Here is a 54,879-nt window from a genome sequence, read left to right as displayed (position 1 = left end):
TCGTTCAGCTCGGCCCTGGCCTTGACCAGCGCGCCGATGCCGGCCGGGATCGCGACGACGAAGGCGCCGGCCAGGAACTGCCCGATGCCCGGCCCCTTGATCTCCATCACCGCGCCGTAGGCGACCATCCCCGTGACCGTCATGGCCAGCGACGGACGGCCGGAGGAGTGGCGCGCCAGGCTGTAGAAGGCGATCCCCTCCGGGATGGTGGCCGACGTCACCAGTCCGGCCGCGATGCCGATCACGTCGAACGCCGTGACGGCCCCGGCCACCAGCACCGGCCTGCTCCGGCGGACGAGCAGCAGCACGCTGGTCAGCAGGAAGTGCGCCGCCCCCAGAGCCCCGGCCGTCCCGGTCTGGACGGACGAGATGATCAGCCCGAGACCCGCGAACACGGCGAGGACCACCACGATCGTGGTGTCGAAAACCCGGGGACGTCGGAAGAAATGGAAGATTCTGAGGAAAGGTCGCGCCCAGCGCACCATAAAACATTAAGTCACGAAATTTCTGATGCGACCGGGGCCGTCCCCGACGATCACCCGGGCTACAACCGGAACAGGGCGCTGCGGTAACGTCGGCGCAAGGTGAGGGACGCGCGGAGGGCGGGGCATGAGCCGAACGGCACGAGTCATCTGGGACGACGCTCTCACCTCCTACAACTTCGGCCCGAGCCACCCGCTGGCGCCCATCAGGGTCGAGCTGACGATCGCGCTCGCCCGCGCGCTCGGCGTCCTCGACAAGGTCGAGATGGCCGGCTGCGCGCCCGCCGGCGACGACGAGCTGGCCCTGGTGCACGATCGCGGCTACATCGAGGCGGTCAAGGGCGTCTCCGTGGCCGGCGTGCCCGACCTGCGGGCAGGGCTCGGCACCACCGACAATCCGGCCTTCAAGGGCGTGCACGAGGCGTCCGCGCTGATCGCGGGGGCGTCCCTGGCGGCGGCGCGCGCGGTCTGGGAGGGCGCGGCCGAGCACGCGGTCAACGTCGCGGGCGGGCTCCACCACGCCATGCCGGCCGCGGCCAGCGGCTTCTGCGTCTACAACGACCCGGCCCTGGCCATCGCCTGGCTGCTGGAGCAGGGGGCCACGCGGGTGGCCTACGTCGACGTCGACGTGCACCACGGCGACGGCGTGCAGGCCGTCTTCTACGACGATCCCCGGGTGCTGACGATCAGCCTGCACGAGAGCCCGCGCACGCTGTTCCCGGGCACCGGCTTCCCCCACGAGACCGGCGCGGAGGGCACGGCCGTCAACGTGGCGCTCCCGGCCGGCACCGGCGACTCCGGCTGGCTGCGCGCCTTCCACGCGGTCGTGCCGCCGCTGCTGCGCGAGTTCGGCCCCGAGATCCTGGTCACCCAGCACGGCTGCGACAGCCACGCCCTCGACCCCCTCGCCAACCTCATGCTCAGCATCGACGGCCAGCGCGCCGCCTACGCCGCCCTGCACGACCTGGCGCACGAGACGGCGGGCGGCCGGTGGATCGCGGTGGGCGGCGGCGGTTACGAGCTCGTCCAGGTCGTGCCGCGCATCTGGACGCACCTCATCGCCGAGGCAGCCGGCCATCCCGTCGATCCGGCCACGCCCACCCCCGACGCCTGGCGCCGGTACGTCAGGGAGCGCACCGGCGAGGCGCCCCCGCTGACCATGACCGACGGACGCAATCCGGAATTTCACGACATCTCCGGCGGTTATGACCCAGCGGACCCCATCGACCGTGCGGTCATGGCGACCCGGCAGGCGGTGTTCCCTCTGCACGGCCTCGACCCGATGCCCTGACGACCGCCCCGACGACGCTCGACGTCCTCGATGCCCCTGATGAGGAAGACCTGTGCTGAGCCGCGACGAACTCCGCCGACACCTGATCCACAGCCGTATCGCCGGTGACGTCGCGACGTCGCGCGAGAACAACCTCGACCACTACAGCTCGCTGGCCAACCGCGACCCGTACTACATGCTCGGCCTGACGTTCGAGCAGCCGTGGACCTTCCGGGACGTCCTCGACCTGATGGCCAAGTCGGCCGGCGTGGTCGCCGATCCCGGCCACCGCCGGGGCCAGGACACCATCGACCCCGACCTGACGATCGACGCGATCGACGCCATGGCGGCGCGCATCGCGTCCGTGTTGTCGCGGCCGTCCCCGCGGGTGTTGTTCGCCACCGGCCACCCGACCGGGCTGCTCGCCGTCCACCTGCCGCTGGCCAGGTTCGCCGTCGAGCGCGGCGCGACCCTGCTCACCCCGGCCGAGGGCTGGACGTACACCGGCTCCGGCTTCGGACGCCCGCGCCGCATCCGCTACCTCCAGGACATCGCCATGCTCGACGACCGCGGCGGCTTCGTGCACACCCACGACTCGGCCCCGATGCGGCACATGCTCGACGAGCTCGAAGGCGGGCTGCCCGACCTGGTGATCGCCGACCACGGCTGGGCGGGGGCGGCGGGCGAGGCGGGCGTGCCGACGGTGGCCTTCGCCGACAGCAACGACCCCGGCCTGTTCCTCGGCGAGGCCGAGGGAAAGATCGACGTGGTCGTGCCACTCGACGACAATGTGCTACCCCGCTATTACGCTCCGCTGACCGAGCGGTTGGTCACTCTGGTCTCACGAGCCCTTTGAGTCGAAAACGGCCCTCCCCATACCGTCTTTTCGCGCCTGCATTCCAAGGGGCTCGCTGTCCCTTTGCCAACTTTTGATGGTGCTTGGGCGACTCTTATGTGTGGCAACTTGGACAGTTCCAAGGTCCAGGCGAGGTGCTCGGCCCGGCTGCTAACCAGCGACTTTACTGGTCCGGCTGACAGGTGGCTCCGCGGACTGAGAAAATAGGGGGTTTGCGCACCCGGAGTCCCGACTTACGCTGACGGCAGTACACGTGCGTGAGCAATGGCACCAGTGGGGATAACCCGGAAACACGTGCGGAAGAGGCGTCCGATGGGTGCAGGCGAAAGACCTCTCAGCGAGGTGAAGTTCCTGACCGTGGCTGAAGTCGCGACGGTCATGAGGGTGTCCAAGATGACGGTGTACCGGCTCGTCCACTCAGGTGAGCTGCCGGCCATCCGAGTTGGCCGGTCGTTCAGAGTGCCCGAGCAGGCGGTCCACGACTATCTGCGGGAGGCCTACATCGAGGCAGGTTGAAGTAGCGGCGCGCCCGAACGCGCCGTGAATTCGGTCGCGGGAGAAGCCCGGCCTGCGCACCACGAGGCCGGGCTCTCACCCCCCAAGGGGCGATCCACCCCCGATCGCCGGTAGTCTGTCACCCGGTGTGCGCTCGCACATCGATTCAGACTTGCTATCAGTACCTGGGGGTCCCGTGGGCTCTGTGATCAAGAAGCGCCGCAAGCGGATGGCCAAGAAGAAGCACCGCAAGCTGCTCAAGAAGACGCGCATCCAGCGGCGTAACAAGAAGTAACCGACGCAGCTGCGAGGCGCTGATGACCCACACCGTGCTTGTCACCGGGGTCTCGCGCCACATAGGCGCCCGGGTGGCGAGCGTCCTCGCGGCTGACCCGGAAATCAGCCGCGTCATCGGAGTGGACACCGTGCCGCCCCCCTCGCTGACGCGGGACGGCGGCATCACTCTGGGCCGGACGGAGTTCGTCCGGGTCGATCTGCGCAGCCCCGACATCGCTGAGGTGATCGCGGCCGCGGACATCGACACCGTTGTGCACATGAGCCTGGTCAGCGCCCCGTCCAAGGGCGATGGCAGGGCTGCCATGAAGGAGCACAACGTCATAGGCACCATGCAACTGCTCGGTGCCTGCCAGCGGTCGTCGACCGTGCGGCGCGTGGTGGTGCGCTCCACCACCGCCGTCTACGGCTCGTCCCCGCGCGATCCTGCGGTGTTCACCGAGGACCTGGAGCCGCACGTCGGTCCGGTCCACGGCTACGCCAAGGACGCGGCGGAGGTCGAGGGCTACGTGCGCGGTTTCGCGCGCCGCCGCCCCGACGTGACGGTGTCGCTGCTGCGCTTCGCCAACTTCATGGGTCCGGGCGTCGACTCGCCGCTCACCCGTTACTTCAGCCAGCCCTTCGTGCCGACGGTGTTCGGCTTCGACCCGCGGTTGCAGTTCGTCCACGAGGACGACGCGGTCGAGGTGCTGCGCAGGATGGCGAACGAAGACCACCCCGGCACGTTCAACGTGGCCGGGGCAGGCGTGTTGCTGCTGTCGCAGTGCGCGCGCCGGGCCGGCCGGGCGTCGCTGCCGCTGTTCGCGCCCGTCTTCCGCACGCTCGGCAACACCGTGCGCAGGCTCGGCCTCGTCGAGTACTCGCCCGAGCAGCTGCGGCTGATGAGCTACGGCCGGGCGGTCGACACCGCCAGGCTGGAGGCCGAGCTGGGCTGGCGGCCCAAATACACCACCGCGGCGGCCTTCGACGACTTCGTGCGTTCACGGGGTATGCATCCGTTCGGAGGTGTGCGTCCGTGAGCGTGCCGCACGAGGAGGAGGGCCGGGTGATCCCGATCAGCGCCGCGCCGTCCTTCGAGGAGCCCGATCCGCTGGCCCGGCTGCTGGCGTTCGTCCGCCGGCGCGTCACCGGCGAGTACGAGGTCGACGAGTTCGGCTACGACCCCGAGCTGACCGACAAGGTGCTCCTCGAACTGATCAGACCGCTCTACCACCGCTGGTTCAGGGTCGAGACGGCCGAGCTGAAGAACGTGCCCGCCGAGGGCGGCGCGCTGGTGGTGGCCAACCACTCCGGCACGCTGCCGATCGACGCGCTCATGATGCAGGTCGCCCTGCACGACGAGGCGGGCCGGGCCGTCCGCCTGCTCGGGGCCGACCTGGTCTACCAGCTGCCGTTGCTCGGCCACCTGTCCCGCAAGACCGGCCACACGCTGGCCTGCCCCGAGGACGCCGACCGGCTGTTGCGCAAGGGCGAGCTGGTCGGCGTGTTCCCCGAGGGCTTCAAGGGCGTCGGCAAGCCGTTCTCCGAGCGCTACAAGCTGCAGCGGTTCGGCCGGGGCGGGTTCGTGGCCTCGGCGATCCGCGCGGGCGTGCCGATCGTGCCCACGGCCATCGTGGGGGCCGAGGAGATCTATCCGAAGATCGGCGACCTGAAGTTCCTGGCCCGCATCCTCGGCGTCCCCTACCTGCCGATCACGCCGTTCTTCCCGCTGCTCGGGCCGCTCGGGCTGGTGCCGCTGCCGTCCAAGTGGATGATCGAGTTCGGCGAGCCGATCCGCACCGACGAGTACGAGCCCGCCGCGGCCGACGACCCGATGCTGGTGTTCAACCTGACCGACCACGTGCGCGAGGTCATCCAGCAGATGCTCAACGAGTTGCGGCTGCGCAGGGGGCCGGCCTTCCCGCCGTTCCTGTGAAGGGTGCAACCGGTCGTGCCCGGCCGGTGTTCTGCGGGTGTAGTCACTGACACCCGAGAGGAACCTCTTCGATGGATCTCCAGCTTTCCGGCCGTGTGGCCGTCGTCACCGGCGCGTCCAAGGGCATCGGCCTGGCCGTCGCGCGCACCCTGGCGGAGGAGGGCGCGCACGTCGTGGCCGCCTCGCGGACCGCGCCCGACGCCAAGGTGACGCACGTCGCGGTGGACCTGATGGACCCGCAGGCGCCCGCCCGGGTGATCGCCCGAGCCGTGGAGGAGTTCGGCGGGGTGGACATCCTGGTCAACAACGCCGGCGGGCCGCCCCCCGGCGTGACGCTGCCCCGGGTCGGGTTCATGGCGCCGGGCGACGACGACTGGCAGGCCATGTTCGAGTTCAACCTGTTCGCGGCCGTACGCATGATCCGCGCGGCCGTGCCGCTCATGGTGGAGCGCGGCGGCGGCTCGATCGTGAACATCTCCTCCGGCTCGGCCCGCCAGCCCGGGGCCATGAACGTGGACTACGGCGCGGCCAAGGCCGCCATGAACCACGTGAGCAAGGCCGTCTCGGAGGAGTACGGCCCGCAGGGCGTCCGGGTGAACACGATCTCGCCCGGCCCGGTGCTCACCGACTGGTGGACCAAGGACGGCGGCGCCGCCGACGTCATCGCCGGGATGGCCGGGGCGTCGAAGGAGGACGTCATCGCCCAGGTCGCCCCCGGCATGATGAAGCTGGCCACCGGACGCCTGGTGAGCCCGCAGGAGATCGCCGACATGGTCGCCCTGCTGGTCTCGCCGCGCTCGGGCAGCACGACCGGCGCCGACATCGCCGTGGACGGCGGGTTCCTGAAGGAGATCTGAACCCTCTTGGCGGGTTGTGGCAAGACATCCGTGACCGATTCTCCACAGAAAGGCGGAGATGATCACGCAACCCGCCACCAGGGGGGCGGACTCGGAGCTCGTGAGCGCCTCCCTGACCGAGCCGGAGGCGTTCGCCGAGCTGTTCGACCGCTACTCCGCCATGCTCTACCGGTACGTCTCCAAACGCCTCGGCCCTGAGCCGGCCGAGGACCTCGTCGGCGAGACGTTCCTCGTCGCGTTCTCCCGCCGCAAGAGCTACGACCTGTCCTACCCTGACGCCAGGCCGTGGCTCTTCGGCATCCTCACCAAGCTCATCTCCCGCCACCACCGCAAGGAGGGGGCGCGGTACCGGGCGTTCCTGCGGGCCCCCCTCGACCAGGACGTGGAGTCGCCCGCCGACCGCGTCGCCGCGGGGGTCACGGCGCAGGCCGCCCGTCCCCGCCTGGCGGGCGCGCTGGCCGCGCTGCCCGCCAAGGACCGGGACGTCCTGCTGTTGATCGCCTGGGGTGACCTCACCTACGAAGAGGTCGCCCAGGCGCTCGGCATCCCGATCGGAACCGTTCGCTCCCGCCTCAACAGGGGCAGGCGGAAGGTGCGGGCCGCGCTCGGCGACACCAATCCCATGCTGGAGGAGGAGTGACCATGGACGACCTGCGGATGCTCCGCGACCTCGGCGCGGAACTGGAGCACCAGCCGCCCCCGACACTCGTCCGCCAGCGCGACCGTCTGCTGCGGGAGCGCCCGCGCCGCAGGTGGAACGCCTACTGGACGGCCGGCCTGGTCGCCGTCGGCACGGCCGCGGCAGTCGCGGTGCCGACCCTGCTGGTCAACGGCAACACCGTGGCCGCTCCGTCGGCGGGCGCGCGCCCGGTCGACATGACCGGCGCCCGCAACATCCTGGTGATCGGCTCCGACACGCGCGGCGGGCCGGGCAACGCCAAGTACGGGCCCGCCATGGCCAGGACGCCCGACAAGGGCGGCAGGCGCTCCGACACCATCCTGCTCGTGCACGTGCCCGCCGACCGCGGCCAGGCCGTCGGGGTCAGCGTGCCGCGCGACTCGATCGTGCAGATCCCGTCGTGCGGGTCCGACCCGGCGCGGAAGGACATGATCAACTCGGCGTACAACACCGGGGGAGCGGGCTGCCTGAGGAAGACGCTGGAGAAGCTGACCGGCGTCCGGGTGGACCACACGGTCGAGGTCGACTTCACCGGCTTCAAGGGCATGGTGGACGCGCTCGGCGGCGTCCAGATCACGCTCAGGACGCCGGTGGACGACAAGGCGGCGAAGCTGAAGCTGCCCGCCGGCAAGGTCACGCTCGACGGCGAGAGCGCCCTCGGCTACGCCCGCCTGCGCCGCTACGGCGACGGCTCGGACGTCCAGCGGATCAAGCGGCAGCAGATCCTGCTGCTGGCGATGCTGAAGAAGGCGAGGAGCGCGGCCGCCGACCCGGCCCGGCTCAGCGGCTTCCTCGGCGTAGTGCGCAAGTCGGTCAGGACGGACCTGAGCCTGGAGGCCATGGTCGAGCTGGCCAGAGCCACGTCCGCGACGCAGGTGTCACTCGTCACCGTGCCGTGGAAACCGGCCCAGGACGACCCCAACCGGATCGAGTGGCAGCAGCCGGAGGCCCGGAAGTTGTTCGAGCGCCTGCGATGACCGGCGCCGGCGTGCGCCCGGCGGTGGACGTCAAGGAGCCGTCCACGCGGCCGGGCCACGCCGTCGTCCTCGTCCGCGGACGGCTAGTGGGAGCGGTAGTGCTTGCGCAGGGCGATGCCCGCCGCGACGCCGCCCGCGATCGCGCCGACCCCGGCCGCGATGGGCAGGGCGGTCATGGTGGCCTTGCGGCCGGTACGGAAGTCCTTGACCGGCCAGTCGTGCTTCCTGGCGTGCTCGCGCAGCTCGCTGTCGGGGTTGATCGCCACCGCGCTGCCGACCAGCGACAACATCGGCAGGTCGTTGGCCGAGTCGCTGTAGGCCGTGCAGCGGGTCAGGTCGAGCCCTTCGCGGCGGGCCAGCGCGCGCACCGCCTCAGCCTTGGCCGGACCGTGCAGCAGGTCGCCCACCAGATGGCCGGTGTAGACGCCGCCGGCGGTCTCGGCGACCGTGCCGAGCGCGCCGGTGAGGCCGAGCCGCTGGGCGATGACCCGGGCCAGCTCGACGGGCGTGGCCGTGACGAGCCAGACCCGCTGGCCGGCGTCGAGGTGGCTCTGCGCGAGCGCGCGGGTGCCGCCCCAGATGCGGTCGGCCATGACCTCGTCGTAGATCTCCTCGCCGAGGCGGACGACGTCGTCGACCTTGGCGCCCGCGACGAAGGCGAGCGCGGTCTCCCGGGCGACCGCGATGTGCTCGGGGTTCTCGTTGCCGCGCAACCGGAACACGGCCTGGCCGACGGCGAACTTCAGCAGATCGGATGTGGTGAACATGCCGCGCGTGGCCAGCCCGCGGGCGAAGTGGTAGATGGACGCGCCGCGCATCATGGTGTTGTCGACGTCGAAGAAGGCCGCCGCCTCCAGGTCCGGCTCGACCGGCGCGGCCGGCGCGACGGTGACCGCCGCCCGCGCCGCGGCCTCGCCGGCGGCCTCGGCCCCAACCTCGTGTCGTCGTCGCATTAGCCGCCACATGCGGTTCAGCTTACCTAGCCGGTGCCACGAGCCCCTCGATGTAGTCGAGGTAGCCGGCGGCCTGTCCCTTCTGTGCCTCGGTGAGATGGTCCAGCATCGGCTCGACCGTTTCCCGCTGCTTCTGGGCGAACTTCTTGATCTTGGACGAGCGGGGCTGCGTACGCGTCAGCCGGCTGATCCCGGAGCGGGTGGAGTCCTCCATGTCCTTGAGCGTCTGGCCGACCAGCGGGCTGTCGGTGGACGAGCCGAGCAGGCTGGCGACCTCCTTGGCGCGGGTCTCGGCCGAGGCCAGCTCGCGCTCGCCGCGTTGGGCGTCGTCGGTGCTCAGGTGCACCAGGGTGCTCTCCGCGGCCCTCTTGAGCGGGTAGAGCGTGTCGCCCGGGACCGCCTGGTACGTGGCGAAGGACGCCACCATCATGGCCCCCGCCAGACCCAACGTGGCGACCTGGGACAGCAGCGGACGGCGACGGCGGCGTACGGGCTGGACGGCCGGGGCCGGCGCGAGCTCCTCGTCGGGGGCCGACAGCAGCAGGCGGCCGGAGACCAGATCCTCGCGCAGGCGCTCGCGGAAGGCCGGCTCGGGCCCGCCGCCCAGAGACGGGCCGTGCAGCTCCGTGAGACGCTCGATGACGAGCTCCCGCCGCCTGCGCGCCCTACTCATGACAGCTCCCTGAGGGATCCAGCCGTGACAACTGGCCTAACGAGGTGCGGGTGGGAGAGGTTACGCCAGGTCGTGCTTGAGTGCCCTGGCGAGCGTTCGAATGGCCCGAAACTGCAGCGCTTTGATCGCTCCACTCTTCTTCCCCATGATCAACGCGGTTTCCGCGAGCGAGAGGCCGTGCAGGAAGCGCAGCACCACGCATTCCTGCTGGTCGGGATTGAGGTCGCGGACGGCGCGCAGCACCCGGTCGTTCATGATGGCCGTGACCACCGCGTTCTCCGGGATGTGCGCGCCTTCGAGCGGCACGTCGATCAGCTCTCCCGTCGGGATCTCCAGTCGGTAGCGGCCGGACTTGAAGTGGTCGGCCACCAGGTTCCTGGCGATGGTGACGAGCCACGCGCCGAAGTCGCGGCCCTGCCAGGTGAAGTCGCCGATCCTGCGCAGCGCGCGCAGGAAGGTCTCGCTGGTCAGGTCCTCGGCGAGCTGGTGGGCGCCGACCCGGAAGTAGATGTAGCGGTAGACGAGGTCCACGTAGCGGTCGTAGAGCGTGCCAAAGGAGTCCGTGCATCCGTTCTTGGCGTGCAGCACCAGCGTACGGATGTCGTCGGGCACTTCTTCGCGCACGCCAAGCTCGCCCGTCCGGGCAGGTCCAGCGACCGCTGGAGCAAGCAGCCCGGCGAACGGCCACGAATCAGGCATCCGGTATCCCTAGGGGTAAGGGGTGCGGCGTGCTCGAATACTCTAGAAATCAACTGGAAATTCCACAATCCGCGCCTACTGGGCCGGCTACGAGTAATCGCCCTATACCGTATAGGCGCATACCCCACAGCCTGCGGCGAAGCCCCTCATGGAGCGCCTGTTTCCTCTTCGGCTACCGGCCGGGAGGCATCGTCCGGCAGCATTGGAGTCACCATGGAGATCCTCGTTGCTGTCATAGCCCTTGCCGGTGCGCTCCTCGCCGCCGTCGCGACCGGAGCCCTGATCCGCCGGCTGCGCGACGAGCCCGAGGGGTGGTTGATCGCCTGGACCGTTGCAGCTGGAGCCCTGTGCCTGTCGCTGGCCGCGATCGGCGTCGGGTCCGTCCTGGGGTTCGGGCCGGTCACGTTCCGCGTCTACCAGGTGACCGGGTCGCTGCTGGCGCCGCTCTGGCTGGCCGTGGGCCTGGTCCAGCTGCTGTCCGACAAGGTGCCGCCGAGGTTCCTCGCGTGGTTGTTCGGCATCGCGCTCACCGTCGTCTCCGTCGCGATCCTCGTCTTCGACCCGCTCAAGTCCACCGACTTCGGCAAGGCGCTGCCGCCCGGGTCGGCCATGTGGCAGCTCATCCCCGACAAGCTGCTCATCGGCGTGCACGCCATCGACGTGCTCGTCCTGCTGGCGTGCGTGGTGGTGGCCGCGCTCAAGTGGCGCGGCGGCGACGAGTACGACACCGACAACCTCCACGCGGTCCTGGTCATCGCGCCGTCGAGCATCGCCCTGGTGGGGGCCATGCGGTTCGCGGTGCCGCCGCTGTTCACCACCGCGCTGCTCGCGGTGGGCGCGGCGGCGATCTGGTACACCGTGCTGCGCCCGCTGGCGCCGTACGAGGACGACGAGGACGACCTGGAGGCGCCGCACGACGAGGTGGAGCCCCGGCCGGGCCGCAGGGTCGCACCCGAGCCCGTGCCCGTGCCGGCCGCCGAGCCGCCTCCCATGGCGCCCCCGCGCCGCTCGCCCGGCCTGGGCGACCTGGTGGCCGAATACCGGGCGGGCGACCAGCAGGTCGACTACGCCGCCCGGATGGGGGCCGCGCCCGAGTCGGGCCCCGCGACCGGCTACATCATGAACGGCTCCCCGCCCCCGCGCATGGACACCTCCCCGCGCATGGACGCCCAGCCTCCCCGGCCCGAGTACGCGATGCCCGGCACCGGCGTGGTCTACCCGGGCGCCGAGCTGTTCACCCCGCCGCAGCCCCAGCAGGCGGGTGGCAGGCCCTCACCCAGCATCTACGGCCTGCTCACCGTCTTCACGATCATGGACGGCGCCGGCGACGCCTTCGACCGCCTGGCCGAGGCCACCGTCGAGGCCGTGCGCCGCGGCGAGCCCGACACGCTCGTCTACGCCTGCCACGCCGTCAAGTCGGCCCCCCTGCAGCGCATCGTCTACGAGCTCTACCGCGACGAGGTCGCCTACCGCGACCACCAGCGCCAGCCGCACGTCGAGCGTTTCCTCAACGAGCGTCAGGCGATGGTCCTGGCCACCAACGTCATCGAGCTCAACGTCAACGCCGCGAAGGTGGTGCCGCTGCCCACCGTCATGTTCTAGGCGAGGGCGGCGCGCAGGCGGGCCTCGTCGACCCGCCAGAAGTCGTGCTGCACGCCGTCGATCAGCGTGACCGGGATCATCTCCCAGTACTTCTCCCTCAGCTCCTCGGAGGAGTCGATGCTGACCTCCTCCCACGGCACGCCCAGCTCGCCGGCCACCCTGGCGATGACCGCGCGGGCGTCGTCACAGAGGTGGCAGCCGGGTTTGCCGAGCAAGGTGATGCGATGCATGTCCCAACCGTAGCGCCCCTACTTTGTGCATCGGTTCACAAAGGGATTAACCTGAAAGACGGTTCTAATCCGTTCAGCGGTCCCCACCGCCCGTTCCCTGGAGCTCCGGCACGTGAAGAGCCCGTCCCAGTCCCGTGACCGCGGCATCCCCGAGGCGACGGTCGCCAGGCTTCCGTTGTACCTCCGGGCGCTGCACGGGATGGCGGAGCGCGGCATCGCGACCGTGAGCTCGGAGGACCTGGCCGTGGCCGCGGGCGTGAACTCGGCCAAGCTCCGCAAGGACCTCTCGCACCTCGGCTCGTACGGCACCCGCGGCGTAGGCTACGAGGTGGAGTACCTCGTTTACCAGATCTCCCGCGAACTCGGCCTCACCCAGGACTGGGCGGTCGCGATCGTCGGAGTCGGCAACCTCGGCCGCGCCCTGGCGAACTACGGCGGCTTCGTCTCCAGGGGCTTTCGCGTGGCCGCGCTCTTCGACGCCGACCCCGAAGTCGTGGGCGACACCATCGCGGGGTTGAATGTGGAGCACATCGACGAACTGGAAGCCGTCATCAAGCGGCGTGGAGTCTCGATCGTGGTACTGGCGACACCGGCGGCAGCGGCGCAGGAAGTGTGCGATCGTGTTGTCGCCGTGGGCGTGACCAGCATCCTGAACTTCGCCCCAGTCGTCCTCACCGTTCCGGACACCGTCGACGTCCGGAAGGTCGACCTATCAATCGAACTGCAGATTCTCGCGTTCCACGAGCAACGCAAGGCTGGGGGGCCACTCATGGCGGTGGACGGTCAATGAGTGTTCTGGCGATCGGACTCAGCCATCGGACCGCTCCGGTGGCTCTGCTGGAACGCGTCTCGGTGACCGGTGACGCGCTGGTCAAGCTGCTGCACGACGTGCAGCAGGACACCAGCGTCGCGGAGGCCATGGTGATCTCGACCTGCAACAGGGTCGAGATCTACGTCACGGTCGACCGCTTCCACGCCGCGGTCACCTCGATCAGCGGGCTGCTGGCCGTTCACTCCGGGGTGCCGGCCGACGAGCTGACCCCGCATCTCTACGTGCACTACGAGGAGCGGGCCGTCGAGCACCTGTTCTCGATGGTGTGCGGCCTCGACTCCATGGCCGTCGGCGAGGGCCAGATCCTGGGCCAGGTCCGCCAGGCGCTCAAGCTCGCCCAGAAGCACGGCACGGTCGGCGCGACCCTCAACGAGCTGACGCAGCAGGCGCTGCGCGTCGGCAAGCGCGCCCACACCGACACCGGCATCGACCAGGCGGGCCCCTCGCTGGTCTCGGCGGGCCTCGCGCTCGCCGGCGACCTGGCCGGGCGGCGGGCGCTGGTGGTGGGCGCGGGCTCGATGAGCTCGCTGGCCGCCGTCACGCTGCAGCGCGCCGGGGTCACCGACATCGTCGTGGCCAACCGCACGTACGAGCGGGGCGCGCGGCTGGCCGAGTCGGTCGGCGGCCGGGCCGTCGCGTTCGCCGCCGTGCGTGAGGAGCTGGCGGGCGCCGACGTCGTCATCACCTGCACCGGCGCCGGGCGGCACGTCATCACCCCCGACATGCTGACCAGGGGCGTGTTCCTGCTCGACCTGGCGCTGCCGCACGACATCGACCCGGCCGTGCGCGAGGTGCCCGGCGTCACGCTGGTCGACCTGGAGACGATCCAGGAGTCCGGCATCGGCGCGCGCGGCGGCGACGCCGTCGAGTCCGTCCGCGCGCTCGTGGCCGAGGAGCTGAACGCCTACCTCGACGCCGCCCGCGCCGCCCGCGTCACCCCGACCGTGGTGGCGCTGCGCAGCAAGGCGGCGGGCGTGGTGGAGTCCGAGCTGGGCCGCCTGATGATGCGCATGCCCGATCTCGACGACAAGGCCAGGGACGAAGTCGCCATGACCGTGCAGAGGGTCGTTGACAAACTGCTTCACGAGCCGACTGTGCGTGTCAAGCAGCTCGCCGCCGGTCCAGGGGGCGATCATTATGCGGAAGCCCTGCGTGAATTGTTCAATCTCGATCCGAAGATGCCCGCGGCCGTGAGGGAGGTGGAGCTGTGAACCTGCGGTTGGGGACCCGCCGCAGCATGCTGGCGACCACGCAGTCCCAGATGGTGGCCGACGCCCTCACCGGGCGCACGGGGCACCCGGTCGAGCTGGTGGGCGTGACGACCTTCGGTGACGTGACCAAGGCGCACCTGGCGCAGCTCGGCGGCACCGGCGTGTTCGTCAGCGCGTTGCGCGACAAGCTGGTCGAGGGCGAGATCGACTTCGCCGTCCACTCGCTGAAGGACCTGCCGACCAAGCAGGACCCGCGTTTCACGCTGGCCGCGCTCCCCGAGCGCCACGACCACCGCGACGCGCTGGTCGGCTCGCACAAGTTCGCCGACCTGCCCGCCGGGGCCAGGGTCGGCACGGGCTCGCCGCGCCGCGTCGCCATGCTGAGCGCGCTCCGCCCCGACCTGGAGTACGTCCCGATCCGCGGCAACGCCGACACGCGCATCGGCAAGATCGCCGCGGGCGAGCTCGACGCCGTCGTGCTGGCCAGCGCCGGGCTCACCAGGCTCGGCCGTGGCGGCGAGATCGCCCAGATCTTCGAGGTCGAGGAGCTGCTGCCCGCCCCCGGCCAGGGCGCGCTCGCCGTGGAGTGCCTGGCCGCGCGCACCGACCTGATCGAGATCCTGTCCGTGCTCGACGACCCGCGCACGCGCAGCGCGGTGACCGCCGAACGCGCCGTGCTGTCCGCCCTGGAAGCAGGCTGCGCCGCCCCCGTGGGTGCTTTCGCGGCCGATGACGGGCACACTCTGAACCTGACCGCCGTGGTCGTCTCCATCGACGGCCGCGAAGCGGTCCGCAAGTCCGCCGCCGGCTCTCCTTCGGAGGCTGCACAGCTGGGCCGCCTCCTGGCGGCCGAGATGATCGCCGAAGGGGCCGACAGATTGATGGGGGAGCATTCCCATTGAGCTCCGATAGTCCAACCTCCGGTTTCGTCGCCTTCGTGGGGGCGGGTCCCGGTGACCCCAACCTGCTGACGCTCCGCGCCGCCGAACTTCTCGGCAAGGCGGACGCCGTCGTGCTCGACGACGAGCAGTTCGGCCCGCTGCTCAAGCACTGCCGCGAGGGCGTCGAGGTCGCCGAGGGCGACTACGTCCAGCGGGCCAAGGCCGGGCAGCTCGTGGTGCGCCTGTGCGCGGGCGACCCCATGTTGTTCTCCTCGATCGACGACGAGGTCGCGGCCTGCGTGGCGGCGGAGGTGGACTTCGAGATCGTGCCCGGCGTGCCGCCCGCGACCGCGGTGCTCACCTACGCCGGCATCCCCGCCGCCACGGCCGTGCCCGAGTTCCGCGTCGTCGACGCCGCTCAGGAGCAGGACTGGTCGTCCCACGCCGCCACCCGCGGCACGCTGGTGATCTACAACGGCATCACCGAGGCCGTCGCCATCGGCAAGGCGCTGATCGCCGGCGGCAAGCCCGACACCACGCCGGTCGCCGTCAGCAGCGGCGGCACCACCACCGAGCAGTACACCGTCGTGTCCTCGCTCGGCCGGCTGCAGGCCGACCTCAAGCACGCCGGCTTCACCGAGCCCGCGCTGATCGTGGTCGGCGAGGCCGTGGGGCAGCGCGAGCGGCTGTCGTGGTTCGAGACCAAGCCGCTGTTCGGGTGGCGGGTGCTGGTGCCGCGTACGAAGGAGCAGTCCCGCAGCCTGTCCGAGCAGCTCGTGGCCTACGGCGCGGTGCCCGAGGAGGTGCCGACCATCTCGGTCGAGCCGCCGCGCACGCCGCAGCAGATGGACCGCGCCATCAAGGGCCTGGTCACCGGCCGCTACGAGTGGGTGGCCTTCACCAGCGCCAACGCCGTCAAGGCGGTACGCGAGAAGTTCGAGGAGTACGGGCTCGACGCGCGGGCCTTCGCCGGGCTCAAGGTGGCCGCCGTGGGCGAGGCCACCTCGCGGGCCCTGGTCGAGTTCGGAGTCAAGCCCGACCTGCTGCCCTCGGGTGAGCAGTCCTCCGAAGGGCTCGTGGCCGAGTGGCCGCCCTACGACTCGATGCTCGACCCGATCAACCGGGTGCTGCTGCCCCGGGCCGACATCTCGACCGACACGCTGGTGGCCGGGCTCACCGAGCTGGGCTGGGAGTGCGACGACGTGACGGCGTACCGGACGGTGCGCGCCGCGCCGCCGCCCGCGCCCATCCGCGAGGCGATCAAGGGCGGCGGCTTCGACGCCGTGCTGTTCACCTCGTCCTCGACCGTGCGCAACCTGGTCGGCATCGCGGGCAAGCCGCACAACGTCACCGTGATCGCGGTGATCGGGCCGCAGACGGCCAAGACGGCCGAGGAGTTCGGGCTCCGGGTCGACGTCATGTCCGACAAGCCATCCGCATCAGCCCTGGCCGCAGCGCTGGCCGAGTTCGGTGCCAAGCAGCGCCAGGCGGCCGTGGCCGCGGGTGACAGCCCGCGCAGGCCCTCCCAGAACCGCCGTGGCGCCAGGAGGAGAGCCAAGTGAGCGCCCAGTTCCCCATCGCGCGTCCCCGGCGTCTGCGCCGCAGCCAGGCGCTGCGCCGGATGGTCTCGGGCACGCGGCTGCACGCCGCGGACCTGATCCTGCCGATGTTCGTCAAGGAGGGCATCGACGCGCCGCAGCCGGTGTCGTCCATGCCGGGCGTGTTCCAGCACACCCGCGACTCGCTGCGCAAGGCCGCGCACGACGCGGCCGAGGCGGGCGTGGGCGGCCTGATCCTGTTCGGCATCCCCGCGGTCAAGGACGCGACCGGGTCGGCCGCCGACGACCCCGACGGCATCCTCCAGGTCGCGCTGCGCGAGGTGACCGCCGAGGTCGGCGACGCCCTCGTGGTCATGGCCGACACCTGCCTCGACGAGTTCACCGACCACGGCCACTGCGGGATCCTGACCCCGTCCGGCGAGGTGGACAACGACGCCACGCTTGAGCGGTACGCCTCCATCGCGCTGGCCCAGGCCGCCGCCGGCTCCCAGATGATCGCGCCGAGCGGCATGATGGACGGCCAGGTCGGCGCCATCCGCGCCGCGCTCGACGGGGGCGGCCACGCCGACGTCCCGATCCTGTCCTACTCCGTCAAGTACGCCTCCGCCTTCTTCGGCCCGTTCCGCGAGGCCGCCGAGTGCGCGCCGCAGTTCGGCGACCGCAGCACCCACCAGCAGGACCCGGCCGGTCCGCTGGAGGAGGCGCTGCGCGAGGTCAGGCTCGACCTGGCGGAGGGCGCCGACGCCGTCATGGTCAAGCCGGCGCTGGCCTACCTCGACGTCATCACCCGGGTGCGCGACGCGGTCGACGTGCCGGTGGCGGCCTACCAGGTGAGCGGCGAGTACGCGATGGTCGAGGCGGCGGCGGCCAACGGCTGGATCGACCGCGACCGGACGATCATGGAGTCGCTGGTCGCCATCAAGCGCGCCGGCGCCGACATGATCCTCACGTACTGGGCGACGGAAGTGGCGCGACGGCTCTAACCAAGGGGTTTCCCGTCAACTCCTGAGGCGTGTGCGTTAGAGTGCGATGACAAGTGCTGGTGTGTCCCGCGGTGTGCGAACGGCCCGGAGCCGGGACCTCCTCAGGCGCTGACTCGACGGGAGACACCATGGTGGGGGTACCACTGGCTCGGCGTACCAGAAAGCGGTCGCGCCCGACACGCATCGATTCCGTGCTGGAGTACGCGTCCCTGGGCTGGCCCGTCGTGCCGGGTGCCTTTCCGCTGCGTCACGGTCCACGCGCGTGTTCGTGCGACCGCGTCGGCTGTCCCGATCCCGGCGCCCATCCGCTCTCGCCCGCCTGGCACATGCAGGCCACGACGGACACGGCGCTGCTGACCCGCTGGTGGGAGAGCGAGCCGGAGGCCAACGTGATCCTGCCCACAGGGCGCGTGTTCGACGTGTTCGACGTACCGCTCGCCTCCGGCCTGTCGGCCCTCACCAGGATCGACGCCGCCGAAGCCCACCCAGGCCCGGTCGCCGCTCAAGGCGACCGGGTCTTGTTTTATGTGGCCACCCGCGGCAACCCCGAGGACGAGGACGAGTGGTGGTCCTGCCAGCTCGACTGCGACCCGGCCACCATCGACGACACGCCGGGCCTGCGCTGGCACTGCCGCGACAGCTACGTGGTCGCGCCGCCCTCCACGCTGCCCTCTGGCCAGCCGGTCTCCTGGCTCCGCCCCCCGGACGGCCGTCCGCTGCCCGACCCGCTGCGCATCCTGGAATGGCTCGCCGACTGAGCACGCCCCGCGGCGGGGGCACGGACCTGCGGGACTAACCTGGGTCGGGTGAGCCGTACACAGAACTCCGAAGGTCTTTTCACCCGCGCCAGGGAAGTGGTGCCCGGCGGTGTCAACTCGCCCGTGCGCGCGTTCGGCGCGGTGGGCGGCACGCCGCGTTTCATGGCCTCGGGCCAGGGTCCGTACATCACCGACGTCGACGGCAACCGCTACGTCGACCTGGTCTGCTCCTGGGGCCCGATGATCCTCGGCCACCGGCATCCCGCGGTCGTCGAGGCCGTCTCCGGCGCGATCGCCCACGGTTTCTCCTACGGCACCGCCACGCCGGGCGAGGTCGAGCTGGCCGAGGAGATCGTCTCCAGGATGGCGCCGGTCGAGAAGGTGCGCCTGGTCAGCTCCGGCACCGAGGCGACGATGAGCGCGGTGCGCCTGGCGCGCGGCTTCACCGGGCGGTCCAAGGTGATCAAGTTCGCCGGCTGCTACCACGGGCACGTCGACGCCCTGCTGGCCTCGGCCGGGTCGGGAGTGGTGACGTTCGGGCTGCCGGACACCCCCGGGGTGACCGGGGCGTCGGCGGCCGACACGATCGTGCTGCCGTACAACGACATCCAGGCGGTGGCGGAGGCCTTCGCGGCCGCCGAGGTGGCCTGCGTGATCACCGAGGCGTGCCCGGCGAACATGGGCGTCGTCCCGCCGCGCGACGGGTTCAACGCCCGGCTGCGCGAGCTGTGCACGGCCAACGGCGCGCTGCTCATCGTCGACGAGGTGCTGACCGGCTTCCGCGTCTCGTCCGCCGGCTGGTACGGCCTCGACCCGGTCGACGCCGACCTGATGACGTTCGGCAAGGTCATGGGCGGCGGCCTGCCCGCGGCGGCGTTCGGCGGCCGGGCCGACGTGATGGCCTTCCTGGCTCCGGAGGGCCCGGTCTACCAGGCGGGCACGCTGTCCGGCAATCCGCTGGCGTGCGCCGCCGGCCTGGCCACCCTGCGCGCCCTCGACGCCGACGCCTACGCGCGCATCGACGCCGCCGCGCTCGCGGTGGGCGACGCGGCGGCCGAGGCGCTGGCGAAGGCGGGCGTGCCCCACCGGTTGCAGCGTGCCGGCAGCCTGTTCTCGATCTTCTTCGCCGAGGGCGAGGTGAGCGACTTCGACCAGGCCAGGGCCCAGAACACGGCGGCCTTCACCGCGTTCTTCCACGCGATGCTCGACCAGGGCGTCTACCTGCCGCCGTCGGCGTACGAGGCGTGGTTCCTGTCGGCCTCGCACGACGACGAGGCGCTCAACCGGATCGCCGAGGCCCTGCCGGCAGCGGCGCAGGCGGCCGCGGCGGTTCTGTAGCCCGGCGCGGCCTGGTGCCGGCGTACAGCACGCCGGCGACGATGAGGGCCGCGGCCAGGAGTTCGGTCCAGGAGAGGGGCTCGCCGGCCACCAGCGCGGCCGACGACATGCCGAACACCGGCACCAGCAGCGTGTACGGCGCCACGGTCGAGGCGTCGTACCGGCGTAGCAGCCAGCCCCACACGCCGAATCCGCCGAGCGTCGAGACGAAGGCCACGTAGGCCAGCGACAACCAGCCCTCGGCGGGGGCGGTCAGCACGGGCGGCCCCTCGACCAGCAGCGACAGCAGCAGGAGGGGCGGCGCCGAGAAGGCGCTCACCCAGACCATGAACCGCAGCGAGTCCGGCGGCGCGGCCCTGCGCTGCACCACGTTGCCGAGCCCCCAGGCCGCGGCGGCGGCCACGCACAGGGCGAAGGCGCCCAGCGGGCCGGACACCCCGAAGTCGAACGCGACCAGGGCCAGGCCGCCGAAGGCGACCGCCAGGCCGAGGACGCGGCGGGCGGTGAGCCGCTCGCCGAGCAGCGTCACCGCGAACAGCACGGTGAACAACGCCTGCATCTGCAGGACGAGAGAGGTCAGCCCGGCCGGCATGCCCGCTCGCATGCCCACCAGCAACAGGCCGAACTGACCCACTCCGAGAGTGGCCGCCACCCCGGCGACCCAGCGCCACGGGACTCCCGGCCGCCCCGCGAGCAGCAGGGCGGGGAACGCCGCCAGGGTGAACCTGATCCCCGCGTACAGCAGGGGAGGGAAGTGCTTCAGGCCGACCTGCATGACGACGAAGTTGAAGCCCCACACGGCCGCGAGGCCGACGGCGAGGGCGAGGTGGCGGGGGCTCACGCAGAGCGGGTCTTCTGGTACCGGTTGCGCTGCTCGCGAGCCTGCTCGGCGAGGACCTTCAGGTACGAGGTGGAACGGGTCTCGGGCTTCCTGCTCTTAATGATTCGCATGCATATATTTTCATCTGCTTCAGATACAAGGACAAGCGAGACTTTCTACGCTAAACCCTTTAGTCTGGCTTACATGTTGGACCTGAACCGGCTCAAGGCACTTCACGCCGTGCACGTGTACGGGTCGGTCGGCGCGGCGGCCGACGCGCTCATGGTCACGCCGTCGGCCGTCAGCCAGCAGATCGCCAAGCTGGAGCGGGAGACGGGCGCCCGGCTCATGGAGCGCAGCGGCCGGGGCGTGCGGCTGACCGACGCCGCCGGCCTGCTCGCCGAGCACGCCGAGCGCATCCTGGCCCTGGTCGAGACCGCGGAGGCGGACTTCGAGGCGCTGCGCGGCGAGGTCGTCGGCCGGCTCGGCATCGCCGCCTTCGCCACCGCGACCCGCGGCCTGATGCCGGGCGCGCTCGTCCAGCTCAAGCGGCACCACCCCGACCTGCACGTGCAGCTCTACGAGCGTGAGCCCGAGCGGGTGCTGCGCGAGGTGGCCAGGGGCGAGCTGGACCTGGGCGTGATGCAGGACTGGCTCAACCGGCCCATCGCCATGCCCGAGGGCCTGTCCAGGGCCACGCTGCTCGACGACGTGGCCGACGTCGCCATCCCCGCCGACCATCCGCTGGCCGGGCGCAGGGAGGTGGGGCTGGCCGAGCTGCACGGCGAGCGGTGGATCAGCTCCTCGCCCGGCACGGTCTGCCACGACTGGCTGGTCTTCACGCTGCGCAACGCCTCGCTGGAGCCGGAGATCGCGTGCATGGCCGACGAGTACCCCACCCAGCTCGCGCTGGTCGCCGCCGGGCTCGGCTGCGCGATCGTGCCGCGCCTGGGCCGCGACTGCGTGCCCGACGGCGTGCGGCTGGTTCCGATCATGCCGCGGCAGACGCGCCGCATCTACGCGGTGTGGCGCACCGACGCGGCCCGCCGTCCCGCGATCAGGGCCACGGTCGAGGCCCTGATCAGCGTCAGCCGCGAGCAGGAGAACGCCTGGGCGGTCAGCTGAGCGCGATCGCCACCACGCCGCCGAGGATCACGCCGGCCGCCAGCAGCCGCCGCCGCAGGTCGCCCTCGGCCAGCAGCCGCCCGCCGAGCAGCACCGCGATCAGCACGCTCACCTCGCGCGCCGGCGCCACCACGCTGACCGGCGCCACCGTGAACGCGATCAGGACCAGCAGGTACGACAGGAAGATCAGGAACGCCGCCCCCACGATCCGCGACCGGTGCTCCCGCCACACGGGCCCGACCAGCCGCCGCCTGCCCCCAGCGACGAACGGCGTGAGCGCCAGCGCCCGCCCGACCTCCCCGAGGTAGTTGAGCATGATCGGCGCCACCGCGAACGCGCTGACCACCTGCGAGTCCCACACCGTGTACCCGGCGATGAACAGCCCCACGACCAGCCCCGACACCAGCCCCCGCAGGTCGCCCCGCCCGGCCGCGCCGCCGCTCATCATGAACACCCCGACCCCGACGAGCACGATCCCGGCCACGCCGGCCGGCGCCGGGTGCTCGCCCAGGAACAACACGGCGACCAGGCTGGCCAGCATCGGCCCCGTCCCGCGGGCGACGGGGTAGACCAGCGACAGGTCGCCGGCGCCGTAGCCGCGCTGGAGCAGCACGAAGTACCCCAGGTGCAGGGCCGTGCTGCCGCAGATCACCGCCAGGTCGCCCCACGACAGCCGGGCGCCCGTGACCAGCAGGAACCCGGCGAACAGCGGGCTCCACACCACCGTGGCCACGACCCCGACCAGCCAGAGGAAGACGATGCCGTCGGCCTGGGACGCCTTCTTGCTCAGCAGGTTCCAGGTGGCGTGCGCGACGGCGGCGACGAGAATGAGGACCAGCGCCCAAGGGCTCATCCGGGCGACTCCTTCCAGGGGTGACGGAGAGGAGCCTCCAGGCTTTTGTCCCGTCAGCTGTACGGCCCGGCGGGCCGCGGCGCCGCTCGGACCTGTCTTCCGGCCCTGGTTGTGTGACGGGGGAGGCGGACCGGACGCGGAACCCTAGGCGCAGTCGTCCCGACCATACCCCCGCGCGAAATGCCGGACCAGGTAGCCCCTGACTATGACCGGCATCGAAACGGATAGGCTGTGGCACACCATGGCTGAAACCACCGTCGTCCACCTTTTGCGCCACGGTGAGGTGCACAATCCCGGCGGCATCCTGTACGGCAGGCTGCCCGGCTACCACCTGTCCGACACCGGCAGGCTCATGGCCGAGACGGTCGCCAAGGCCGTCGGCGGCCGCGACATCGTCGCCGTCCACAGCTCGCCGCTCGAACGCGCGCTGGAGACCGCGGCCCCGCTCGCCGACAAGCTCGGCCTCGACGTGACCAAGGACGACCGCCTGCTCGAAGCGGCGAACATGCTGCAGGGCCGGCCGGTCGGCCAGGGGTTGGCCATCCTCCGCAACCCGCGCAACTACCGCTATTTCTGGAACCCGCTGCGCCCGTCGTGGGGCGAGGCGTACCCGGCGATCGTGGCGCGCATGAAGTCGGCCGTCGACGACGCCAGGGCGGCCGCCCGCGGGCACGAGGCCGTGCTGGTCAGCCACCAGCTCCCGATCTGGACGATCAGGATGGCCGCGGAGGGCCGCCGGCTCTGGCACGACCCGCGCCGCAGGCAGTGCGCGCTGGCCAGCCTCACCACCTTCACCTTCGAGGGCGACCGCCTGGTCAGCGTCGGCTACAGCGAGCCGGCCGGGTCGCTCAGTTCGGGGCCGTCGATACCAGGGGCCTGATGTCCGGGCCATGTGTCCCCGCCGGTAGAGTTGCAAGCTCTACCGGTTGTAGTACAAGGAGATCATCCTCCGTGCGCGCGACGTCCATCTCCCTCGTTCTCCTGGCCGCGCTGGCCGCGGGCTGCGCGGCAAACCAGAGCGGGCAGCCCCAGGTGGGCGACACCCGGTTCGTCGCGGGCGACGGCAAGATGCAGGTCTTCGACGCCGCCGACCGCAAGGCGGCCCCGCCGGTCGAGGGCCCCACGCTCGACGGCGGCACGGCCTCGCTGGCCGCCCACAAGGGCAAGGTCGTAGTGATCAACTTCTGGGCCTCGTGGTGCGGCCCGTGCCGGGCCGAGGCGCCGGTGCTCAAGGAGGTCGCCGCCAAGACCAAGGGCGACGTGCAGTTCATCGGCATCGACTTCAAGGACCGCCAGGCCGACGCCATCGCCTTCGAGCGCACCGAGCAGACCGGCTACTCCCACATCTTCGACCAGCCCGGCAAGGTCGCGCTGTCCTTCCAGGGCACCGTGCCGCCCGCGGCGATCCCGTCCACGCTGGTCATCGACAAGCAGGGCCGCATCGCGGCCAGGGCGCTCGGGGCGGTCAAGTACACCGACCTGATGAACACGGTGACCAAGGTGCGCGATGAGTGACGTCGTCGCCTCGGGCTCGCTGCTGCTCGCGGTGCCGATCGCGCTGCTGGCCGGGGTGGTGTCGTTCCTGTCGCCGTGCGTGCTGCCGCTGGTGCCGGGCTATCTGTCGTACGTGACGGGCATGAGCGCCGACCCCAAGCGGGGGCGGCTGGTGCTCGGCACGGTGCTGTTCGTGGCCGGGTTCGCGCTGGTGTTCGTGCTCAGCGGCGCGCTGTTCGGCGGGCTCGGCTCGATGATGCTGGGCAACGCCCAGGTCATCACGCGGGTGCTCGGCGTCCTGACGATCCTGCTCGGGCTGGCCTTCCTCGGCGTGCTGCCCGGCCTGATGCGCGACGTGCGCATCCACAAGCTGCCGGCCGCGGGCCTGGCCGGCGCGCCGCTGCTCGGCGTGGTGTTCGGCCTCGGCTGGACGCCGTGCATCGGCCCCACGCTGGCCGTCGTGCTCACGCTCGGGCTCAACGAGGGCAGCGCCTCGCGCGGCGCGCTGCTGGCCGTGGCCTACGCGCTGGGCCTGGGGCTGCCGTTCGTGGCCGCCGCCCTGGCCTACAGCAAGGCCCTGCGCACGTTCCAGGCCGTGCGCAGGCACACCCGGCTGATCACCAGGATCGGCGGGGGCATGATGGTGGCCGTCGGGCTGCTGCTCGTCACCGGACTGTGGGGTGCGATGATCGCGGCCATGCAGGGGCTCATCGGCGCGTTCGAGCCGGTGCTCTGATGAGCGTCGACGAGCTGGTGCGCGAGGAGCGCGAGCCGCGGCAGACCAGGCTCGGGCCGGCCGGCTGGCTCCGGTGGGGCTGGCGCACCCTCACCTCGATGAAGACCGCGCTGATCCTGCTCTTCCTGCTGGCGCTCGGCTCGATCCCGGGGTCGCTGGTGCCCCAGCGCAGCGTCGAACCCGACAAGGTGGCCCAGCTCTACCAGCAGAACCCCACCCTGGCCGAGTGGTACGACCGGTTCCAGCTCTTCGAGGTGTTCACCTCGGTCTGGTTCGCCGCCGTCTACCTGCTGCTGTTCACCTCGCTCGTCGGCTGCATCATCCCGCGCACCGCCACCTACCTGCGCGAGCTGCTCCGCAAGCCGCCCGCCGCGCCCAAGAACCTGTCCCGGCTGCCGCACTCCGACTCCTTCGAGGGCGACCTGACCGTGGAGGAGGCCGCCGGGCGGCTGCGCAGGCTGCGCTTCCGCGTCGTCACCGGCGACGGCTGGGTGGCCGCCGAGAAGGGCTACCTGCGCGAGACCGGCAACCTGTTCTTCCACGTCGCGCTGATCGGCATCCTGCTCGCGATCGGCTTCGGCTCCCTGTACGGCTACCGCGGCAACGTCCTGGTCGTCGAGGGCGACGGCTTCGCCAACACCGTGGCCGCCTACGACAGGTTCATCCCCGGCAGCCGGGTCTCGGCCGAGTCGCTCCAGCCGTTCTCGTTCGAGCTGACCGACTTCAAGGCCACCTACCAGGTCGAGGGCGACAAGAAGGGCCAGGAGCTCGACTACTCCGCCTACCTGAAGGTGCACGACGAGCCCGGCGCGCCCGCCCGCGACTACGAGCTCAAGGTCAACGACCCGCTCGAGGTCGACGGGACGCAGACGTACCTGATCGGCCACGGCTACGCGCCCGTCTTCAAGGTGACCGACGGCAAGGGCCAGGTCGCCTACGAAGGGCCCGTGGCCTGCCTGATCGACCAGAAGGCCACGCTGACCTCGTCGTGCGTCGTCAAGGCGCCCGACGCGCAGCCGTCCCAGCTGGGGTTCCTGCTGCGCTTCCTGCCCACCAGCGTGCCGCTGACCGACGGCAACTACGCCTCGGCCTTCCCCGGCGAGCTCCAGCCGCAGGTGCAGCTCCTCGGCGGTTACGTGGGCGACCTCGGCATGCGATCGGGCAAGCCCCAGTCGGTCTACAAGATCCTGCCGGACGAGCTCGACGGCAAGGTCGTCCCCGTGGTGCGGGGGTCGTTCGCGACCAAGCCGCTGTCGGTGGGGGAGTCGGCGGAGCTGCCCGGCGGGGCGGGGAAGCTGGAGTTCACCGGCGTCAAGGAGTGGATCACGCTCCAGACCGCCTACGACCCCGGGCGCGTGCCTGCGCTGATCGCCGCGGCCGTCGCGGTCGTGGCCATCGCGCTGTCGTTGATGATCCGCCGCCGGCGCGTCTGGGTGCGGGTCAGGGAAGGGCGGGTCGACGTGGGCGGCCTGACCCGTACCGAGGGCTCCGCGGCGGGCTTCGCCGAGGAGTTCGCCGAGATCGTCAAGGCTCTATCAGCAGGAGAACAGCATGTCCGCTGAGCAAATGGCCGGGCTGAGCGACAATTTCGTCGTCGCCGCCGTCCTGCTCTACATCATCGCCATGGTGGGCTTCGCGATGGAGCTGGCCTTCGGGAGATCCGTCCTGGGCAAGGTCGCCGTGAAGCGGGCCGCCCGGCAGCCCGTCACGGTCGGCGCCCCCTCGGAAGGCGACGCCGCGCCCGAGGCCGAGGCGGCCGTCGCCGATCCCGCGCCCGTCATGGCGGGCGGGGCCAGGGCCGGACGGGTCGCGCTCGTGCTGGCCTGGATCGGCTGGGCCGCCAACCTCGGCGCCATCATCACCCGCGGCCTGGCGGTCGACCGGTGGCCGTGGGGCAACATGTACGAGTTCGTGGTGGCCATCTGCTTCGCCGCCGTGACCGCGTTCCTGTTCACCCAGGTCCGCCAGAACGTGCGGTTCCTGGGCGCGTTCGTCATGATCGCCGCCACGCTCGGGCTCGGGTTCGCGGTCAAGGTGCTCTACACGGCGGCCGGGCCCGTGGTGCCGGCGCTGAACTCGTACTGGATCGCGATCCACGTCAGCGCGGCGATCCTGGCCAGCGGGCTGTTCACGCTGGCGGGCGTGGCGGGGGTGCTGTTCCTGGTGCGCGGGGAGGGGCTGTCACGCCTGCCCAGCCGCGACGACCTGGAGCGGGTGGCCCACCGCGCGATCGTGCTGGCCTTCCCGCTGTGGACGTTCGCCGTCATCGCCGGCGCGCTCTGGGCCGACCGCGCCTGGGGCCGCTACTGGGGCTGGGACCCCAAGGAGGTCTGGTCGTTCATCACCTGGGTGGCGTACGCGGCCTACCTGCACGCCAGGGTGACGGCCGGCTGGCGGGGCAGGGCGGCCATGATCGTGCAGCTGCTGGCGTTCGGGTGCCTGCTGTTCAACCTGGTCGGCGTCAACATCTTCATCTCCGGCCTGCACAGCTACGCCGACGTCAGCGGTTAGTCCTCGCCGCGCATCCGCCGGTCGAGATCTCTCAGGAAGTCGGGGTCGTCGTCCGGGCCCTTCGGCGCGCCCGGGCCCGGCGGCACCGGCCACGGGTCGCGCTCGGCCTTCGGCCGCCCGCGCAGCATCCAGATCACACCGCCGAGCAACGGGACCAGCACGACGATGAGGACCCACAGCGCCTTTGGTACGTTCCTGACCTCTTCCTCGGGTGCGGTGATGACGTCGAAGAGCGAGAAGAGCCAGAAGGCCAGCAACGCCAGGCCGATCAGAACACCTGCCATGCCCGAACTGTAAGCCATCCGCGACGTGATCGTGTCGGACGATGTCCCGTTTCGGATGACTCGGGAAGATCGGCGTCGTACCGTGGAACCCGGTTCGCCATGGACGCGGCGTGAAGGGGTGCGATGGCCTTTTCTCACGACAAGGGCCGACATCGGCGCGGCCGTTGGTGGCGCCGCGGGTCGTACCTGTTCGCGCGGCGTGACGAGGCTCCTCCGGACGCGGACCGTTCCTTCTGGTCCCGGCGGAGGGACAACCGCCCGGAGCCCCCGAGAGAGCAGCTCAAGGGCGCGGAGCGGCGCAGGGAGCAGCAGCCGGAACGGTTCGCCCGTCCCGGCGGCCCCCAGCGGCGCGAGGTGACCTGGGACGGCCTCTCGCTGCGCGAGCGCGGTGAACGCCTGCCCGCCGCCGTCGCCGAACGCCCCCGCTACACCTGGTACGACTTCGAGCTCGACGACACGCCGCCGAGGGCCCAGCCCAACAGGCCGGAGGCCCCCTCCATCGGCGACGGCCTGCGCCACTGCGGCAAGCTGGAGAAGATCCTCCACCGCCAGTGGGACGCCCGGCACGGCCCGCCCTCCAAGGACGCCGTGCGCGCCGTGGAGAGCCTGGCCCGGCTGCCCGACCGGCTGAAGGAGCTGCTGGCCGCCGGCCTGGAAGGCATCTACGTCGGCCCCGGCGGCGTCCCCGACCTCGACGACATGGGGTACTTACGCGGTGCGCCGCTCCCGTCCGGCCGGGCCACCTGGGACATCTGCGCCGGCGCGTACGGCGACCGCAAGATCGTGGTGGGCGACCGTCCCTCACCCACGCCGGACGTGATGATGCACGAGGTCGGCCACGCCATCGACGACCTGGACTCGTTCCACGGCGAATGGGTGTCCGACTCGCCGGAGTTCCTCCGGCTCTACGAGAACGCCTTCCCCAAGCTGGCCTCGACCTTCCACCGCCAGGGCAACGGCCTGGGCCGCAAGGAGTTCTTCGCCGACGCCTTCGCCGCCATCGCCGCCCGCCAGCGCCCGGCCCTGGTCGACATGCTCGGCGGCGACACACGGATGGCGCTCGACGTCATGCTCTTCTTCAACCGGCGCTACGGAATCTAGGTGATCAGCCATGTACGTCATCCGGCTCGCTGACGGGACCCTGCGCGTGCCGCAGAGCCTGACCAGCGAAGACGGGCGTCTGATCGGCAACGCGTACGTGGACGTGCAGCCCGGCGATCCCGACTACGACAAGTGGCTGCCCGAGTCGCTGACCGAGGAGGAGGCGGCCGAGCGCCGCAGTCGCTGGGAAGAGGAGAACGACGACCTCGAACGCGAGTTCCTGGCCTTCAAGGCCAGCCAGGAGGACGCCTGAGAAGGACAGGCGCCAGCCACGGTCGGCGGTTGGCGCCGCCCCGTGCCTGCCCTCGGGAAGTGTGGCCCGCAGGCACGCTCGTTCACGGCCTCACGACGTGAGACGGATTGAGGTCCCGCCAGCGGTGATCCTGGCGGATCTCAGGATCACCGACTAGACGGAACGTCAGACGCGCGGGGACTCACCTGCTGGCCTGTCGGCCGTGAGAACGTCCTCGCCTCGAAGAAGGGCGTGCACTTCCGACTCGCGGAAGCGCCGGTGCCCTCCGGGGGTGCGGATACTGCTGATGCGGCCTGCCGCAGCCCAGCGCGTAACCGTCTTTGGGTCTACCCGGAAGAGGGCGGCAACCTCTCCTGGGGTCAGCAGACGCTCGCTGCTACTCTCCACCAATCTCTCCCCCTCGCATCCCGCTTCCTGCCAGCGGGCGGACAGGTAACCAGTGTGTCGAGCGAAGCCTGATTTATCCGTGGTTTTCGACAAAGATCACGGGTTGTTATCAGCTGACTGCCCGATTGTTATATGATAGAGCCTCTTTGGGGCTCTCGTGGGTGTTTCTTTACGAAACACCCTTACTGGGAACAGTAGCAGCGCTCGCGTCCGATGCGAAGAGCGACCGCTACGCAGGGACGAGTAACCTCGAACCTGTGCATCCCGTTCTCGTTTACACCGCGTCGCGGATCGCCCTGTTTGTCGTGACCCTGGGTGTTCTGTACCTCGTCGGCCTGCAAAACCCGCTGTTCCTGCTCGCAGCCGCTTTCGTGATCAGCGGCATAGCCAGCTACGTGCTGCTGTCGAGGCAGCGTGACGCCGTCAGCGCACGCCTCAGCGGCCGGATCGACCGGCCTGAGCCGCAGGACGACTAGGGCAGGGGGAACATGCCAATCCGGGCATGGTACTCCCGTCCGAGTCGCGTTGTGTCACTACCGACTAGTAGGCCGGTCTTGTGCGCCAGAAATGCCTTCACGCCGATGCCCCGCTCCCGGCCGGGATTCCAGGCGAGCGCCTTTCCCGTACGCGGATGAATGGCGCCGATGCCCTCGCGGGGCACCGCTCCAGGGCCGGCCGAGTCGCGGCCCTGCGGGTTGTCCAGCCAGCGCTGGTGGCCGCCGACATAGACGGCTGAGCCGGTCACCGCCACCGCGTAGAGCGAGTCGCCGCCGGTGGCGTTCGTCCAGGTCGGTCTGACGTCTGGGCCTGCGGCGTACGTCTCGAACCGGGCGGCCGTGTCGCACATGCGGCCCTTCGGGCCTCCGGTCGTGACGACCACGAAGGAGCGGCCGTCGGGGGCGAAGTCCAGGCCGCGCACGTAGGACGGGAACGCCTCCGCGCAGCGCTGCGCGTAGACCTCTGTGCGCCAGTCGGCGACCCTGGCCACGGGCCCGCCGACGTCGATCAGCCCGAGCTGCGGCCGGGACCTCCCGCCGAGCGTGGTGAACGAGCCGTCGACCGCCAGCCGGCCGCCCGACAGGGCGAGGGCCTGGACCTTCACCCGGGGCGTCAGCGGTTCGCCCGGCGTGACGGCGAAGCCGGGGTCGGCCACGCCCGTCGCGGCGTCGAGCCCGGCGAGGGCGACGCGCGGCCGGACGAAGTCGCCGCCCACGTAGAGCCTGGAGCCGTTCCTGGCCAGGGTCGTGACCATGCCCCCCTCGATCCGGGGCATGAAGCCGTCGACGAGCTGCCCGTCGGCGACGCTGATCCGGGCGAGCGCGCGGGCGCCGATGTTGTTGACGCCGGGGAAGGCGCCGCCCACGTAGACCGTGCCGTGGTCGCCGGCGGCCAGCCCGTAGACCGGCCCGGCGACGGACGGCGCGAAGCCGCGCAGGATGCGGCCGGTCGCCAGGTCGTAGGCGAACAGGTTGGCCCGGCGCAGCGTGTACGTGCGCCCGGCGTCGCTGACCTCGCTGAACGAGCCGCCGACGACGACGGTGCCACCGACCAGCGCGATGGCGTTGACGATGCCGTCGAGGACATGGGGGGTGTTGTCGACCGGGTCGGCCGAGACCACGCGGGGGTGCGCGACGGGGGCCGAGGCGATGATCGCCGCAAGGGCGACACGGGCAAGCATTCACCAACAACTAGCAGACGTTGGGTAGCGGTGCCGTTACTTTGCGTCAATTGCCGCAAGAGCCTGGCTCGCCGCCGGCCCGGTGGTGGCTGGTCAAAGGCCGTAACGCCCGGCGAATACCGCACAGGCCGCGTGAGTACTCTTGTCCGCATGACGCGCGCTCAGTTGGACAAGCAGCCGGACGAGGTCGCCGCGATGTTCGATCGCACCGCCCGGCGCTACGACCTGGTCAACGACGTGGCCTCGCTGTGGCAGGTCAGGCTCTGGCGCAAGGCCGTGGCCGCCGCCGTCGACGCGGGGCCCGGCGAGCTCGTGCTCGACCTGGGAGCGGGCACCGGCACCTCCACCGACAGCTTCACCAGCCTGGGCGCCCGCGCGGTGGCCTCCGACTTCTCCCTCGGCATGTTGCGCACGGGCGTGCAGCGGCACGGCGGCAACTCGCTGAGCGGGCCCGGCATCCCCTTCGTGGCCGGCGACGCGATGCGGCTGCCGTTCGCGGACGACGCCTTCGACGCGGTGACGATCTCGGTGGCGCTGCGCAACGTGCACGACACCTCGCAGGCGCTGCGCGAGATGCTCCGCGTGACCAGGCCGGGCGGTCGGCTGGTGATCCTGGAGTTCTCGCACGTCACGTTCGGGCCGTTCGACCTGGTCTACCGCGAATACCTGATGAGGGCCCTGCCCAAGGTGGCCAAGGTGTTCGGCTCCAACGACGACTCCTACGAGTACCTGGCCGAGTCCATCAGGGACTGGCCCGACCAGTGGGCGCTGGCCCGGACGATCAGCGACGCCGGCTGGGAGCGGGTCGCCTGGCGCAACCTGACGATGGGCATCGTCGCCGTCCACCGGGGGTTCAAGCCCGCCTGAGCCGCGGGCGGGCGGTCCGCGAAAGTTCCTGGAATCATCTTCCGCCTTTCCGCCCGATTTCGGCTTTGCGGGCCCCCCTGAGGATGTGTCGGAGGGAGACCCGTGCAATTCCCGCTGGGATGACGACCGGGACTCTTTCCAGGACGAAACCAGGTCTTCCCGGCGAGGATTGCATCGCACTTTGCGGGCATATCTCCTCGATTTCTCGGAAGGAGCCCCGGGTGATCGGAGAAATCAATCCGACACTCCGCCGCCGGAAGCTCGCCGCCGAGCTGTGCCGGTCACGCGAGGACGCGGGGCTCGACGGCGCGGCGACCTGCTGCTCGCGCCGGCCCGCACCGACGGCGTCAAGGGCTGGTGGGAGTCCTGCTCCGACGTCGTGACCGAGCCGGTGCCTGAGCTGTTCGGCCTGGAGGACGGCGCCGGCCGGATCGGGACGTGGCACACCTTCTCCCTTCCCGGCCTGCTGCAGACCCGCGAGTACGCCACCCGGATCGGCCTGCTACACCGGGCCGTCGAGCTGGCGCCGCCGAGCAGGGTCGAACGCAGGATCCGGGCCAGGATGCGCCGCCGGCCCAGCCGCCATGGATGAGGAGGAATCGCGCGAATTCATCGCGTCGTTGGCAGATCAATTGTAACGACATGGTTATCGTGGCGTGTCTTGCAGGCCCGGCCGATCTTCTGTTGGCTACCGTCATTGGTCCAGACCAATGAGACTCGGGAGGTAGTCCGTCCGATGAGCGGCCCCACTGTCTCGCCGGGCGGATGGCGCAAGAGCAGTCTCGGCGCGGCCGCCGGCGAGTGCGTCGAGTTCGCCCGGAGCACGACCGGCGAAGTGTCGTTGCGTGACTCGAAAGACCCCTCGGGTCCGGTCCTGACCTTCACACCCGGAGAGTGGCGGGCGTTCGTCGGCGGAGTGCGTAACGCCGAGTTCGAAGTCTGACGTTCCCGTGCCCGGCCCTTCGTTGACGACGGAGGGCCTTCTTGTGTCCGGGATCCGTACCCCGACTGCCACTATGTACAGGAAAAGCAGTAGACTGCGGGCCGACAAGTTTGTGAAGGGGTTCACAAAGGAACGAAGGCGCAAGACCCCGAGGCCTTCGATCGTGTAGGACAGGACAGGACAGTCCAGTGACCGTGCCACCAGCCATACAGGCTGACGCCGACGTCATCGTCGTCGGCGCCGGTCCCGCCGGTTCCGCAACCGCCTTTTACCTCGCTCAGGCCGGTCTCGACGTGCTGCTCCTGGAGAAGACCAGGTTCCCCCGCGAGAAGGTCTGCGGCGACGGCCTGACGCCACGTGCCGTCAAGCAGTTGCTCAACATGGGCGTCGACATCGACGCGCCCGGCTGGATCAGGAACAAGGGCCTGCGCGTCGTCGGCGGCGGCCACCGCTTCGAGCTCGACTGGCCGCAGTTGGAGCGCTTCCCCGACTTCGGGCTGGTCCGCACCCGCAAGGACTTCGACCAGATCGTCGCGGCCAACGCGGTCAAGAACGGCGTGCGCCTCATGGAGGGCGTCACCGTGACCGGGCCGGTGCTCGACGACCGCAGCGGGCACATCGTCGGCGTGCGCACCAAGGACGGCGCGACGTACCGCAGCCGGGTGGTCGTGGCGGCCGACGGCAACAGCACCCGCCTGGCGATCGGCATGGGCCTGCACAAGCGGGAGGACCGGCCCATGGGCGTGGCCGTCCGCACCTACTTCGAGAGCCCCCGCCACGACGACGACTACCTGGAGACCTGGCTGGAGCTGTGGGACGGCGACACCCTGCTGCCCGGCTACGGCTGGGTGTTCGGGGTCGGCGACGGCACCGCCAACGTCGGGCTCGGGCTGCTCAACACCAGCGCCCAGTTCGGCAACATCGACTACCGCGACCTGTTGAAGCGCTGGTGCAAGGCCATGCCGGCCGACTGGGGCTTCACCGAGGAGAACATGACGGCCCCCATCCGCGGCGCCGCTCTCCCGATGGCCTTCAACAGGCAGCCCCACTACACGCGGGGTCTTATCCTCGTGGGTGACTCCGGCGGGTCCATCAACCCGTTCAACGGCGAGGGCATCGCCTACGCCATGGAGACCGGCGAGATCGCCGCCGAGATCATCGCGAAGGCCCTCAAGGACACCACTCCCGCACAGCGCGAGCGGATCCTGAGGACCTACCCCCAGGTGATGAAGGACGCCTACGGCGGCTACTTCACGCTAGGGAGGTTGTTCGTCGAGGCGATTGGGAAGCCGGGTGTGATGAGCTTCGGGACCAGGCACGGCCTGCCACACCCGAGGCTGATGCGCTTCGCGCTCAAACTCCTTGGTAATCTCACCGACCGGCGAGGCGATGCGTCCGACATGATCATCAACGCACTCTCGAAGGTCGCCCCACCAGCATGATTCCCACGACAGACACATCAAGCTGCGCGCCCGCGCGCGCGGCGACTCCAGAGGAGGCGTAGCGATGGACCTTTACGTGCCCATCCTGGTGCTCGCCGTTCTCGCGGGGGGCTTCGCGATCTTCTCGGTCGCCATCGCTCCCTTCACCGGTCCCAAGCGCTGGAACCGCGCCAAGCTTGACGCCTATGAATGCGGCATCGAGCCGACGCCCCAGCCGGTCGGTGGCGGACGGTTCCCGCTCAAATACATGATCACCGCGATGCTCTTCATCGTGTTCGACATCGAGATCATCTTCCTCTACCCGTGGGCGGTCTCCTTCGCGCCGCTGAAGAACGACGCGGGCGACACCATCGCGTCCGGCCTCGGGCTGTTCGCGCTGGTCGAGATGCTGCTGTTCATCGTCACCGTGCTCGTCGCCTACGCGTACGTGTGGCGCCGCAAGGGTCTGGACTGGGACTGAAAATGGGACTTGAAGAGAAACTCCCCAGCGGGTTCATCCTCAGCACGGTCGAAGCCGCCGCAGGATGGGCTCGGAAGAGCTCGGTATGGCCGGCCACGTTCGGCCTCGCATGTTGCGCCATCGAGCTGATGGCCACCGGTGGCCCCCACTACGACCTGGCGCGCTTCGGCATGGAGCGCGCTTCGGCGTCTCCCCGCCAGGCCGACCTCATGATCGTCGCCGGGCGCGTGTCGCAGAAGATGGCGCCCGTCCTGCGGCAGATCTACGACCAGATGGCCGAGCCCAAGTGGGTCATCGCCATGGGCGTGTGCGCCTCCAGCGGCGGCATGTTCAACAACTACGCCATCGTGCAGGGCGTCGACCACGTCGTGCCGGTCGACATCTACCTGCCCGGCTGCCCGCCGCGGCCGGAGATGCTGATCGACGCGATCGTGAAGCTGCACGACAAGATCCAGAACATGAAGTTCGGCGCTCACCGCGCCAAGCAGATCGAGGACCTCGAACTGCGGGCGCTGCGCACGCTGCCGCTGATCGACCAGGGGGCCGGAAAGTGACCTCGCCCGACCACCTTCCCGGAAGCCCGGAGGGCGGGGAGGCCCCCGAGGCCGCCTCGGTCCCGGCCGTCCCCGAGGCGCCCGTCGCCCGGCACGGCATGTTCGGCGCGCACGACTCCGGCGACACCTCCGGCTACGGCGGGCTCGTCGTGCGCCGGGCGCCGCAGATCTCCACACCCCGTCCGTACGGCGGCTACTTCGACGAGCTGGTCGACGCCCTCGCCCTCGACGACGCCATCGAGCGCGTCGTGGTCGACCGCGGCGAGCTGACCCTGCACGTCCGCCGCGAGCGCCTGGTGGAGGTCTGCCAGAAGCTGCGCGACGACCCGACCCTGCGTTTCGAGCTGTCGCTCGGCGTCTCCGGGGTGCACTACCCGCACCTGAAGGGCGAGGAGCTGCGCGCCGTCTACCACCTGTGCTCGATCACCCACAACAGGCGCGTGCGCCTGGAGGTGAGCGCACCGGACGCCGACCCGCACATCCCATCGACCGTGGGCGTTTACCCTGGTCATGACTGGCATGAGCGGGAGACGTACGACTTCTTCGGAATCGTCTTCGACGGCCATCCGTCACTCACCCGGATCATGATGCCGGATGACTGGGACGGTCACCCGCAGCGCAAGGACTACCCGCTCGGCGGCATCCCGGTCGAGTACCGGGGCGCCACCATCCCCTCGCCGGACCAGAGGAGGTCTTACTCATGAGCACCGCTTATGACGAGGCGACAGAGGGCAAGGTCTACTCGGTCACCGGCGGAGACTGGGACGAGGTCGTCGGCGGAGCGCGCGACACCGAGGAAGAGCGCCTGGTCGTCAACATGGGCCCGCAGCACCCGTCCACGCACGGCGTGCTCCGCCTGGTCCTGACGCTCGACGGTGAGACGGTCACCGAGGCGCGCAGCGTCATCGGCTACCTGCACACCGGCATCGAGAAGAACATGGAGTACCGGACGTGGACCCAGGGGACCACGTTCGTGACCCGCATGGACTACCTCTCGCCGATCTTCAACGAGACCGCGTACTGCCTGGGCGTGGAGAGGCTGCTCGGCATCACCGACCGCGTGCCCGAGCGGGCGCAGGCCATCCGCGTGATGATGATGGAGCTCAACCGCATCGCCTCGCACCTGGTCGCGATGGGCACGTTCGGCATGGAGCTGGGCGCGACCACGCCGTTCCTGTTCGGCTACCGCGACCGTGAAATGATCATGGACCTGTTCGAGTACATCACGGGTCTGCGCATGAACCACGCCTACGTCAGGCCGGGCGGCGTCAGCGTCGACCTGCCCGCGGGCGCGGTCGACAAGGTGGGCGAGTTCCTCAAGGAGATGCCCAAGCGGATCAAGGACATCCGCAAGCTCCTCGACGAGAACCCCGTCTACGTGCGCCGTACCAAGGACGTGGGCTACCTCGACCTGACCGGCTGCATGGCGCTCGGCATCACCGGCCCGATCCTGCGCGCCGCCGGGCTGCCCTGGGACCTGCGCAAGTCGCAGCCCTACTCCGGCTACGAGACGTACGAGTTCGAGGTCGCCACCGAGCGCGGCTGCGACGTCTACTCGCGCTACCTCGTGCGCATGCGGGAGATGGAGGAGTCGCTCAAGATCGTCGAGCAGGCTCTCGACCGCATCGCCGGCCCGCTCAAGGGCGACCCGGTGATGATCGAGGACAAGAAGATCGGCTGGCCCGCGCAGCTCGCGCTCGGCCCCGACGGCTTCGGCAACTCGCCCGACCACATCGCGCACATCATGGGCAGCTCGATGGAGGCCCTGATCCACCACTTCAAGCTGGTGACCGAGGGCTTCCGGGTCCCGGCCGGCCAGGCGTACGCGAGCATCGAGTCGCCCAAGGGCGAGCTCGGGGCGCACGTCGTCAGCGACGGCGGCACCCGCCCGTACCGCGTGCACTTCCGCGAGCCTTCCTTCTGCAACCTGCAGGGCTTCCCCGCCATGGCGGAGGGCGGCCAGGTCGCCGACGTGATCGCCGCGGTGGCTTCTATCGACCCCGTCATGGGAGGTGTGGACAGGTGAGCGAGCTTGTCGAGCGCACAATTAGACACAGCACGCAAGTCATGAGCGGGCCGGAGGCACGCTCGTGACTTATTCACCGGAAGTCCGGGAGCGTCTGGAACAGGACGCCAAGGAGATCATCGGCCGCTACCCCAAGACGCGGTCCGCGCTGCTGCCGCTGCTCCACCTCGTGCAGTCGGCCGACGGCTACGTCTCCGACGACGGCAAGGAGTTCTGCGCCGAGATGCTGGGCCTGAGCAAGGCCGAGGTCACCGGCGTGGCCACCTTCTACACGATGTACAAGCGCAAGCCGGCCGGCGACTACCACGTCGGCGTCTGCATCAACGCGCTGTGCGCCGTCATGGGCGGCGACGAGATCTGGGACGAGCTGTCCGAGCACGTCGGCGTCGGCCACGAGGAGACCACCGGCGACGGCAAGATCTCGCTGGAGCGCCTGGAGTGCAACGCGGCCTGCGACTTCGCCCCGGTCATGATGGTCAACTGGGAGTTCTTCGACAACCAGACCCCCGACTCGGCCAAGCAGCTCGTCGACGACCTGCGTGACGGCAAGGACGTGCGGCCGACCCGCGGACCGAAGAAGCTCTGTACCTTCAAGGAGGCCTCGCGCGTGCTCGCGGGCCTGCCCGACGACCAGGCGGGCGACGGCCCGTCGGCCGCCGGCCCCTCGCTGGAGGGCCTGAAGGTGGCCAAGGCCAACGGATGGAAGGCCCCCGAGGCATGAGCACCACACTGACCCCGGTCCTGACCGCCAACTGGGACCAGGCCGACTCCTTCACCCTCGACGGCTACGGCGGTGACTACAAGGCGGCCAAGAAGGCGCTGGGCATGGACCCCGACGCCGTCATCCAGGCGGTCAAGGACTCCGGCCTGCGCGGCCGCGGCGGCGCGGGCTTCCCCACCGGCATGAAGTGGGGATTCATCCCGCAGGGCGACGGCAAGCCCCACTACCTCGTCGTCAACGCCGACGAGTCGGAGCCGGGCACCTGCAAGGACATCCCGCTGATGATGGCCAACCCGCACTCGCTGGTCGAGGGTGTCATCATCACCGCGTTCGCGATCAGGGCCAACTACGCCTTCATCTACGTGCGCGGCGAGGTGCTGCACGTCATCCGCCGGCTGCACGCGGCCGTGCGCGAGGCGTACGAGAAGGGTTTCCTGGGCGAGGACATCTTCGGCTCCGGGTACAACCTGGAACTCGTCGTGCACAGCGGCGCGGGCGCGTACATCTGCGGCGAGGAGACGGCGCTGCTCGACTCGCTGGAGGGCTTCAGAGGTCAACCGCGACTCAAGCCCCCGTTCCCGGCCGTGGCGGGCCTGTACGCCTCGCCGACTGTGGTGAACAACGTCGAGTCGATCGCCAGTGTTCCCTCGATCATCAGCAACGGCGCCGACTGGTTCGCCTCGATGGGCACCGAGAAGTCCAAGGGCTTCGGCATCTTCTCCCTCAGCGGCCACGTCACCAGGCCCGGCCAGTACGAGGCCCCGCTCGGCATCACGCTGCGCGAGCTGCTCGACATGGCCGGCGGCATCCGGGAGGGGCACCAGATCAAGTTCTGGACCCCGGGCGGCTCGTCCACGCCGATCTTCACCGACGAGCACCTCGACGTGCCGCTCGACTTCGAGGCCGTCGGCGCCAAGGGCTCGATGCTCGGCACCCGCGCGCTGCAGATCTTCGACGAGACCACCTGCGTGGTCCGCACGGTGCTGCGCTGGACCGAGTTCTACGCCCACGAGTCCTGCGGCAAGTGCACGCCGTGCCGCGAGGGCACGTACTGGCTCAAGCAGGTGCTCAAGCGCCTGGAGAAGGGCCAGGGCACCGAGGAGGACCTGTCCACGATCACCGACATCGCGGACAACATCCTCGGCCGCTCGTTCTGCGCCCTCGGCGACGGCGCGACCAGCCCGATCCACTCCTCGGTGAAGTACTTCCGCGAGGAGTACCTCAAGCACTTCGAGATCGGCGGCTGCCCGTTCGACCCGAAGAAGTCCACTCTCTGGGGTGAGCAGTGACCGTCGTAGAAACAGAAATCACCCTGGTGACCCTCACCATCGACGGGTTCCAGGTCAGTGTCCCCAAGGGCACCCTGATCATCAGGGCCGCCGAGCTGCTGGGCATTCAGATCCCCCGGTTCTGCGACCACCCGCTGCTCGACCCGGCGGCCAACTGCCGCCAGTGCCTCGTGGACATCCCCGACGCGGGCAACGGCCGCGGCTTCCCCAAGCCGCAGCCGTCCTGTGCGATCGAGGTGGCCGAGGGCATGGTCGTGCAGACCCAGCTCACCTCGCCGGTCGCCGAGAAGGCGCAGCGCGGGGCCATGGAGCTGCTGCTGATGAACCACCCGCTCGACTGCCCGGTCTGCGACAAGGGCGGCGAGTGCCCCCTGCAGAACCAGGCCATGTCGAACGGCCAGGGCGAGTCGCGGTTCCAGGAGCAGAAGCGCACGTTCCCCAAGCCGCTGCCGCTGTCCACGCAGGTGCTGCTCGACCGTGAGCGCTGCGTCCAGTGCGCCCGCTGCATCCGCTTCTCCGACCAGATCGCCGGCGACCCGCTCATCGAGTTCTTCGAGCGCGGCGCCAAGGAGCAGGTCCGGGTCGCCGACGGCAAGCCGTTCAACTCCTACTTCTCCGGCAACACGGTGCAGATCTGCCCGGTCGGCGCGCTCACCGGCGCGGCCTACCGGTTCCGGGCGCGCCCGTTCGACCTGGTGTCCACGCCGAGCGCGTGCGAGCACTGCGCGTCGGGCTGCTCCCTGCGCACCGACCACAGGCGCGGCCGGGTGACCCGCCGCCTGGCGGGCAACGACCCGCAGGTGAACGAGGAGTGGAACTGCGACAAGGGCCGCTGGGCCTTCTCCTACGCCACCCAGCCCGACCGGCTCAAGACGCCTCTGGTGCGCAACGAGGAAGGCGTGCTCGTGCCCGCCTCGTGGCCGGAGGCGCTGGCGGTCGCCGCCGAGGGTCTGGCCGCCGCCCGCGGCAGGGCCGGCGTGCTGGTCGGCGGCCGGGTCACGGTCGAGGACGCCTACGCCTACAGCAAGTTCGCCAGGGTCGCGCTGGGCAGCAACGACATCGACTTCCGCGCCCGTCCGCACTCCGACGAGGAGGCGCAGTTCCTGGCGCACGCGGTCGCCGGCAAGGGCATCGAGATCAGCTACACCGACCTCGAGAAGGCTCCGGCCGTGCTGCTCGTCGGGTTCGAGCCCGAGGAGGAGTCGCCGATCGTCTTCCTGCGCCTGCGCAAGGCGTGGCAGAAGAAGGGCCTGAAGGTCACCGCGATCGCGCCGTTCGCCTCCGCCGGGCTGGCCAAGATGGGCGGCACGCTCATCGCCACCGCCCCGGGCGCCGAGGCCGACGCGATCGGCGACCTGGTCGGCACGCTGGCCGAGGGCACGATCGTGCTGGCCGGCGAGCGGCTGGCCAGCGTGCCGGGCGCGCTGTCGGCCCTCGTCCGCCTCGGCGCCGGCTCCGGCGTCCGGCTGGCCTGGGTGCCGCGCAGGGCCGGTGAGCGCGGCGCGCTCGAAGCCGGCGCGCTGCCCAACCTGCTGCCGATCGGCCGTCCCGTGGACGACGAGGCCGCCAGGGCCGAGGTCGCCAGGGTCTGGAACGTGGGCTCGCTGCCCGCCGTCCCCGGCCGCGACACCGACGGCATCATCGCCGCCGCCCGCGCCGGTGAGATCGACGCGCTGGTCGTGGCCGGCGTCGACCCGCACGACCTGGCAGACCCGGCCGCCGCGCTGGAGGCGCTGGAGAACACGCCGTTCATCGTCAGCCTGGAGATCCGCGCCAGCGCCGTCACCGATCGCGCCGACGTGGTGCTGCCGGTCGCGGCGGTGCAGGAGAAGAGCGGTACGTTCGTCAACTGGGAGGGCAGGGGCCGCTCGTTCGAGGCGCCGCTGCGCGTGCCCGGCATCCAGAGCGACCTGACCGTCATCGGCAACATCGCCGACCGCATGGACGTGCACCTCGGCCTGCCGGACGCCAAGGCCGTCCGGCGCGAGCTGTCCAGCCTCGGCGCCTGGCGCGGGGCCCGCGTCGCCGCGCCGAGCACCGCCACCCGCGCCCAGGCCGCCCCGGCGGCCGGCGAGGCGCTGCTGGCGACCTGGCACCTGCTGCTCGACGAGGGCAGGCTCCAGGACGGCGAGCCGTACCTGGCCGGCACCGCCCGCGCCACCGAGGCGCTGGTGTCGGCGGCCACGGCGGCCGAGATCGGCGTCATCGACGGCGACAAGCTCGTCGTCGGCGGCCCCGGCCCCAACGCGGTCACGCTGCCGGTCCGCGTCGCCGACCTGCCCGACCGGGTGGTCTGGGTGCCGGCGAACTCCGGCGGCTGCTCGGTCACGCGCGACCTGCGCGCGCTGGCCGGCGACATCGTCACGATCGGGAGCGCATCATGACCCACGTTCTCGCGGCCGATCCCACCCTCGCCGACTTCGGCAAGGACCCGCTGTGGATCACCATCATCAAGGCCGTGATGCTGTTCGCCTTCCTGATGCTGGGCATCCTGTTCGGCGTCTGGTACGAGCGCAAGCTGATCTCGCGGATGCAGCACCGCTACGGCCCCAACCGGGCCGGCAAGTTCGGTCTGCTCCAGTCGGTGGCCGACGGCATCAAGATGGGTCTGAAGGAGGACATCTTCCCGCGGACCGTGGACAAGGTGCTCTACCTGCTGGCCCCGGTGATCATGGTCGTGCCGGCGTTCCTGGCCTTCTCGATCGTGCCGTTCGCGCCGATGGTCAACCTGTTCGGCGTCCAGACGCCGCTGCAGCTCGTCGACCTGCCGGTGGCGGTGCTGTTCATGCTGGCCATGGGCGCCATCTCGGTCTACGGCGTGGTGCTGGCCGGCTGGTCGTCGCGCTCGCCGTACGCGCTGCTGGGCGGTCTGCGGTCGGCGGCGCAGGTGGTCTCGTACGAGATCGCGATGGGTCTGTCGTTCGTGGCGATCTTCCTGTTCGCCGGGACGCTGTCCACCTCCGAGATCGTCAAGGCGCAGGGCGAGCAGGGCTGGTTCGTCTTCCTGCTGATCCCGTCGTTCGTGATCTACGTGATCTGCATGTTCGGCGAGGCCGCCCGCATCCCGTTCGACCTGCCCGAGGGCGAGGGCGAGCTGGTCGGCGGCTTCCAGACCGAGTACTCCTCGTCCCTGAAGTTCGCCCTCATCATGATGGGCGAGTACCTGCACACCTTCACCGCCTCGGGCATCGCGGTCACCCTGTTCCTGGGCGGCTGGCGGGCCCCGTGGCCGATCTCCCTGTGGGACGGCGCCAACACGGGCTGGTGGCCGGTGCTGTGGTTCTTCATCAAGTTCGTGCTGACCTTCAGCTTCATCGTGTGGGTGCGTGCCTCGCTGCCGCGCGTGCGCTACGACCAGCTCATGTCCCTGGGCTGGAAGGTGCTGATCCCGGTGAACCTGGCCTGGATCCTGCTCGTCGCCGCGGCTCGCAACGTGGTCGTCAACGAGGGCAACAAGACGGTCGGCATCGTGATCGGCGCGGTCATCGTGGTCGGCGCGCTGGCCATCTGGATGCGGTTCGACACCGTCAACCAGCGGCGCAAGGAGGCGCGCAAGGCCGAGGTGGAGGCCGAGTTCGAGCAACTGTCCGACGAGCCGACGGCCGGCGGCTTCCCTGTGCCGCCGCTCGATCTGCCGCACTACCACGGGGTGCAGCACAAGGAGATTCCCAGTGGGACTAACTGATTGGCTGAACCCCGTCAAGGGCTTCGGGGTCACCTTCCACACGATGTTCAAGAAGCCCGTCACGACCAACTACCCGGAGGTCAAGAAGCCGACGGCTCCTCGCTTCCACGGTCGTCACCAGCTCAACCGCTGGCCGGACGGGCTGGAGAAGTGCGTCGGGTGCGAGCTGTGCGCGTGGGCGTGTCCGGCGGACGCGATCTACGTCGAGGGCGCGGACAACACCGACGAGGAGCGCTTCTCGCCGGGTGAGCGTTACGGGCGCACGTACCAGATCAACTATCTGCGGTGCATCCTGTGCGGTCTGTGCATCGAGGCCTGCCCCACCCGCGCGCTCACCATGACCAACGAGTACGAGCTCGCCGACAGCAGCCGCGAGAGCCTCATCTACACCAAGGAGATGCTCCTCGCGGACCTGACGCCGGGCATGGAGCAGCCGCCCCACCCGATGCGGCTCGGCGAGACCGAAGAGGACTACTACCGGCTGGGACGAACCAATGGGTGAGACCATCACATTCTGGGTTCTCGCCGTCGTGTCCGTCGGCGCGGCGCTCGGCATGGTCTTCAACAGGAAGGCCGTCTACTCAGCGCTGATGCTCGGCACCGTGATGCTCTGCCTCGCGGTGCTCTACGCCGTCCAGGACGCGCCCTTCCTCGCCGCGGTGCAGATCATCGTCTACACCGGCGCCATCATGATGCTGTTCCTGTTCGTCCTCATGCTGGTGGGCGTGGACTCCTCCGACTCCTTCGTGGAGACGCTGAGGGGCCAGCGCTTCTGGGGCGCCCTCGCGGCCCTCGGCTTCGCCGTCCTGATCATCCTGGCGGTGGGCAACGCGATCTTCTCCGGTGAGGCGGGCCTGGCACAGGCCACGGCGCAGGGCGGCTACGTCCGCTCGATCGCGCTGCTGCTGTTCACCAAGTACGTCTTCGCGTTCGAGGTCACCTCGGCCCTGCTGATCACCGCCGCCCTGGGCGCGATGGTCCTGGCGCACCGGGAGAAGTTCACCGAGAAGGCCACGCAGAAGGACCTCTCGCGCGCCCGGTTCCTCGGCGAGCGTCCCTCGCCGCTGCCCGGCCCCGGCACCTACGCCACCAACAACGCCATCGACATGCCGGCGCTGCTGCCCGACGGCTCGGTCGCGGAGTCGTCGGTCAACCGCTACATCGCCCGCTACGACGTCGAGCACGGCCACCTCCCCGAGGACCCGAAGCTCGCCGAGGCCATCAAGCACACGGCCGAGGATGACGCCGAGGAGACGACCAACGAGGTGACCAAGTGACGACCCACTACCTGATCCTGTCGGGTGTGCTGTTCGCGATCGGCGCGCTCGGCGTGCTGATCAGGCGCAACGCGATCGTGGTGTTCATGTGCGTCGAGCTCATGCTCAACGCCTGCAACCTCGCGTTCGTCACCTTCGCCAGGCAGAACGGCAACCTGGAGGGCCAGATCATCGCGTTCTTCGTGATGGTGGTGGCCGCGGCCGAGGTCGTCGTCGGCCTGGCCATCATCGTGACGATCTTCCGAACCCGCAGGTCCGCGTCCGTCGACGACGCCAACCTGCTGAAGTACTAAGAGAGGTGACTGATGCAATCTGAAATCGCTCAGATCACCCCTCACGTCGGCGGTGTGATCGGGAACGCCTGGCTGATGATCGCCCTTCCGCTCGTGGGGGCGTTCATCCTGCTGGCGTTCAACAAGTTCACCAACCGCTGGGGCCACCTGCTGGGCGTGGTCATGTCGCTGGCCTCGTTCGTGGTGGCGGTGCTCGCGTTCTTCGAGCTGATCGGGCTCGGGGAGGAGGAGCGCCGCCGGGCGGTGCACCTGTACGAGTTCATCCCCGGCATGGTCGACATGGGCCTGCTCATCGACCCGCTGTCGATCTGCTTCGCGCTGCTCATCACGGGTGTCGGATCGCTGATCCACATCTACTCGATCGGCTACATGTCGCACGACGAGCACCGGCGCAGGTTCTTCGCGTACCTGAACCTGTTCGTCGCCGCGATGCTCCTGCTGGTGCTGGCCGACAACTACGTGGGCCTGTTCATCGGCTGGGAGGGCGTGGGTCTGGCCTCGTACCTGCTGATCGGGTTCTGGCAGTTCAAGCCCTCGGCGGCGGTCGCGGCGAAGAAGGCGTTCGTCGTCAACCGCGTCGGTGACTTCGGTCTGCTGGTCGGCATGTTCATCATCTGGACGTCGTTCGGCACCCTGGCCTTCAAGGACCTCGGCGCGAAGATCGGCGCCGGTGGCGCCTCCGACGGCACCATGCTCGCCATCGGCCTGCTGCTGCTCCTCGGCGCGTGCGGCAAGTCGGCGCAGCTCCCGCTGCAGTCCTGGCTCCTCGACGCCATGGAGGGCCCGACCCCGGTCTCGGCCCTGATCCACGCGGCGACCATGGTCACCGCGGGCGTCTACCTGGTCGTCCGCTCGGGCGCGTTCTTCTTCCCCGAGGGCTCGGGCGCGGCGCTCGCCGTCGCCATCGTCGGCGCGGCCACGCTGCTCGCCGGTGCGATCATCGGTTGTGCGAAGGACGACATCAAGAAGGGCCTGGCCGGCTCGACGATGTCGCAGATCGGCTACATGATGCTCGGCGCGGGCCTCGGCCCCGCGGGGTACGCCTTCGCGATCGGCCACCTGATCACCCACGGCTTCTTCAAGGCCGACATGTTCCTCGGCGCCGGATCGGTCATGCACGGCATGAACGACGAGGTCAACATGAGGAAGTACGGCGGCCTGCGCAAGCTCATGCCGATCACGTTCGTCACGTTCTTCATCGGCTACCTGGCGATCATCGGGTTCCCGCTGCTGTCCGGCTACTTCACCAAGGACGGCATCATCGAGACCGCGGTCCACCACCAGCCGATCCTGGGCTGGCTGGCCGTCCTCGGCGCGGGCATCACCGGCTTCTACATGTCGCGGATGGTCTTCATGACCTTCTTCGGCCAGAAGCGCTGGGCCGACGACGCCCACCCGCACGAGTCGCCGCTCGTCATGACGGTGCCGCTGATGATCCTCTCGCTGGGCGCGCTCGGTCTGGGCGCCTACCTGGTGCTGGGCGGCAGGCTGTACGACTTCCTGCGGCCCGCCGTGGGCGGCGAGGCGGAGGCGCCGAGCTTCCAGTTCGCCAGCACGCCCGGCCTGGCCACCCTCGCGCTCGTCGCCGTCGGTGTGGTCTTCGCCTGGATGAGGTACGGCCGGGCAGAGGTGCCCTCGGTGCAGCCGCGCGGCTCCTTCCTCACCACGTTCGCCCGCCGTGACCTGTACGGCGACGCCCTCAACGAGTCCCTGTTCATGCGTCCCGGCCAGTGGCTGACCCGCATCGCGGTGTTCTTCGACAACCGCGGCGTCGACGGGCTGGTCAACGGTCTGGCGGCAGGCATCGGCGGGAGCTCGGGTCGCCTGCGCAGGCTCCAGACGGGCTTCGCGCGAACGTACGCGCTGTCCATCCTGATCGGTGCCGCCCTGCTGACCGGCGCCCTGCTCCTCGTTGGGAACATCTGATGTCACCCTGGCTCCCGATAATCATGGCGGTGCCCGTTGTGGGCGCCATCGTGGTGGCCCTGCTTCCCAAGGGCGGCGACAAGCTGGCCAAGCAGGTCACGCTGGCGGTCTCGCTGCTGACGATGGTGCTGACGGGCGTCATGGCCGCCGGGTTCAAGCCCGGTGGCGAGCGCTTCCAGTTCAAGGCGGAGTACGACTGGATCCCGAGCTTCGGCGTGAAGTTCGGGGTCGGCGTCGACGGCGTCGCCCTGGTGCTGATCGCCCTGTCGGTCGTGCTGGTGCCGATCGTCGTCCTGGCCTCCTGGCACGACGCCGACGGCGTCAGGACCGCGGACGGCACGCTGATCACGCCCAAGCGGTCGGTCAAGACGTACTTCTCGCTGCTGCTCGTCCTGGAGACGATGATGATCGGCGTCTTCGCGGCGACCGACGTCTTCCTCTTCTACGTGTTCTTCGAAGCCATGCTGATCCCGATGTACTTCATGATCGGGTCGTACGGCGGTGCCCAGCGGTCGTACGCGGCCGTCAAGTTCCTGCTGTACTCGCTCTTCGGCGGCCTGCTCATGCTGGTCGCGGTCATCGGCCTGTACGTGCTGGCGAACAAGGGCACGTTCATGTTCGAGCCGCTCGTCGGGGCCATCCAGGACCCGACGACGCAGAAGTGGCTGTTCGGCGGCTTCTTCATCGCCTTCGCCATCAAGGCACCGCTCTGGCCGGTGCACACCTGGCTGCCCGACGCGGCCGCCCAGGCCCCGGCCGGCGCCGCCGTGCTGCTCGTGGGCGTGCTCGACAAGGTCGGCACGTTCGGCATGCTCCGCTTCTGCCTGGAGCTGTTCCCCGACGCGGCCAAGGCGTTCACGATGCCGATCGTCGTCCTGGCGGTCATCAGCATCATCTACGGCGCGATCGTGGCCATCGGCCAGACCGACATGAAGCGGCTCATCGCCTACACGTCGATCTCGCACTTCGGCTTCATCGTGCTCGGCGTCTTCGCCATGTCGTCGGTCGCCCAGTCCGGCGCGGCCCTCTACATGGTCAACCACGGCTTCGCCACGGGCGCGCTGTTCCTCGCCGCCGGGTTCCTCATCGCCCGGCGCGGCTCGCCGTTCATCGCCGACTACGGCGGTGTCCAGAAGGTCGCCCCGGTGCTCGCCGGCTTCTTCCTGGTCGCCGGTCTGGCCGGTCTCTCGCTGCCCGGACTGTCGTCCTTCGTCAGCGAGTTCATGGTGATGATCGGCACGTACTCCAGCCAGGCGCACGGCTCCGGCGCGCTGACGGTGGCCGCGATCATCTCCGCGGTGGCCGTCATCCTGGCCGCCGTCTACATCCTGTGGATGGTCCAGCGCACGCTGAACGGCCCGACCGCCGAGCCGGTCAAGGCGTTCAAGGACCTCAACGCCCGGGAGATCTGGGTGCTGGCGCCGCTGGTCGCGCTGATCATCGGGTTCGGCTTCTTCCCCAAGCCGCTGCTCGACGTGATCAACCCGTCCGTGCAGCAGACGCTGACCAACGTGCACGTACCCACTGCCACCATCGCTGAGAAGGGGACAGGTCAGTGAACGACGTCATCCAAGCGCCGACGATCGAGTACGGCACGCTGGCGCCGTTGCTGATCGTCTTCGGCGCTGCCTGCATCGGCGTGCTCGTCGAGGCGTTCGCGCCACGCTACCTGCGCAAGTCCATCCACGTCCCGCTCACGCTGCTCAGCCTGATCGGCGCGTTCGCGCTGGTCATCCTGCAGGTCATGCGCGGTGTGCCGACGCAGGCCGCCGCCATGGGCGCGGTCGCGGTGGACGGTCCCGCGCTGTTCATCTGGGGCGTGATCATCGTCCTGTCGTTCGTGACGGTGCTGCTGATCAACGACGAGGGCCACTTCGTGGCCTCGGCGGCGGCAGTGCCGGGCAGCGCGGACGAGGAGGAGGCCGAGGCGGCCGACAACGGCGCCGGGCAGACCGAGGTCTACCCGCTGGTGCTGTTCGCGGTCGGTGGCATGCTGCTCTTCCCGGCCTCGCACGACCTGCTGACGATGTTCGTGGCCCTTGAGGTCATGTCGCTGCCGCTGTACCTGCTGTGCGGCCTGGCCCGCCGGCGCCGCCTGCTGTCGCAGGAGGCGTCGATGAAGTACTTCCTGCTCGGCGCGTTCTCCTCGGCGTTCTTCCTGTACGGCACCGCCATGATCTACGGCTACGCGGGCACCGTCTCGCTGCCCGGGATCAACGCCGCCCTGGCCAAGGGCGCGCTGCTCGACCCGCTGCTCATGGCCGGGCTCGCGCTGCTCGGCGTCGGCCTGCTGTTCAAGATCGGCGCCGCGCCCTTCCAGGCGTGGAAGCCGGACGTCTACCAGGGCGCCCCGACCCCCATCACCGCACTCATGGCCTCCGGCACGCTCGTCGCGGCCGTCGGCGCCCTGCTGCGGGTGTTCTGGGTCGGTCTGGGCAACCTCGACTGGAACTGGCGGCCGGTCATCTGGGCCGTCGCGGCCCTGACGATGATCGTCGGCTCGATCCTGGCGATCACGCAGACCGACATCAAGCGCATGCTGGCCTACTCCTCCATCGCGCACGCGGGCTTCCTGCTCGTCGGCGTGATGGCGACGTTCGGCTCGGCCGGGCAGAACGCCCAGTCGCTCAAGTCGATCCTGTTCTACCTGGCGGTCTACGGCATCACCACGGTCGGCGCGTTCGCGGTGGTCACGCTGGTGCGCGACCCCGGCGGCGAGGCGGGACACCTGTCGCGCTGGGCCGGGCTCGGCAAGCGTTCGCCGGTGCTCGCCGGGGTGTTCGCCTTCTTCCTGCTCGCCTTCGCCGGAATCCCGCTGACCAGCGGCTTCTTCGGCAAGTACGCCGTGTTCGCGGCCGCGCTGAACAGCGGCACGCAGCCCGGCGACTCGATGGGCGGCTGGATGGCCGGCCTGGTCGTGGTGGGCGTGGTGGCCTCGGCCATCGCCGCGTTCTTCTACGTCCGGGTGATCGTGCTGATGTTCTTCAGCGAGCCCGCGGCCGACGGCCCGGCGATCTCGGTGCCCAGTATGGGGACCGTGGCCGTCATCGCCGTTTCCCTGCTGGTTACCGTAGGAGTGGGGCTCTACCCGGAGACCCTCCTCGGTGTCGCCAACGACGCCGCTTCGGCTCTGTTCATTAGATAAGGGGATCTCGTATGTCTGCGCCGCCCGTGGTTGACCTTCCCATCGAGGACGAACGGTTGGCGCAGGACGTGGCCACCGGATTGGCCGCGGTCGAGAAGCTCCTGCGCTCGTCGGTGGAGAGCGAGGACGCCTTCGTCACGGAGGCGTCCAAGCACCTCATCGAGGCGGGCGGCAAGCGGTTCCGTACGCTGATGGTGCTGCTCGCGGCCCAGTTCGGCGATCCGTCCGCGCCGGGTGTCGTGCCCGGCGCGGTGGTCATCGAACTGACCCACCTGGGCTCGCTCTACCACGACGACGTCATGGACGAGGCCCCGGTGCGCCGGGGCTCGCCCTCGGCCAACGCCCGGTGGGACAACACCGTGGCGATCCTCACCGGCGACTACCTGTTCGCCCAGGCCTCGGACCTCCTGGCCGACCTCGGCCCCGAGCTGATCCGCATCCAGGCCCAGACGTTCTCCCGCCTCGTCCAGGGGCAGATCCGCGAGACGATCGGCCCGCGCGACGGTGAGGACCCCGTCGGCCACTACCTGAGCGTCCTGGCCGACAAGACTGGCTCCCTCATCGCCGCCTCCGGCCGGTTCGGCGCGCTGCTGTCCGGCGCCCCCGCCGACGTCGAGGAGCGGCTGAGCCGCGCCTGCGAGGCCGTGGGCGTGGCCTGGCAGCTCGGCGACGACCTGCTCGACGTGGCCTCCTCGGGCGTCCAGTCGGGCAAGACCCCCGGCACCGACCTGCGCGAGGGCGTCCGGACCCTACCGGTCCTTTACGCGCTCAACAGCGGCGAGCAGTCGCGGCTGACCGAGCTGCTGTCGGGCCCGGTGCCGGAGGAGCACGTGGAGGAGGCGCTCACCCTGCTGCGGGCCCACCCGGCCATGGAGCGGGCCCGCGCCGAGCTGGCCGCGTGGGTCGACCGGGCCCGCGTCGACCTCTCCGCCCTGCCCGACATCCCGGCCAGGGCGGCGTTCCTAGCTCTCTGCGACTACGTGGTCGAGCGTTCGGGCTGACCGCCTGACCCGGGCGGCGGCCCGCGCCGCCCGGAGGCTGTCGTAGGTGAAGATGGCCAGGGCCAGCCACACGATCGAGAACCCGATCCACCGGCTGGGCGGCATGACCTCGCCGGCGATCGTCACCCCCACGACGAACTGCAGGATCGGCGCGATGTACTGCAGCACCCCGACGGTGCTCAGCGGCACCCGGATCGCCGCCGCGCCGAAGAAGATCAGTGGCACGGCCGTGATGATCCCGGCCCCCACCAGCAGCAGCGCGTGCCCGATGCCCTCCTGCCCGAACGTGGCCTGCCCAGCGAACTCCAGGTAGATCAGGTACCCCAGGGCCGGCAGCAGCAGCACCAGCGTCTCGACGGCCAGGCTCTCGGTGGCGGCCACGTTCGCCTGCTTCTTGGCCAGCCCGTACACGCCGAAGCTGACGGCGAGCGTGAGCGCGATCCAGGGAAGCCGGCCGTAGTCCAGGGTCAGCACGACCACCGCCAGCGCCGCGAACCCGACCGCCGTCCACTGCAGCGGACGCAGCCGCTCCCGCAGCACCAGCACCCCGAACAGCACGCTGACCAGCGGGTTGATGAAGTACCCGAGGGCGCTCTCGACCACGTGGCCGGTGTTGACCGCGTAGATGTAGGTGCCCCAGTTGACGGTGATGACGATGGCGGCGATCGTCAGCAGGACGAGCTTGCGCGGCTGCCGGGCCAGCTCCCGGAACCAGCCCCAGTGCCGGCGCACGGCCAGCACGACGGCGACGGCGACCAGCGACCAGACCATCCGATGAGCCAGGATCTCCACGGCTCCGGACGGTTTGAGCAGCGGCCAGTACAGGGGGAACAGCCCCCACATGGTGTAGGCGGCGATCCCGAACAGTACACCGCGCCGAAGGTCAGGCATGTAACACATTTTCGGGCCTTACCAGCTTAAATACAAATGTGTGTCACTATACGGGAATGTTTAGGCATCCTTAACTGTTCGGCGTTGTGTACGCGCAATCCCGCCACCCACGCCACGCCGCCGCCCGCGGCGCTTGCGTAGGGTGGAGACACCTGATGGAGGTGGCACGATGGGCTGGCTGTTCGGCGGCAACAAGACATCGATGGTCCGTCCCGAGGACGCTCTGCCGGGCCGCTCGGAGGCGATGCCCGTGCCCGCGCGGCACGCGGTCCTCGACGCCCCGCTCGCCCCGCCGTACCCCTCGGGGCTGGAGGTGGCCGACTTCGGCCTGGGCTGCTTCTGGGGGGCCGAGCGCAAGTTCTGGCAGACGCCAGGGGTGGTGACGACCGCCGTCGGGTACCAGGGCGGCTACACCCCCAACCCGACGTACGAGGAGGTCTGCAGCGGCCTCACCGGGCACACCGAGGCCGTCCGGGTGGTGTTCGACCCGGCCCAGGTGTCGTACGAGGAGCTCCTGAAGGTCTTCTGGGAGGCCCACGACCCGACCCAGGGCATGCGCCAGGGCAACGACGCCGGCACCCAGTACCGGTCGGCGATCTACTACCACTCGCCGGAGCAGGAGAAGGCGGCGGAGACGTCCCGCGCCGCCTACCAGCAGGTCCTCACCCAGGCCGGCTACGGCACCATAACCACCGAAATAGCCCAAGCCAAGCCTTTCTACTACGCCGAGGACTATCACCAGCAGTACCTCCACCGCAACAAAAACGGCTACTGCGGCATCGGCGGAACAGGCGTGGCCTGTCCGGTGGGCCTGACGTCCGGCGAGGCGTAGACCTGCAGAGATAGCTAGATCCTGGCCCGTGGTCGCCCGGTACGTCCGGCGTCGATCACGGGCCAGAACCGTCTGTCAGAACCGTCTTCGGCGACAACCTTCCTTACAGGTTCAAGGGCTCGCTGCGCTCGCCACGGGGCCGCCGGCCCGCTCAGCGGTCTGGCGGGCTTGCGCGTGCGGCCTGGGGGCCGTTCGCGTCCGCCACCGCACGCGGGCCGGCGGCCCCGACGATGAGCTTCAAGTCTCTGCCGCCCCGCTTCCGGTGCTCGGGCCTGGAGGCCCTGCGCCCCGGGGCGGGTTGTCATCGATCTACCTGGGTTGCTCCCTGTGGTGAAGGCTGGCGTATTGAGGGGCCGTTTCAGACGCTTCGAAGGGGCCTTTGCTCCCTCCTCCCCTTTCTGGTCTCCGCCTGCAGATTCGCAGCCAGTTCACCCAACGTCGCCCCGCAACGGACGTTGGACAGTCCGCTTGCACAGGACACGGGCTGCTTTCGAATGGCCACCCAGCCTGCGGCCATGTCCTGAACCTGCCATGCCGGGTACTGGGCGATCAGCTTCGCCAAGGTCATGGGCACGGGTGCGCTCCGGCGAGCGGCGTACAGATCGGCTGGGACTCCCGTAGTTGGGCGTAGCGGAGAGCGACTCGGTGAGCGGCCCGAGCGGGTTCGGTGGAGGGGTGCCATGCGTATATGGCTCGCTGTCGTCTCGCATCCCATGCCGATCGCCACCAGTAGCGCCCGCCGTGACACCAGACGACCAGTCCGACCCAGACGGACACCAGCGCCAGGCCGTAGCCGTCGTGCACGTTTGCGGAGACTCCCCGGGCGGCGAGGGCGTTGGCCAGGGCAGCGGCGGCGTGGGTCTCCGGTGCGAGCGAAGGGCGGCTCACAACGCATCCTCTGCTGTCTCCTGCTCCTTCAGTTGCTCGGCGAGATGGACGATGTCGTCCGCGTCGATCGTCTGGGACAGGCCGTGATCTACTTCGCGCGGGGACAGGCGACGACCGTTCCGGGTGGCCCAGAGACGGCCCGCAGAGCTACGCCAAATACACCAACCGGGAAATGCCGCTTGGAGGTCTTCGAGAATCACCGGAGTGGACATGCGATCAGCGTGCTTACCTGAGCGTGACAAACCCACCGCGTTATCAAGACGTCCAGGACGTTACAGCGTTACGCTCCGAACGTCCCTGACGTCCTCCCAGTTCGAGGTGTGCCGTGGCCAACGTTCCCCTACGCAGCGCCATGCTGAACGCCCAGGTCACGAACCAGCATTTGGCCGACCGCTGTGGCGTGGACGTCAAGACGGTGGAACGCTGGCTGCAGGACGAAACCCGCGTTCCGCACATGCGGCACCAATGGGCGGCCGCAGAGGCACTAGGAGTTGAGACAGCCGTGCTATGGCCGGATGCAATTCGCAATACGGTGAAAACTGGGCCGGATAAGGAAGTCTTGACCGTCTATCCGTATCGCTCCGCATGTCCGAAATCAATCTGGCGCAATCTCATCAGCTCGGCGCGCAACGAGATCGTGTTCGCCGGTTACACCAACTACTTCCTGTGGCTGGAACACCCCAATCTCGCGAAGGTGCTCAAGCGGAAGGCGCAGCAGGGGTGCAAGATTCGGTTCCTCGTCGGCGATCCGGAGAGTGAGGTGACGCGCCACCGCGAGGACGTGGAGAACGTTCCGCTGACCGTCTCCACGCGCATCCGGATCACTCTGTCGGAGATCGAGCAGCTACGTGACGTTGCCGGTGTCGAGGCCCGGTTCGGTGACGAGCACATCGCCATGAGCGTGTTCCGGTTCGACTCGGAAATGCTCGTCACGCCCCACTTGGCGAAGCTCGTCGGTCACGACTCGCCCATGTTGCACTTGCGGCGGTTTCAGGACGACGGCCTGTTCGATCGGTTTGCCTACCATGCCTCTGAGCTGTGGGGCAACGGCCGAGACGTGTGGCAGCAGCCCCAGCCCGCAGGCCCGACCCCGGGTGACTGACTGAGCGGCAACCGGCCCGGACGATCTCTCTAGGTTTAGAGGCACGGGCCCTATCGCTTCTCGTCTGCTTGTTGTCGGGCGATCCTGCGAGCGGTGGCGATCCGTAGCCGGGCTACCTCGGCCCAGAAAACCTCTCCGTGGCGGTGGCCGCTTCCGGCATAGTGCCATTCGCCTACCGTCACGGTCTTCTCTGGATCGGGAGGCGGAGTGCCCGTGATCAGCCGGGCTTGCTCGGCGCGGAAGTCGGCGCGTGCCTGTCGAATGTCCCCGAGTCTGATCGAGTAGTGGCGGGACTTGGTGGAGAAGTGTCCCCGGCGGGCGTGCTCGGTAAGTTCTACCACCAGCAATACCTTTTCAAAGTGTCCAATGGGTACTGCGGAATCGGCGGTACTGGGGTCTCCTGCCCGGTCGGACTGACGTCCGGCAACGCGTAGGGTCGCGAGGCCGTCCACCGGAGTCCCGAGGCCGTTCGCGTTGTCTTCTTGTCCGCTGGTGTAGCCATGGGTAGTTGCGGTATCGACGGCTGTCCGAGCCCGGGACGGCCGAGCATACGATGCGGCTCGTCTCGCCTTCGAGCTCGGTCGGGCAGTACGACGGATGCGGGCGTGTCCATGATCCTTGTGATGGCCGTCTTCGACCGTGTGCGCCCGTTAGCCGCTAGTGGCCCGTCACGCAACGTTGACCGGGTAACTGGTCCAGCTTCGGATGGGTGAGCTGGCGGCGAAGCTGGTCTTCGGTTGCGCGCGGGCGT

59 protein-coding genes and 2 pseudogenes (1 of these 61 only partly in view) are annotated in these 54,879 nt (G+C 69.8%); 48 read left to right on the top strand and 13 right to left on the bottom strand.

The genetic code is table 11. The features are described from left to right. Positions 1–410: the 5' portion of a sensor histidine kinase gene (locus tag ABZ444_RS37885; RefSeq protein ID WP_358007927.1), read on the bottom strand. 646 nt of this gene lie to the left of the window's left edge; only the first 410 of its 1,056 coding nucleotides appear in the window; the start codon lies at positions 408–410; its stop codon lies beyond the left edge, outside the window. Positions 411–609: 199 nt separating this feature from the next. On the opposite strand from ABZ444_RS37885, the gene ABZ444_RS37880 reads away from it, so the two are divergent. The 9 genes from ABZ444_RS37880 (at position 610) to ABZ444_RS37840 (ending at position 7,825) form a co-directional block, all read left to right on the top strand. After that, positions 610–1,773, top strand: a complete 1,164-nt coding sequence (locus tag ABZ444_RS37880) for an acetoin utilization protein AcuC (protein ID WP_358007924.1) — start codon at positions 610–612, stop codon at positions 1,771–1,773. Positions 1,774–1,825: 52 nt separating this feature from the next. Continuing rightward, positions 1,826–2,608 (top strand): phosphatase, encoded by a 783-nt coding sequence (locus tag ABZ444_RS37875; protein WP_358007921.1) that lies wholly within the window; start codon positions 1,826–1,828, stop codon positions 2,606–2,608. A 312-nt stretch (positions 2,609–2,920) separates the two neighbouring features. Beyond that, a complete protein-coding gene (locus ABZ444_RS37870) occupies positions 2,921–3,124 on the top strand; it encodes a helix-turn-helix domain-containing protein (protein ID WP_026214222.1) in 204 nt (67 codons plus the stop codon). A 175-nt stretch (positions 3,125–3,299) separates the two neighbouring features. Beyond that, a complete protein-coding gene (locus tag ABZ444_RS37865) occupies positions 3,300–3,398 on the top strand; it encodes an AURKAIP1/COX24 domain-containing protein (RefSeq protein WP_018654693.1) in 99 nt (32 codons plus the stop codon). 22 nt (positions 3,399–3,420) lie between these two features. Beyond that, entirely contained in the window at positions 3,421–4,416 is a 996-nt protein-coding gene (locus ABZ444_RS37860) for an NAD-dependent epimerase/dehydratase family protein (protein WP_357966275.1), read from the top strand. A gap of 26 nt (positions 4,417–4,442) precedes the next feature. Beyond that, positions 4,443–5,312: a lysophospholipid acyltransferase family protein gene (locus ABZ444_RS37855; protein ID WP_358007991.1), complete on the top strand. Its 870-nt coding sequence runs from the start codon at positions 4,443–4,445 to the stop codon at positions 5,310–5,312. A gap of 71 nt (positions 5,313–5,383) precedes the next feature. After that, entirely contained in the window at positions 5,384–6,169 is a 786-nt protein-coding gene (locus ABZ444_RS37850; RefSeq protein ID WP_352325267.1) for an SDR family NAD(P)-dependent oxidoreductase, read from the top strand. 58 nt (positions 6,170–6,227) lie between these two features. Continuing rightward, positions 6,228–6,809, top strand: coding sequence for a sigma-70 family RNA polymerase sigma factor (locus ABZ444_RS37845; protein WP_358007918.1), 582 nt, complete (start codon positions 6,228–6,230; stop codon positions 6,807–6,809). Positions 6,810–6,811: 2 nt separating this feature from the next. Beyond that, complete coding sequence (locus tag ABZ444_RS37840) at positions 6,812–7,825, top strand: LCP family protein (protein ID WP_358007916.1); 1,014 nt, start codon at positions 6,812–6,814, stop codon at positions 7,823–7,825. Positions 7,826–7,908: 83 nt separating this feature from the next. On the opposite strand, the gene ABZ444_RS37835 is transcribed toward ABZ444_RS37840, so the two are convergent. Genes ABZ444_RS37835 through ABZ444_RS37825 form a run of 3 tightly spaced genes read right to left on the bottom strand, consistent with a single transcriptional unit; the run spans position 7,909 to position 10,075 of the window. Beyond that, positions 7,909–8,778 carry an HAD-IB family hydrolase gene (locus ABZ444_RS37835; protein ID WP_358007914.1) on the bottom strand — a complete coding sequence of 290 codons (870 nt, stop codon included), beginning with the start codon at positions 8,776–8,778 and terminating at the stop codon, positions 7,909–7,911. A gap of 22 nt (positions 8,779–8,800) precedes the next feature. Next, a complete protein-coding gene (locus ABZ444_RS37830; RefSeq protein ID WP_358007911.1) occupies positions 8,801–9,451 on the bottom strand; it encodes a DUF5667 domain-containing protein in 651 nt (216 codons plus the stop codon). A 60-nt stretch (positions 9,452–9,511) separates the two neighbouring features. Then, positions 9,512–10,075 carry a sigma-70 family RNA polymerase sigma factor gene (locus tag ABZ444_RS37825; protein WP_358007908.1) on the bottom strand — a complete coding sequence of 188 codons (564 nt, stop codon included), beginning with the start codon at positions 10,073–10,075 and terminating at the stop codon, positions 9,512–9,514. A gap of 288 nt (positions 10,076–10,363) precedes the next feature. Between ABZ444_RS37825 and ABZ444_RS37820 the strand changes: the two genes are divergently transcribed. Next, positions 10,364–11,752 carry an antibiotic biosynthesis monooxygenase gene (locus tag ABZ444_RS37820; RefSeq protein WP_358007905.1) on the top strand — a complete coding sequence of 463 codons (1,389 nt, stop codon included), beginning with the start codon at positions 10,364–10,366 and terminating at the stop codon, positions 11,750–11,752. On the opposite strand, the gene ABZ444_RS37815 is transcribed toward ABZ444_RS37820, so the two are convergent. Next, entirely contained in the window at positions 11,749–11,982 is a 234-nt protein-coding gene (locus ABZ444_RS37815) for a glutaredoxin family protein (protein WP_352322537.1), read from the bottom strand. The two genes, ABZ444_RS37820 and ABZ444_RS37815, sit on opposite strands and share 4 nt — an antisense overlap. Positions 11,983–12,094: 112 nt before the next feature. Here ABZ444_RS37815 and ABZ444_RS37810 point away from each other — a divergent pair, with 112 nt between their 5' ends. The 7 genes from ABZ444_RS37810 (at position 12,095) to hemL (ending at position 19,544) form a co-directional block, all read left to right on the top strand. Next, positions 12,095–12,772 carry a redox-sensing transcriptional repressor Rex gene (locus ABZ444_RS37810; RefSeq protein ID WP_357966294.1) on the top strand — a complete coding sequence of 226 codons (678 nt, stop codon included), beginning with the start codon at positions 12,095–12,097 and terminating at the stop codon, positions 12,770–12,772. Then, on the top strand, positions 12,769–14,025 hold the full coding sequence (locus tag ABZ444_RS37805) for a glutamyl-tRNA reductase (protein ID WP_358007902.1): 1,257 nt from the start codon (positions 12,769–12,771) through the stop codon (positions 14,023–14,025). The genes ABZ444_RS37810 and ABZ444_RS37805 overlap by 4 nt, the downstream gene beginning before the upstream one ends. Then, complete coding sequence (gene hemC / locus ABZ444_RS37800; RefSeq protein ID WP_358007899.1) at positions 14,022–14,927, top strand: hydroxymethylbilane synthase; 906 nt, start codon at positions 14,022–14,024, stop codon at positions 14,925–14,927. The genes ABZ444_RS37805 and hemC overlap by 4 nt, the downstream gene beginning before the upstream one ends. Before the next feature lie 35 nt (positions 14,928–14,962). Further along, positions 14,963–16,468: a bifunctional uroporphyrinogen-III C-methyltransferase/uroporphyrinogen-III synthase gene (locus ABZ444_RS37795; RefSeq protein ID WP_358007896.1), complete on the top strand. Its 1,506-nt coding sequence runs from the start codon at positions 14,963–14,965 to the stop codon at positions 16,466–16,468. Further along, the gene (gene hemB / locus ABZ444_RS37790) at positions 16,465–17,448 is read left to right on the top strand and encodes a porphobilinogen synthase (RefSeq protein WP_358007893.1); all 984 of its coding nucleotides are present in this window, start codon (positions 16,465–16,467) and stop codon (positions 17,446–17,448) included. Before ABZ444_RS37795 ends, hemB begins: the two co-directional genes overlap by 4 nt. 128 nt (positions 17,449–17,576) lie before the next feature. Beyond that, complete coding sequence (locus tag ABZ444_RS37785) at positions 17,577–18,206, top strand: bifunctional DNA primase/polymerase (protein ID WP_358007890.1); 630 nt, start codon at positions 17,577–17,579, stop codon at positions 18,204–18,206. Positions 18,207–18,254: 48 nt separating this feature from the next. Further along, positions 18,255–19,544, top strand: coding sequence for a glutamate-1-semialdehyde 2,1-aminomutase (gene hemL / locus ABZ444_RS37780; RefSeq protein WP_358007887.1), 1,290 nt, complete (start codon positions 18,255–18,257; stop codon positions 19,542–19,544). Here the strand turns inward: hemL and ABZ444_RS37775 are convergent. Next, complete coding sequence (locus tag ABZ444_RS37775; RefSeq protein ID WP_358007884.1) at positions 19,486–20,385, bottom strand: EamA family transporter; 900 nt, start codon at positions 20,383–20,385, stop codon at positions 19,486–19,488. The two genes, hemL and ABZ444_RS37775, sit on opposite strands and share 59 nt — an antisense overlap. Positions 20,386–20,568: 183 nt before the next feature. Here ABZ444_RS37775 and ABZ444_RS37770 point away from each other — a divergent pair, with 183 nt between their 5' ends. Next, the gene (locus ABZ444_RS37770; RefSeq protein ID WP_358007881.1) at positions 20,569–21,489 is read left to right on the top strand and encodes a LysR family transcriptional regulator; all 921 of its coding nucleotides are present in this window, start codon (positions 20,569–20,571) and stop codon (positions 21,487–21,489) included. On the opposite strand, the gene ABZ444_RS37765 is transcribed toward ABZ444_RS37770, so the two are convergent. Next, positions 21,482–22,342, bottom strand: coding sequence for a DMT family transporter (locus ABZ444_RS37765; RefSeq protein WP_358007878.1), 861 nt, complete (start codon positions 22,340–22,342; stop codon positions 21,482–21,484). The two genes, ABZ444_RS37770 and ABZ444_RS37765, sit on opposite strands and share 8 nt — an antisense overlap. Positions 22,343–22,583: 241 nt before the next feature. Between ABZ444_RS37765 and ABZ444_RS37760 the strand changes: the two genes are divergently transcribed. From ABZ444_RS37760 to ccsA, 5 genes are all read left to right on the top strand, one after another. Continuing rightward, a complete protein-coding gene (locus ABZ444_RS37760; RefSeq protein ID WP_357966317.1) occupies positions 22,584–23,222 on the top strand; it encodes a histidine phosphatase family protein in 639 nt (212 codons plus the stop codon). 71 nt (positions 23,223–23,293) lie between these two features. Beyond that, complete coding sequence (locus ABZ444_RS37755; RefSeq protein ID WP_358007875.1) at positions 23,294–23,857, top strand: TlpA disulfide reductase family protein; 564 nt, start codon at positions 23,294–23,296, stop codon at positions 23,855–23,857. Then, on the top strand, positions 23,850–24,572 hold the full coding sequence (locus ABZ444_RS37750) for a cytochrome c biogenesis protein CcdA (protein WP_358007872.1): 723 nt from the start codon (positions 23,850–23,852) through the stop codon (positions 24,570–24,572). The genes ABZ444_RS37755 and ABZ444_RS37750 overlap by 8 nt, the downstream gene beginning before the upstream one ends. Then, the gene (locus ABZ444_RS37745; protein ID WP_358007869.1) at positions 24,572–26,134 is read left to right on the top strand and encodes a cytochrome c biogenesis protein ResB; all 1,563 of its coding nucleotides are present in this window, start codon (positions 24,572–24,574) and stop codon (positions 26,132–26,134) included. Before ABZ444_RS37750 ends, ABZ444_RS37745 begins: the two co-directional genes overlap by 1 nt. After that, on the top strand, positions 26,124–27,083 hold the full coding sequence (ccsA, locus tag ABZ444_RS37740) for a cytochrome c biogenesis protein CcsA (protein ID WP_358007866.1): 960 nt from the start codon (positions 26,124–26,126) through the stop codon (positions 27,081–27,083). Before ABZ444_RS37745 ends, ccsA begins: the two co-directional genes overlap by 11 nt. On the opposite strand, the gene ABZ444_RS37735 is transcribed toward ccsA, so the two are convergent. Then, positions 27,080–27,367: a PLDc N-terminal domain-containing protein gene (locus ABZ444_RS37735; protein ID WP_357966328.1), complete on the bottom strand. Its 288-nt coding sequence runs from the start codon at positions 27,365–27,367 to the stop codon at positions 27,080–27,082. The two genes, ccsA and ABZ444_RS37735, sit on opposite strands and share 4 nt — an antisense overlap. 123 nt (positions 27,368–27,490) lie before the next feature. Here ABZ444_RS37735 and ABZ444_RS37730 point away from each other — a divergent pair, with 123 nt between their 5' ends. Continuing rightward, the gene (locus tag ABZ444_RS37730) at positions 27,491–28,468 is read left to right on the top strand and encodes a hypothetical protein (RefSeq protein WP_358007863.1); all 978 of its coding nucleotides are present in this window, start codon (positions 27,491–27,493) and stop codon (positions 28,466–28,468) included. 10 nt (positions 28,469–28,478) lie between these two features. After that, positions 28,479–28,721: a hypothetical protein gene (locus ABZ444_RS37725; RefSeq protein WP_357966334.1), complete on the top strand. Its 243-nt coding sequence runs from the start codon at positions 28,479–28,481 to the stop codon at positions 28,719–28,721. Positions 28,722–28,886: 165 nt separating this feature from the next. On the opposite strand, the gene ABZ444_RS37720 is transcribed toward ABZ444_RS37725, so the two are convergent. Then, positions 28,887–29,108, bottom strand: a complete 222-nt coding sequence (locus ABZ444_RS37720) for a BldC family transcriptional regulator (RefSeq protein ID WP_026214226.1) — start codon at positions 29,106–29,108, stop codon at positions 28,887–28,889. Between the two features lie 257 nt (positions 29,109–29,365). On the opposite strand from ABZ444_RS37720, the gene ABZ444_RS37715 reads away from it, so the two are divergent. Next, positions 29,366–29,584 carry a DUF4229 domain-containing protein gene (locus tag ABZ444_RS37715; RefSeq protein WP_358007860.1) on the top strand — a complete coding sequence of 73 codons (219 nt, stop codon included), beginning with the start codon at positions 29,366–29,368 and terminating at the stop codon, positions 29,582–29,584. Here ABZ444_RS37715 and ABZ444_RS37710 read toward each other — a convergent pair. Next, the gene (locus ABZ444_RS37710; protein WP_358007857.1) at positions 29,581–30,786 is read right to left on the bottom strand and encodes a hypothetical protein; all 1,206 of its coding nucleotides are present in this window, start codon (positions 30,784–30,786) and stop codon (positions 29,581–29,583) included. The two genes, ABZ444_RS37715 and ABZ444_RS37710, sit on opposite strands and share 4 nt — an antisense overlap. Positions 30,787–30,936: 150 nt before the next feature. Here ABZ444_RS37710 and ABZ444_RS37705 point away from each other — a divergent pair, with 150 nt between their 5' ends. From ABZ444_RS37705 to ABZ444_RS37615, 19 genes and pseudogenes are all read left to right on the top strand, one after another. Then, entirely contained in the window at positions 30,937–31,653 is a 717-nt protein-coding gene (locus ABZ444_RS37705; protein ID WP_358007854.1) for a demethylmenaquinone methyltransferase, read from the top strand. 274 nt (positions 31,654–31,927) lie between these two features. Then, on the top strand, positions 31,928–32,245 hold the full coding sequence (locus tag ABZ444_RS37700) for a Scr1 family TA system antitoxin-like transcriptional regulator (RefSeq protein WP_358007851.1): 318 nt from the start codon (positions 31,928–31,930) through the stop codon (positions 32,243–32,245). A 144-nt stretch (positions 32,246–32,389) separates the two neighbouring features. Further along, on the top strand, positions 32,390–32,596 hold the full coding sequence (locus ABZ444_RS37695) for a DUF397 domain-containing protein (RefSeq protein ID WP_358007848.1): 207 nt from the start codon (positions 32,390–32,392) through the stop codon (positions 32,594–32,596). Positions 32,597–32,784: 188 nt separating this feature from the next. After that, complete coding sequence (locus ABZ444_RS37690) at positions 32,785–34,038, top strand: geranylgeranyl reductase family protein (RefSeq protein WP_357966345.1); 1,254 nt, start codon at positions 32,785–32,787, stop codon at positions 34,036–34,038. A gap of 64 nt (positions 34,039–34,102) precedes the next feature. Next, positions 34,103–34,498: an NADH-quinone oxidoreductase subunit A gene (locus ABZ444_RS37685; protein ID WP_125643844.1), complete on the top strand. Its 396-nt coding sequence runs from the start codon at positions 34,103–34,105 to the stop codon at positions 34,496–34,498. A gap of 2 nt (positions 34,499–34,500) precedes the next feature. Beyond that, positions 34,501–35,052 (top strand): NADH-quinone oxidoreductase subunit B family protein, encoded by a 552-nt coding sequence (locus ABZ444_RS37680; protein ID WP_352322512.1) that lies wholly within the window; start codon positions 34,501–34,503, stop codon positions 35,050–35,052. 98 nt (positions 35,053–35,150) lie between these two features. Beyond that, a complete protein-coding gene (locus ABZ444_RS37675) occupies positions 35,151–35,756 on the top strand; it encodes an NADH-quinone oxidoreductase subunit C (RefSeq protein WP_358007988.1) in 606 nt (201 codons plus the stop codon). Next, complete coding sequence (locus ABZ444_RS37670; protein ID WP_358007845.1) at positions 35,753–37,078, top strand: NADH-quinone oxidoreductase subunit D; 1,326 nt, start codon at positions 35,753–35,755, stop codon at positions 37,076–37,078. The genes ABZ444_RS37675 and ABZ444_RS37670 overlap by 4 nt, the downstream gene beginning before the upstream one ends. Before the next feature lie 25 nt (positions 37,079–37,103). Further along, positions 37,104–37,799 (top strand): annotated as a pseudogene (gene nuoE / locus ABZ444_RS37665) (NADH-quinone oxidoreductase subunit NuoE); the annotation flags it as partial. Next, the gene (gene nuoF, locus ABZ444_RS37660) at positions 37,796–39,088 is read left to right on the top strand and encodes an NADH-quinone oxidoreductase subunit NuoF (protein ID WP_352322509.1); all 1,293 of its coding nucleotides are present in this window, start codon (positions 37,796–37,798) and stop codon (positions 39,086–39,088) included. The pseudogene nuoE and the gene nuoF, both read left to right, overlap by 4 nt. Beyond that, a complete protein-coding gene (locus tag ABZ444_RS37655) occupies positions 39,085–41,472 on the top strand; it encodes an NADH-quinone oxidoreductase subunit G (protein WP_358007842.1) in 2,388 nt (795 codons plus the stop codon). Before nuoF ends, ABZ444_RS37655 begins: the two co-directional genes overlap by 4 nt. Next, positions 41,469–42,773: an NADH-quinone oxidoreductase subunit NuoH gene (gene nuoH / locus ABZ444_RS37650; protein WP_352322507.1), complete on the top strand. Its 1,305-nt coding sequence runs from the start codon at positions 41,469–41,471 to the stop codon at positions 42,771–42,773. Before ABZ444_RS37655 ends, nuoH begins: the two co-directional genes overlap by 4 nt. Beyond that, positions 42,760–43,275, top strand: a complete 516-nt coding sequence (gene nuoI / locus ABZ444_RS37645; protein ID WP_352357245.1) for an NADH-quinone oxidoreductase subunit NuoI — start codon at positions 42,760–42,762, stop codon at positions 43,273–43,275. The genes nuoH and nuoI overlap by 14 nt, the downstream gene beginning before the upstream one ends. Further along, positions 43,268–44,050: an NADH-quinone oxidoreductase subunit J gene (locus ABZ444_RS37640; protein WP_357966355.1), complete on the top strand. Its 783-nt coding sequence runs from the start codon at positions 43,268–43,270 to the stop codon at positions 44,048–44,050. Before nuoI ends, ABZ444_RS37640 begins: the two co-directional genes overlap by 8 nt. After that, positions 44,047–44,343: an NADH-quinone oxidoreductase subunit NuoK gene (gene nuoK, locus ABZ444_RS37635; protein WP_352322504.1), complete on the top strand. Its 297-nt coding sequence runs from the start codon at positions 44,047–44,049 to the stop codon at positions 44,341–44,343. Before ABZ444_RS37640 ends, nuoK begins: the two co-directional genes overlap by 4 nt. A gap of 12 nt (positions 44,344–44,355) precedes the next feature. Then, positions 44,356–46,269 (top strand): NADH-quinone oxidoreductase subunit L, encoded by a 1,914-nt coding sequence (gene nuoL / locus ABZ444_RS37630; RefSeq protein WP_358007839.1) that lies wholly within the window; start codon positions 44,356–44,358, stop codon positions 46,267–46,269. Then, positions 46,269–47,828, top strand: coding sequence for an NADH-quinone oxidoreductase subunit M (locus ABZ444_RS37625; RefSeq protein WP_358007836.1), 1,560 nt, complete (start codon positions 46,269–46,271; stop codon positions 47,826–47,828). The genes nuoL and ABZ444_RS37625 overlap by 1 nt, the downstream gene beginning before the upstream one ends. Beyond that, positions 47,825–49,414, top strand: coding sequence for an NADH-quinone oxidoreductase subunit NuoN (nuoN, locus tag ABZ444_RS37620; RefSeq protein WP_358007833.1), 1,590 nt, complete (start codon positions 47,825–47,827; stop codon positions 49,412–49,414). The genes ABZ444_RS37625 and nuoN overlap by 4 nt, the downstream gene beginning before the upstream one ends. Positions 49,415–49,425: 11 nt before the next feature. Continuing rightward, positions 49,426–50,415, top strand: a complete 990-nt coding sequence (locus ABZ444_RS37615) for a polyprenyl synthetase family protein (protein ID WP_358007830.1) — start codon at positions 49,426–49,428, stop codon at positions 50,413–50,415. Here the strand turns inward: ABZ444_RS37615 and rarD are convergent. Further along, positions 50,377–51,306, bottom strand: a complete 930-nt coding sequence (rarD, locus tag ABZ444_RS37610) for an EamA family transporter RarD (protein ID WP_358007827.1) — start codon at positions 51,304–51,306, stop codon at positions 50,377–50,379. The genes ABZ444_RS37615 and rarD overlap by 39 nt on opposite strands. 169 nt (positions 51,307–51,475) lie before the next feature. Here rarD and msrA point away from each other — a divergent pair, with 169 nt between their 5' ends. Further along, positions 51,476–52,138: a peptide-methionine (S)-S-oxide reductase MsrA gene (msrA, locus tag ABZ444_RS37605; RefSeq protein ID WP_358007824.1), complete on the top strand. Its 663-nt coding sequence runs from the start codon at positions 51,476–51,478 to the stop codon at positions 52,136–52,138. A gap of 884 nt (positions 52,139–53,022) precedes the next feature. Here the strand turns inward: msrA and ABZ444_RS37600 are convergent. Continuing rightward, complete coding sequence (locus tag ABZ444_RS37600) at positions 53,023–53,238, bottom strand: hypothetical protein (protein ID WP_358007821.1); 216 nt, start codon at positions 53,236–53,238, stop codon at positions 53,023–53,025. Positions 53,239–53,351: 113 nt separating this feature from the next. Between ABZ444_RS37600 and ABZ444_RS37595 the strand changes: the two genes are divergently transcribed. Beyond that, positions 53,352–54,128 carry a hypothetical protein gene (locus ABZ444_RS37595; protein WP_358007818.1) on the top strand — a complete coding sequence of 259 codons (777 nt, stop codon included), beginning with the start codon at positions 53,352–53,354 and terminating at the stop codon, positions 54,126–54,128. Positions 54,129–54,178: 50 nt separating this feature from the next. Here ABZ444_RS37595 and ABZ444_RS37590 read toward each other — a convergent pair whose 3' ends face one another. Beyond that, positions 54,179–54,469, bottom strand: a complete 291-nt coding sequence (locus ABZ444_RS37590; RefSeq protein WP_358007815.1) for a replication initiator — start codon at positions 54,467–54,469, stop codon at positions 54,179–54,181. Here ABZ444_RS37590 and ABZ444_RS37585 point away from each other — a divergent pair. Then, positions 54,458–54,562: pseudogene (locus ABZ444_RS37585) on the top strand (peptide-methionine (S)-S-oxide reductase); the annotation flags it as partial. The gene ABZ444_RS37590 and the pseudogene ABZ444_RS37585 sit on opposite strands and share 12 nt — an antisense overlap. Positions 54,563–54,879 lie beyond the last annotated feature (317 nt).

Source organism: Nonomuraea sp. NPDC005730, assembly GCF_040630865.1.
In the GTDB taxonomy this organism is placed as follows: domain Bacteria; phylum Actinomycetota; class Actinomycetes; order Streptosporangiales; family Streptosporangiaceae; genus Nonomuraea.
This window is presented reverse-complemented; position numbering and strand designations above follow the sequence as displayed.

Excerpts from the sequence above, each read along its gene's own strand:
- ABZ444_RS37880 (WP_358007924.1), top strand. The coding sequence starts at position 610 with ATGAGCCGAACGGCACGAGTCATCTGGGACGACGCTCTCACCTCCTAC.
- ABZ444_RS37870 (WP_026214222.1), top strand. The coding sequence starts at position 2,921 with ATGGGTGCAGGCGAAAGACCTCTCAGCGAGGTGAAGTTCCTGACCGTG.
- ABZ444_RS37860 (WP_357966275.1), top strand. The coding sequence starts at position 3,421 with ATGACCCACACCGTGCTTGTCACCGGGGTCTCGCGCCACATAGGCGCC.
- ABZ444_RS37850 (WP_352325267.1), top strand. The coding sequence starts at position 5,384 with ATGGATCTCCAGCTTTCCGGCCGTGTGGCCGTCGTCACCGGCGCGTCC.
- ABZ444_RS37845 (WP_358007918.1), top strand. The coding sequence starts at position 6,228 with ATGATCACGCAACCCGCCACCAGGGGGGCGGACTCGGAGCTCGTGAGC.
- ABZ444_RS37840 (WP_358007916.1), top strand. The coding sequence starts at position 6,812 with ATGGACGACCTGCGGATGCTCCGCGACCTCGGCGCGGAACTGGAGCAC.
- ABZ444_RS37835 (WP_358007914.1), bottom strand. The coding sequence starts at position 8,778 with ATGCGACGACGACACGAGGTTGGGGCCGAGGCCGCCGGCGAGGCCGCG.
- ABZ444_RS37830 (WP_358007911.1), bottom strand. The coding sequence starts at position 9,451 with ATGAGTAGGGCGCGCAGGCGGCGGGAGCTCGTCATCGAGCGTCTCACG.
- ABZ444_RS37820 (WP_358007905.1), top strand. The coding sequence starts at position 10,364 with ATGGAGATCCTCGTTGCTGTCATAGCCCTTGCCGGTGCGCTCCTCGCC.
- ABZ444_RS37815 (WP_352322537.1), bottom strand. The coding sequence starts at position 11,982 with ATGCATCGCATCACCTTGCTCGGCAAACCCGGCTGCCACCTCTGTGAC.
- ABZ444_RS37805 (WP_358007902.1), top strand. The coding sequence starts at position 12,769 with ATGAGTGTTCTGGCGATCGGACTCAGCCATCGGACCGCTCCGGTGGCT.
- ABZ444_RS37785 (WP_358007890.1), top strand. The coding sequence starts at position 17,577 with ATGGTGGGGGTACCACTGGCTCGGCGTACCAGAAAGCGGTCGCGCCCG.
- ABZ444_RS37770 (WP_358007881.1), top strand. The coding sequence starts at position 20,569 with ATGTTGGACCTGAACCGGCTCAAGGCACTTCACGCCGTGCACGTGTAC.
- ABZ444_RS37765 (WP_358007878.1), bottom strand. The coding sequence starts at position 22,342 with ATGAGCCCTTGGGCGCTGGTCCTCATTCTCGTCGCCGCCGTCGCGCAC.
- ABZ444_RS37760 (WP_357966317.1), top strand. The coding sequence starts at position 22,584 with ATGGCTGAAACCACCGTCGTCCACCTTTTGCGCCACGGTGAGGTGCAC.
- ABZ444_RS37750 (WP_358007872.1), top strand. The coding sequence starts at position 23,850 with ATGAGTGACGTCGTCGCCTCGGGCTCGCTGCTGCTCGCGGTGCCGATC.
- ABZ444_RS37745 (WP_358007869.1), top strand. The coding sequence starts at position 24,572 with ATGAGCGTCGACGAGCTGGTGCGCGAGGAGCGCGAGCCGCGGCAGACC.
- ccsA (WP_358007866.1), top strand. The coding sequence starts at position 26,124 with ATGTCCGCTGAGCAAATGGCCGGGCTGAGCGACAATTTCGTCGTCGCC.
- ABZ444_RS37735 (WP_357966328.1), bottom strand. The coding sequence starts at position 27,367 with ATGGCAGGTGTTCTGATCGGCCTGGCGTTGCTGGCCTTCTGGCTCTTC.
- ABZ444_RS37730 (WP_358007863.1), top strand. The coding sequence starts at position 27,491 with ATGGCCTTTTCTCACGACAAGGGCCGACATCGGCGCGGCCGTTGGTGG.
- ABZ444_RS37725 (WP_357966334.1), top strand. The coding sequence starts at position 28,479 with ATGTACGTCATCCGGCTCGCTGACGGGACCCTGCGCGTGCCGCAGAGC.
- ABZ444_RS37710 (WP_358007857.1), bottom strand. The coding sequence starts at position 30,786 with ATGCTTGCCCGTGTCGCCCTTGCGGCGATCATCGCCTCGGCCCCCGTC.
- ABZ444_RS37705 (WP_358007854.1), top strand. The coding sequence starts at position 30,937 with ATGACGCGCGCTCAGTTGGACAAGCAGCCGGACGAGGTCGCCGCGATG.
- ABZ444_RS37695 (WP_358007848.1), top strand. The coding sequence starts at position 32,390 with ATGAGCGGCCCCACTGTCTCGCCGGGCGGATGGCGCAAGAGCAGTCTC.
- ABZ444_RS37685 (WP_125643844.1), top strand. The coding sequence starts at position 34,103 with ATGGACCTTTACGTGCCCATCCTGGTGCTCGCCGTTCTCGCGGGGGGC.
- ABZ444_RS37680 (WP_352322512.1), top strand. The coding sequence starts at position 34,501 with ATGGGACTTGAAGAGAAACTCCCCAGCGGGTTCATCCTCAGCACGGTC.
- ABZ444_RS37675 (WP_358007988.1), top strand. The coding sequence starts at position 35,151 with ATGTTCGGCGCGCACGACTCCGGCGACACCTCCGGCTACGGCGGGCTC.
- ABZ444_RS37670 (WP_358007845.1), top strand. The coding sequence starts at position 35,753 with ATGAGCACCGCTTATGACGAGGCGACAGAGGGCAAGGTCTACTCGGTC.
- nuoF (WP_352322509.1), top strand. The coding sequence starts at position 37,796 with ATGAGCACCACACTGACCCCGGTCCTGACCGCCAACTGGGACCAGGCC.
- nuoH (WP_352322507.1), top strand. The coding sequence starts at position 41,469 with ATGACCCACGTTCTCGCGGCCGATCCCACCCTCGCCGACTTCGGCAAG.
- ABZ444_RS37640 (WP_357966355.1), top strand. The coding sequence starts at position 43,268 with ATGGGTGAGACCATCACATTCTGGGTTCTCGCCGTCGTGTCCGTCGGC.
- nuoL (WP_358007839.1), top strand. The coding sequence starts at position 44,356 with ATGCAATCTGAAATCGCTCAGATCACCCCTCACGTCGGCGGTGTGATC.
- ABZ444_RS37625 (WP_358007836.1), top strand. The coding sequence starts at position 46,269 with ATGTCACCCTGGCTCCCGATAATCATGGCGGTGCCCGTTGTGGGCGCC.
- ABZ444_RS37615 (WP_358007830.1), top strand. The coding sequence starts at position 49,426 with ATGTCTGCGCCGCCCGTGGTTGACCTTCCCATCGAGGACGAACGGTTG.
- rarD (WP_358007827.1), bottom strand. The coding sequence starts at position 51,306 with ATGCCTGACCTTCGGCGCGGTGTACTGTTCGGGATCGCCGCCTACACC.
- msrA (WP_358007824.1), top strand. The coding sequence starts at position 51,476 with ATGGGCTGGCTGTTCGGCGGCAACAAGACATCGATGGTCCGTCCCGAG.
- ABZ444_RS37600 (WP_358007821.1), bottom strand. The coding sequence starts at position 53,238 with ATGTCCACTCCGGTGATTCTCGAAGACCTCCAAGCGGCATTTCCCGGT.